Source organism: Lysobacterales bacterium, assembly GCA_014946745.1.
GTDB lineage: Bacteria > Pseudomonadota > Gammaproteobacteria > Xanthomonadales > Xanthomonadaceae > Aquimonas.
In genome coordinates, this window is sequence record JADCRD010000001.1 from 1,261,298 (window position 1) to 1,318,968 (window position 57,671).

At 68.8% G+C, this 57,671-nt stretch carries 44 protein-coding genes; 11 read left to right on the forward strand and 33 right to left on the reverse strand.

The genetic code is table 11. The annotated features are described in order from the left end of the window. Positions 1-254: 254 nt before the first annotated feature. The 7 genes from H4O13_05075 to H4O13_05105 all read right to left on the reverse strand — a co-directional run bounded on the left by H4O13_05075 (position 255) and on the right by H4O13_05105 (position 12,151). Positions 255-3,380, reverse strand: coding sequence for an efflux RND transporter permease subunit (locus tag H4O13_05075; protein MBE5314759.1), 3,126 nt, complete (start codon positions 3,378-3,380; stop codon positions 255-257). After that, on the reverse strand, positions 3,377-4,441 hold the full coding sequence (locus tag H4O13_05080) for an efflux RND transporter periplasmic adaptor subunit (GenBank protein ID MBE5314760.1): 1,065 nt from the start codon (positions 4,439-4,441) through the stop codon (positions 3,377-3,379). The genes H4O13_05075 and H4O13_05080 overlap by 4 nt, the downstream gene beginning before the upstream one ends. A gap of 231 nt (positions 4,442-4,672) precedes the next feature. Continuing rightward, positions 4,673-6,076 carry a DUF3526 domain-containing protein gene (locus tag H4O13_05085; protein MBE5314761.1) on the reverse strand — a complete coding sequence of 468 codons (1,404 nt, stop codon included), beginning with the start codon at positions 6,074-6,076 and terminating at the stop codon, positions 4,673-4,675. Further along, positions 6,073-7,602, reverse strand: a complete 1,530-nt coding sequence (locus H4O13_05090) for a DUF3526 domain-containing protein (protein ID MBE5314762.1) — start codon at positions 7,600-7,602, stop codon at positions 6,073-6,075. The genes H4O13_05085 and H4O13_05090 overlap by 4 nt, the downstream gene beginning before the upstream one ends. Next, positions 7,530-8,264: an ATP-binding cassette domain-containing protein gene (locus H4O13_05095; protein ID MBE5314763.1), complete on the reverse strand. Its 735-nt coding sequence runs from the start codon at positions 8,262-8,264 to the stop codon at positions 7,530-7,532. The genes H4O13_05090 and H4O13_05095 overlap by 73 nt, the downstream gene beginning before the upstream one ends. Position 8,265: 1 nt before the next feature. After that, positions 8,266-10,422 (reverse strand): TonB-dependent receptor, encoded by a 2,157-nt coding sequence (locus tag H4O13_05100; protein ID MBE5314764.1) that lies wholly within the window; start codon positions 10,420-10,422, stop codon positions 8,266-8,268. A gap of 292 nt (positions 10,423-10,714) precedes the next feature. Beyond that, positions 10,715-12,151 (reverse strand): aldehyde dehydrogenase family protein, encoded by a 1,437-nt coding sequence (locus H4O13_05105; GenBank protein MBE5314765.1) that lies wholly within the window; start codon positions 12,149-12,151, stop codon positions 10,715-10,717. Between the two features lie 68 nt (positions 12,152-12,219). On the opposite strand from H4O13_05105, the gene H4O13_05110 reads away from it, so the two are divergent. Together H4O13_05110 and H4O13_05115 are read left to right on the forward strand one after the other, a co-directional pair. Continuing rightward, positions 12,220-13,725 (forward strand): rhomboid family intramembrane serine protease, encoded by a 1,506-nt coding sequence (locus H4O13_05110; protein MBE5314766.1) that lies wholly within the window; start codon positions 12,220-12,222, stop codon positions 13,723-13,725. 165 nt (positions 13,726-13,890) lie between these two features. After that, positions 13,891-14,772 (forward strand): lipid A biosynthesis lauroyl acyltransferase, encoded by an 882-nt coding sequence (locus tag H4O13_05115; GenBank protein ID MBE5314767.1) that lies wholly within the window; start codon positions 13,891-13,893, stop codon positions 14,770-14,772. A gap of 124 nt (positions 14,773-14,896) precedes the next feature. Here the strand turns inward: H4O13_05115 and H4O13_05120 are convergent, their stop codons facing one another. The 9 genes from H4O13_05120 to H4O13_05160 all read right to left on the reverse strand — a co-directional run bounded on the left by H4O13_05120 (position 14,897) and on the right by H4O13_05160 (position 26,741). Then, positions 14,897-16,138: a hypothetical protein gene (locus H4O13_05120; GenBank protein MBE5314768.1), complete on the reverse strand. Its 1,242-nt coding sequence runs from the start codon at positions 16,136-16,138 to the stop codon at positions 14,897-14,899. 139 nt (positions 16,139-16,277) lie between these two features. Continuing rightward, positions 16,278-18,767, reverse strand: coding sequence for an apolipoprotein N-acyltransferase (lnt, locus tag H4O13_05125; protein MBE5314769.1), 2,490 nt, complete (start codon positions 18,765-18,767; stop codon positions 16,278-16,280). A 189-nt stretch (positions 18,768-18,956) separates the two neighbouring features. After that, positions 18,957-19,616 carry a hypothetical protein gene (locus H4O13_05130; GenBank protein ID MBE5314770.1) on the reverse strand — a complete coding sequence of 220 codons (660 nt, stop codon included), beginning with the start codon at positions 19,614-19,616 and terminating at the stop codon, positions 18,957-18,959. Positions 19,617-19,702: 86 nt separating this feature from the next. After that, a complete protein-coding gene (locus H4O13_05135; GenBank protein ID MBE5314771.1) occupies positions 19,703-20,791 on the reverse strand; it encodes an SGNH/GDSL hydrolase family protein in 1,089 nt (362 codons plus the stop codon). 756 nt (positions 20,792-21,547) lie between these two features. After that, positions 21,548-22,156 carry an OmpW family protein gene (locus H4O13_05140; protein MBE5314772.1) on the reverse strand — a complete coding sequence of 203 codons (609 nt, stop codon included), beginning with the start codon at positions 22,154-22,156 and terminating at the stop codon, positions 21,548-21,550. Positions 22,157-22,443: 287 nt separating this feature from the next. Continuing rightward, positions 22,444-23,784 carry a hypothetical protein gene (locus tag H4O13_05145; GenBank protein MBE5314773.1) on the reverse strand — a complete coding sequence of 447 codons (1,341 nt, stop codon included), beginning with the start codon at positions 23,782-23,784 and terminating at the stop codon, positions 22,444-22,446. Between the two features lie 37 nt (positions 23,785-23,821). Then, complete coding sequence (locus tag H4O13_05150; GenBank protein ID MBE5314774.1) at positions 23,822-24,526, reverse strand: response regulator transcription factor; 705 nt, start codon at positions 24,524-24,526, stop codon at positions 23,822-23,824. Continuing rightward, entirely contained in the window at positions 24,523-26,094 is a 1,572-nt protein-coding gene (locus tag H4O13_05155; protein ID MBE5314775.1) for a HAMP domain-containing histidine kinase, read from the reverse strand. Before H4O13_05155 ends, H4O13_05150 begins: the two co-directional genes overlap by 4 nt. 95 nt (positions 26,095-26,189) lie before the next feature. After that, the gene (locus tag H4O13_05160; GenBank protein MBE5314776.1) at positions 26,190-26,741 is read right to left on the reverse strand and encodes a hypothetical protein; all 552 of its coding nucleotides are present in this window, start codon (positions 26,739-26,741) and stop codon (positions 26,190-26,192) included. Positions 26,742-27,085: 344 nt separating this feature from the next. Here H4O13_05160 and H4O13_05165 point away from each other — a divergent pair, with 344 nt between their 5' ends. Then, on the forward strand, positions 27,086-27,541 hold the full coding sequence (locus H4O13_05165) for a GNAT family N-acetyltransferase (protein ID MBE5314777.1): 456 nt from the start codon (positions 27,086-27,088) through the stop codon (positions 27,539-27,541). Positions 27,542-27,855: 314 nt separating this feature from the next. After that, positions 27,856-28,125, forward strand: coding sequence for a hypothetical protein (locus H4O13_05170; protein MBE5314778.1), 270 nt, complete (start codon positions 27,856-27,858; stop codon positions 28,123-28,125). Here H4O13_05170 and H4O13_05175 read toward each other — a convergent pair. Continuing rightward, positions 28,122-28,478 (reverse strand): transposase, encoded by a 357-nt coding sequence (locus H4O13_05175; protein ID MBE5314779.1) that lies wholly within the window; start codon positions 28,476-28,478, stop codon positions 28,122-28,124. The two genes, H4O13_05170 and H4O13_05175, sit on opposite strands and share 4 nt — an antisense overlap. A gap of 1,263 nt (positions 28,479-29,741) precedes the next feature. Here H4O13_05175 and H4O13_05180 point away from each other — a divergent pair. After that, a complete protein-coding gene (locus H4O13_05180; protein MBE5314780.1) occupies positions 29,742-30,395 on the forward strand; it encodes a hypothetical protein in 654 nt (217 codons plus the stop codon). A gap of 108 nt (positions 30,396-30,503) precedes the next feature. Here H4O13_05180 and H4O13_05185 read toward each other — a convergent pair whose 3' ends face one another. After that, positions 30,504-30,890: a hypothetical protein gene (locus H4O13_05185; GenBank protein MBE5314781.1), complete on the reverse strand. Its 387-nt coding sequence runs from the start codon at positions 30,888-30,890 to the stop codon at positions 30,504-30,506. A 202-nt stretch (positions 30,891-31,092) separates the two neighbouring features. Here H4O13_05185 and H4O13_05190 point away from each other — a divergent pair, with 202 nt between their 5' ends. From H4O13_05190 to H4O13_05205, 4 genes are all read left to right on the forward strand, one after another. Continuing rightward, positions 31,093-33,441, forward strand: coding sequence for a right-handed parallel beta-helix repeat-containing protein (locus H4O13_05190; GenBank protein ID MBE5314782.1), 2,349 nt, complete (start codon positions 31,093-31,095; stop codon positions 33,439-33,441). After that, a complete protein-coding gene (locus H4O13_05195) occupies positions 33,438-35,903 on the forward strand; it encodes a hypothetical protein (protein MBE5314783.1) in 2,466 nt (821 codons plus the stop codon). The genes H4O13_05190 and H4O13_05195 overlap by 4 nt, the downstream gene beginning before the upstream one ends. A gap of 253 nt (positions 35,904-36,156) precedes the next feature. Further along, on the forward strand, positions 36,157-38,544 hold the full coding sequence (locus H4O13_05200) for an FG-GAP repeat protein (protein MBE5314784.1): 2,388 nt from the start codon (positions 36,157-36,159) through the stop codon (positions 38,542-38,544). Further along, entirely contained in the window at positions 38,537-38,833 is a 297-nt protein-coding gene (locus H4O13_05205) for a hypothetical protein (protein ID MBE5314785.1), read from the forward strand. The genes H4O13_05200 and H4O13_05205 overlap by 8 nt, the downstream gene beginning before the upstream one ends. Positions 38,834-38,856: 23 nt before the next feature. Here H4O13_05205 and H4O13_05210 read toward each other — a convergent pair whose 3' ends face one another. The 9 genes from H4O13_05210 to H4O13_05250 all read right to left on the reverse strand — a co-directional run bounded on the left by H4O13_05210 (position 38,857) and on the right by H4O13_05250 (position 47,660). After that, complete coding sequence (locus H4O13_05210; protein MBE5314786.1) at positions 38,857-40,158, reverse strand: DUF58 domain-containing protein; 1,302 nt, start codon at positions 40,156-40,158, stop codon at positions 38,857-38,859. Next, a complete protein-coding gene (locus tag H4O13_05215; protein MBE5314787.1) occupies positions 40,155-41,156 on the reverse strand; it encodes a MoxR family ATPase in 1,002 nt (333 codons plus the stop codon). Before H4O13_05215 ends, H4O13_05210 begins: the two co-directional genes overlap by 4 nt. Then, positions 41,153-42,355, reverse strand: coding sequence for a DUF4350 domain-containing protein (locus H4O13_05220; GenBank protein MBE5314788.1), 1,203 nt, complete (start codon positions 42,353-42,355; stop codon positions 41,153-41,155). The genes H4O13_05215 and H4O13_05220 overlap by 4 nt, the downstream gene beginning before the upstream one ends. Next, positions 42,352-44,016, reverse strand: coding sequence for a DUF4129 domain-containing protein (locus H4O13_05225; protein ID MBE5314789.1), 1,665 nt, complete (start codon positions 44,014-44,016; stop codon positions 42,352-42,354). Before H4O13_05225 ends, H4O13_05220 begins: the two co-directional genes overlap by 4 nt. Beyond that, complete coding sequence (locus H4O13_05230) at positions 44,006-45,031, reverse strand: stage II sporulation protein M (GenBank protein MBE5314790.1); 1,026 nt, start codon at positions 45,029-45,031, stop codon at positions 44,006-44,008. The genes H4O13_05225 and H4O13_05230 overlap by 11 nt, the downstream gene beginning before the upstream one ends. Then, positions 45,028-45,732 carry an RDD family protein gene (locus tag H4O13_05235; GenBank protein MBE5314791.1) on the reverse strand — a complete coding sequence of 235 codons (705 nt, stop codon included), beginning with the start codon at positions 45,730-45,732 and terminating at the stop codon, positions 45,028-45,030. Before H4O13_05235 ends, H4O13_05230 begins: the two co-directional genes overlap by 4 nt. Positions 45,733-45,942: 210 nt before the next feature. Next, positions 45,943-46,377, reverse strand: a complete 435-nt coding sequence (locus tag H4O13_05240) for a glycine zipper 2TM domain-containing protein (protein MBE5314792.1) — start codon at positions 46,375-46,377, stop codon at positions 45,943-45,945. A gap of 151 nt (positions 46,378-46,528) precedes the next feature. Then, positions 46,529-46,939 (reverse strand): hypothetical protein, encoded by a 411-nt coding sequence (locus H4O13_05245; protein MBE5314793.1) that lies wholly within the window; start codon positions 46,937-46,939, stop codon positions 46,529-46,531. A 94-nt stretch (positions 46,940-47,033) separates the two neighbouring features. Then, the gene (locus tag H4O13_05250; protein ID MBE5314794.1) at positions 47,034-47,660 is read right to left on the reverse strand and encodes a hypothetical protein; all 627 of its coding nucleotides are present in this window, start codon (positions 47,658-47,660) and stop codon (positions 47,034-47,036) included. Between the two features lie 217 nt (positions 47,661-47,877). Between H4O13_05250 and H4O13_05255 the strand changes: the two genes are divergently transcribed. Continuing rightward, positions 47,878-48,729: a tRNA threonylcarbamoyladenosine dehydratase gene (locus H4O13_05255; GenBank protein MBE5314795.1), complete on the forward strand. Its 852-nt coding sequence runs from the start codon at positions 47,878-47,880 to the stop codon at positions 48,727-48,729. Positions 48,730-48,769: 40 nt separating this feature from the next. Here H4O13_05255 and H4O13_05260 read toward each other — a convergent pair whose 3' ends face one another. The 5 genes from H4O13_05260 to glk are packed head-to-tail and all read right to left on the reverse strand — an operon-like array spanning position 48,770 to position 54,841. After that, the gene (locus H4O13_05260; protein MBE5314796.1) at positions 48,770-49,282 is read right to left on the reverse strand and encodes an AAA family ATPase; all 513 of its coding nucleotides are present in this window, start codon (positions 49,280-49,282) and stop codon (positions 48,770-48,772) included. Beyond that, the gene (locus tag H4O13_05265) at positions 49,279-51,651 is read right to left on the reverse strand and encodes a hypothetical protein (protein ID MBE5314797.1); all 2,373 of its coding nucleotides are present in this window, start codon (positions 51,649-51,651) and stop codon (positions 49,279-49,281) included. The genes H4O13_05260 and H4O13_05265 overlap by 4 nt, the downstream gene beginning before the upstream one ends. 11 nt (positions 51,652-51,662) lie before the next feature. Continuing rightward, positions 51,663-53,051, reverse strand: a complete 1,389-nt coding sequence (locus H4O13_05270) for an MFS transporter (protein ID MBE5314798.1) — start codon at positions 53,049-53,051, stop codon at positions 51,663-51,665. A gap of 12 nt (positions 53,052-53,063) precedes the next feature. Continuing rightward, positions 53,064-53,822: a sugar-binding protein gene (locus H4O13_05275; GenBank protein MBE5314799.1), complete on the reverse strand. Its 759-nt coding sequence runs from the start codon at positions 53,820-53,822 to the stop codon at positions 53,064-53,066. Positions 53,823-53,827: 5 nt separating this feature from the next. Beyond that, positions 53,828-54,841: a glucokinase gene (gene glk, locus H4O13_05280; GenBank protein ID MBE5314800.1), complete on the reverse strand. Its 1,014-nt coding sequence runs from the start codon at positions 54,839-54,841 to the stop codon at positions 53,828-53,830. 104 nt (positions 54,842-54,945) lie between these two features. Between glk and H4O13_05285 the strand changes: the two genes are divergently transcribed. After that, positions 54,946-55,995, forward strand: coding sequence for a LacI family DNA-binding transcriptional regulator (locus H4O13_05285; protein ID MBE5314801.1), 1,050 nt, complete (start codon positions 54,946-54,948; stop codon positions 55,993-55,995). Positions 55,996-56,019: 24 nt separating this feature from the next. Here H4O13_05285 and H4O13_05290 read toward each other — a convergent pair whose 3' ends face one another. Then, a complete protein-coding gene (locus H4O13_05290; GenBank protein MBE5314802.1) occupies positions 56,020-57,585 on the reverse strand; it encodes a sodium/solute symporter in 1,566 nt (521 codons plus the stop codon). Between the last annotated feature and the right edge of the window lie 86 nt (positions 57,586-57,671).

Here is a 57,671-nt window from a genome sequence, read left to right on the forward strand (position 1 = left end):
AACGCGCATCTACAGGGTGGGCCCTGGCTCACTGCAGCATGAGCCTCGCCATACGAGTCGGCGGTCCACAGGGTGGGCCCTGGCCCAGCGCAGGCCGTGCATCGCATCGCAGCGCGTCAGCCGCAGGTCGATCGAACGTCGCCCAGCACACGCCGATCGCGATTCGCGCAAGGCCCCGGCTGAGGGCCCGGCGCCAGCGGGCGCGCCCCTTCTTGCCTGCGTGATTCAAGTGCCTGGTGGGTTGCTCTTGCCCGTCAGGCCGGCACGCCTCTGCGGTGCAGCCGACTCGGCGGCAAGCCCTTCATGAACTGCCGGTACAGCACCGGCACCACGAACAGGGTGAGCACGCTGGAGAAGGCCAGACCCCAGACGATCGCTGAGGCCACGGGGCCCCACAGCAGGCTCTCGCCGGCAAAGCCCATCGCCAGCGAGAACAGGCCGGCGATGGTGGTGCCGGTGGTCATGGCGATCGCGATTACGCGGCGGCGGGCGGCGTAGATCGCCGCGTGCAGGGTGCGCATGCCGGCAGCGCGGCGGCTGTTGGCCGCATCGATCAGCACGATCGCACCGTTCACCGAAATGCCGATCAGGGCGATCGCGCCGTACAGGGTGTACAGCGAGACCGGGTTGCCCGAGACGACCACGCCCAGGGTCACGCCGACGAGTGCCAAGGGCACAGTGACGAGGATCAGCAAGGGCTGCCAGTAGCTGCGGAACTGCGCGGCCAGGATGAGATAGATGAGACCGATGCCGAGCAGGCCCAGCGGCCCCATCGCCGCCAGCGATTCGTTGATGTCGTCGAGCTGGCCGGAGAAGTCGAGGTCGGTGTTCGGGTAGGCCGCGCGCACGGTCTCCCAGTGCTCGCGCAGGGTCTGCGCCGCCGCCACTGCATTGTTCACGTCGAGATCGAGATCGGCCTCGACGGTGATCGCGCGGCGGAAGTTCCAGTGCTTGATCAGGTCGGCACTGGTGCGCGTCTCAGCCTTCACCAGGGCGCCCAGCACGGTGCTGCCGCCGCCGGGCAAGGCCACCGGCTGGGCCAGCAGGGCTTCGACCCGATCCAGCCGCTGCGGCCGCGCCTGCACGCGCAGTTCGACCTTCTCGCCGCGGTCGCGCAGGTCGGCCACCACTTCGCCGTCGACATGCAGGCGTACCAGGCGCGCCACCGCGGCCGGGTCCAGCCCGGCCTCACGGGCGGCGGCCACGTCGACTTCGAGGGTCAGCTCGCTGCGCCCGGGGCTGGCATCGTCGCTGATGTCGCGGGTGCCTTCGATGCCCTTGACGATCTGCTTCACCCGCTCGGCGGCGGCCGCCAGCTCTGCGGGATCGTCGGCGCGCACCTTGACGCTGATGGCTTTGCCGGTGGGCGGGCCGCCGCTCAGCTTGAGGAAGGACAGCGCCGCAGGCACGGGGGCCGACTCGACGTCCTCGCGCATGGCTTCGATGATCTCGTCGATCAGGCGCGCGTCCTCGGTCGCGGGATTGAGCGACACCGCGATCTGGCCGTAGCGATCGCCAAACACCGCTTCGTCCGGGGTGAACTTGATGCCTGCCATCGACACCACCGAGCGGGCCTCGCCCTCGCGCAGGTGCCGTCGCACGATCTGCTCCACCGTCAGCGTGTGCTGGATGCTCTCCTCGATCGGCGTGGTCGGCGGCAGGTCGACGTTGACGTAGAACAGCCGGATCGGATCGAAGGCGAAGAAGTTGAAGCGCACGGGGCCGCTGTTGAATTTCCACCCGATCAAGATCGCCAGCAGTGCAGCGACGAACAGGGCGAAGGCACCGCTCAGGTAGGGCACAGGCTTGCGCATGACGTGGATCAGCGCGCGCGTGTACTTGACCCGCAGCGCATGCGTCCAGCGCTCGCGCCAGGCCTGGCTGCGTGACGCGCTGAGCGCCTTCGGGCCCAATGCGACGACGTGTGCGGGCAGCATCCACACGGCCTCGATCAGGCTCACCGTCAGTCCCACCGTGACCACGAAGGGAATGACGAACATGAATTGGCCCAGGATGCCCGGCAGCAGCATCAGCGGCAGGAAGGCCGCCACGGTGGTGGCCACGGCGGCCAGCACCGGCAGCCCGACCTCGCGCAGGCTTTCGAGCCCGGCCTGAAGTGCGTCGGTTCCGCGCTGCATGCGGTAGTACATCGCTTCGACCACGACCACAGCATCGTCGACCAGCATGCCCAGCACGATGACGATGCCGAGCAGTACCGAGACGTTGAGCGAGTTGCCGGTGATGTCCAGCAGGATGAAGGTGCCGGCGATCGAGAACACCACGCCGAGCGCCACCATCGCCGAGATGCGCGAACCCAGAAACAGCCAGCACACCCCCAGCACCAGGATCAGGCCGACCAGGGCGTTGTCCTGCATGATCGCCAGCGCGTCGCGGGTCGGCAGGGACTGGTCGTCACTCAGCACCAGCGACAGCCCCGTGCCGGCCAGCACGGCATTCTTGCGTTCGACGTACTCGCGCAGCCGGTCAACCAGTTCCAGGGTGTTGCTGCCGCCGATCTTGGTTATCGACATCAGCACGGCTGGCTGGCCTTCGGTGCCGACCAGCTGGCGCGGGCGCTGGCTGACCCGGCGCACCTCGGCCAAGGTGTCGAGCCGCACCGGGCTGCCGTCGGCGAGCGGCAGCTCGAAGCCCGCGAGGCGCTCCACGTCGGGCACGGCGCCGGCCACGCGCACCAGCCATTCGGCATCGCTGGCATCCTGCTTGCCCGCGAAGACGTCGCGGAACCAGCCGCGCAGCGCGTCCGCCAGCTGCACCGCATTCACTCCGCGCGCGGCGAGCGCCTGCGGGTCGAACTCGACCCGCAGCTCGGGATCGCGAAAGCCCAGCGCCAGCACGCGGTCGACGCCGCTTATGCGCTCAATGTCCTCGCGCACGCTGCGCGCAGCGAAGCGCAGGTGCTCGTCATCGGCCTGGCCGCGCAGCACCACCATGGCGGTGGGGAATCCGTTCGCCGAGGTGATTTCGAGGATGTCCGGGTCCAGCGCCTCGACCGGCAGCTCGGCATTGGCCTTGTTCTGGATCTCGCGGCGCACATCGTTGACGCGCTTGTCGAAGGTGCGCTCGTCGATCTCGCGAAAGCGCACCAGGATGTTGCTGACCCCCTCGCGCGAAGAGCTGATCACCCAGCGCACGTCCTGCACATTGCGCAGGGCATCTTCCAGCGGATTGGTGATCTTGGCTTCGACGTCCTCGGCGGAGGCGCCGGGCAGGGCAGTCGTGATGTTCAGCCAGTTGAAGTTGATTTCCGGATCCTGCTCGCGCGGCATGGTCGCGTAAGCGATCGCGCCCATCACCAGCACCACGGCGAAGGCGATATTGGCCAGCGGATGGTGGGTGATGAGGCGTTCGAGCAGGCTCATGGTTCGAGCACCGGCAGCGCGTCGCCCTCGTTCAGGCCCTGCTGGCCGCGACGGACCACGCGCGTGCCGGCAGGCACCTCAAGTCGGAAGGGTCGGCCTTCTTCGGCGCCCTCGGCGGGGACGAAGCGCGCAGCGCCGGCCGCATCGATAAAGGCGCCCAGCTGGCCGCCCCGCTTGACCATCAGTTCGGCAGGCAGCAGCAGGGCCGCGCTGGTCCACTCGATCTGGCCGGTGCTGCCCGCAGGCGCGGTGTCGGCGGTGAAAGCGAAGCGCGCGAGCCGCGTGCGCGCGCTGCGTTCCAGCAGCGGCGACAGCGCTTCGAGCCGCAGCGGGTAGCGCTGGCCGGCCGTCACGAAGACGATTTCGCGCCCGCCTTCGAGCCGGGCGGCGGCTTCTGGCGCGAGCCGGGCTTCCACTTCGGGGGCCGCGGTGGATACCAGTCGCAGCAGCGGCGTGCCCGGTGCCGCGAGCGCGCCGACCTGGGCCTGGCGCTCCAGAACCACACCGGCAAAGGGGGCGCGGACCGCGCACTTCTCCAGCTGCCGTGCCGCGATGTCGCGCGCTGCGCGCGCCAGTTCGAGCTCGGCCTGGGCGGCGTCGAGGCCGGTTTCCAGCGCCAGCAGTTCGTCTTCGCTGAGGTGGCGTTCGGCGCGCAAGCGGCGGCCGCGCTCGGCCCGCTGCGTCGCCAGCGTCAGACGCGCCTGCGCGGCGCGAAGCTGTGCCTCGGCCTGCTGCAGCGCCAGCCGGGCGTCGCGTTCGTCGAGGCTCACCAGCAGGGCGCCGCGCTCGACGCTGCGGCCGGCGTCGGTGTGCACCGCGGATACCGCGGCCGCGACTTCGGCGGCGATCAGCGCATCGTTCGGCGCCAGCACCGCTGCGCTGGCGGTCTGCCGATCGGGCAGGGCGAGCGACTCGATCGGCTGCAGCTCGATGAGGCTTGCGGCGTCGTTCTGCGCGTGCACAGCGCCGGCTGCCAGCGACGCGGCCAGCAGCAGCGCGGCAAGCCCATGGGCAGACGCAGCCGCTGCGAAGGCCAAACGAATAGCGACATGTGTGCGCATGCAGAGACATCCTGTCGAAGTTGCGCGCGGGCGGAGTAAGGCTGGCGCGCGAAGCCCTCATTTCAGCATGGGCAAGCGACCTGCGACAGGTGAGCTCTGTCTGCTGCTCGAAGCGCAGTCGAGCCGCGGCAGTGGCGTTTCGGGCAGCGCAGCGGCGAGGACGCCGGGCCCCTGCGCGGAGATGGGCGGACGGCGCCGGCCCGAGCGTCCGACCGCAACCCCGCGTGACGCTTAGGCGACGCTCCTGCGCAGTCCACGCGCCCCGAGCGCAAGCATCGCCAGCGCCCACAGGGCCAGCATGCCGAGCAGGCCCAGGGGCGCGGCGGGTGCTTCGGTGGTGTCCGCGTAGCGCGGCACTTTGCCTTCATCCTCGATCGTCCAGGCGCGCTCTTCGAACACGTAGGGGTACAGCTGCAGGCGCAGCGCGCGGTGCAGGTCGCGCACCCGATCCAGAAACTGCAGATGGGCTTCGAGATCGCTCTCGGCCAACCGGTGCAGGGCTGCCTGCGTGGCGACGGCGGGCAGCAGCCAGCCCAGCTGGTGGGTGCTCCGCTCGCGCTGACGCAAGCGCTCTCGGTACTCCGCGCTGGCCTCGCGCACGGCAAGATCGCCAGCGTGCTGCAGGGCGTAGTACCACTTCCAGTGGAAGCGCGTCTCGACCGGCGGGGTGTCGCGCCACTCCGGGTGGTCGACAAAGAAGCGCGCGAAGGTCTCGGGCTTGGGGCGGTCCCAGCCGGCATGCACTTCTTCGCGTTGGGCCAGCATCAGCTCCAGGCCGCTGTCGACCGGTAGCGCGCGCTGCAGGGCCGCCTGCCCCAGGCTGGGCAGCACCAGACAGAGCAGCAGCCACAGCCCGACCAGGCGGGCGGCGTGCGCGCCGGAGCCGCCGCGGGCGCTGGCGACGGCGAGGCACAGCCCCGCCCAGAACAGAACGTAGAGCGTGCAGAGGCCGATCAGGCTCACCAGGGCTGTGGCGGCGGCGCCGCTGCTGATCGCGAACGGCAGCACGGGCAGACACAGCGCCAGCAGCACCAGCGCGGTGCGCAGCCCCGCGCGTCGCCACCACAATCCGCCCCCGGCCGCGGGCAGCGCGCGCAGCAGCGCCAGTCGTCCCGCTTCGCGTTCGGCGCTGAACAGGTCGTGCAGCAAGGCGATCAGCACCAGCGGCGTCAAATACACGAGCACGAAGGCGAAGTCGAAGCGACCGGTCAGCGCCAGCGCCGGGTTGGCGTGCTCGCCCTCGTAGATCTGCGCTTCCAGCCCCAGCGCGCGGACCCGCATGAGCCAGGGCGCGATGTCGCGCTGACCCACGGCGCTGAAGCCGAGCGCGGCGGGTTCGTCCCAGGCCAGAACAGAGCGGTGATAGGCGAGATTGCCGGCGTCGCCGCTGGCGCCATAGCGGGCCAGCACCAGGGCGCTGCTCTCGGCCTGCAGGGCCTGGGCTTCGGCGATGCGCGCGCGCTGCGCGTCCATCTGCCGCGCCCCGTTCCAGCTGGCGGCAAGGCTGAGCGTGCCCAGCACCAGCAGGGCGAACACCGCCATGCGCGCGCGCAGCAGCAGGCGCAGCTCACGGCGCAGCAGCGCGAACGCGCGTGGACGCTGCACGCCCACAGCAGCCGCTACGATCGTGCTCATGCCGCGTGCTCCGCGCGTGCTGCAAGCCGATGCAGTGCGATGCCCAGCAGCAGCATCCACAGCAGGAGCACCGCGGCCGCGCGCAGCACCTGTGCGTCCAGCGTCGGCGCGGGCGGCACGAACTCGAAGCGCGGCAGTGTCGCCCAGGTGTCATGCGAAAGCTTCTGCGCGCGGTCGTCGACCTGCTTGATCTCTTCCGCATGCAGAGTGTTGAGCGCCTGCACGAAGGCGAAGCGATGCTGCTCCGCCTGCGCGAGAAACGCGCGGTGGGTGCCCGCATCGGTGCCGCTCAGTTGCATCGAGGCGGGGCGCAGGGCCAGCAGCGGCGACAGCCAGCCTAGCGTGGCGAGCGCGTCCGCTTGCGAGGCCTCGATCGTCTGCAGGGCCTGCATCTGCTGCTGGAACAGCTCGCTGGTGAGCCGTTCGCCTTCCAGCATGACCAGACCACCGTAGTTGACCGGCAGGTCTTCGATGCGCTGCACGCCGTAGCGTTCCAGCACCTGCTGGCGGAACGCGCTGAAGTAGGGGTCGTTCGGGTTGTGGCTGTCGCCGATCGCTGCCAGCGCTTTCTGCACGCCGATGTCGGTGGCGACCCGCGTGGGCAGCGGCTGGCTCCGCTGCAGCTGGTCGGCGGCGATGCGCGGCAGGGCCACGCACAGCACCGCCCACAGCGACAGCCCGGCCAGTAGGGCCTCGCGTGGCCGCGGCGCGAGCAGCGAGATCTGCAGGGCCAGCAGCACCCACAGCAGGGCGTGCAGCAGGTACAGCGCGCACAGCAGCACCGCGGGCAGAAGCCGGCCGTGCGCGCTGGCCACCGTGAGCACGGCGATCAGCGCCGGCGCGCTGAGCGTGGCCGCGACGCCGGACTGGGCAAGCAGCTTGCCGGCAACGATCTGCGCCAGCGGCACGCCCTGCACCCGCAGCAGGCGCAGACTGCCGCCGGCGCGCTCGCGGGCGATGGCGGCGTGCGCCAGCAGCACGATCAACAGCGGCAGCAGCAGCTGCAGGACAAAGGCCGGGCTGAGCTGGCCGAAGCGCAGCAGCAGGGAAGACTGCCGCGCATCGCCGAAGTTGGCGCTGTTCTGGCGATGGCCCTCAAGGTAGATCAGATGCCCGGTGTAGGCGTCCACGCCGAAGTCGAAAAACGCCAGCGGGCCCAAGGGGCGCAGCGCGAACTGGCCGTAGTGCACGACCCGGTGCGGGTGCCGATCCGGTTGATCGAGAAAGGCCTGGTCGCTGCTGGCCTGCGCGCGCGCGCGGGCGGAGTCGGCGCGGGCGCGCTGATCCAGTGCCGCCACCGTGGCCGCCAGCATCAGGATCAGCATCAGTACGGCCGCCGCGCGGCTCAGGCCGTGGCGCAGCAGCCAGCGCAGCTCTTCGCGGGCGATCCGCACGACGTGGCCGCGGCGCGGCTTGAGCGTCCAACCGGTGCCTTCGATTGAAACCGTCGCGCTCACGCCGCCGCCTCGGCGAAGCGTCGATGCAGGGCGTTGAGGTCGAAGCGGTCCTCGCCCTGCGCGCGCCATTCCTCGACGATGCGGCCGTCGGCGAGAAAGCCGATGCGGTCCGCGGTGTCGGCGGCCGAAAGCAGGTCGTGGGTGACCATCAGCACGGCCACTCCGTTCGCCTTCAGCGCCTGCAGCAGGGCGTTGAGCTCGGCCGTGGCGCGCGGGTCCAGACCCGAGCCCGGCTCGTCGAGGATCAGCACCGGCGTGCGTCGCGCCAGCGCCAGGGCGATGGCCACCTTCTGGCGCATGCCCTTCGAGTAGCCCGACAGGGGTCGCCGCCAGGCTTCGCGCGGCAGCGCCACCCGCTGCAGGGCGGGTTCGATCACGCCGACGGGATCAGGCTCGATGCCCGCCAGGGCAAGCAGATAGTCCAGGTTCTCGACGGCCGACAGATGCTCGTACAGGGCGATGCTCTCGGCGACGTAGGCGAGCTGCGCGCGCGCATCCTGCACGTGGGTACGCACATTGATGCCGGCGATCCGCAGCTCGCCGGCCTCGGGCTTGATCAGCCCCAGCAGAGCCGCGACCGTGGTCGACTTGCCGGCGCCGTTGCCGCCGAGCAGGGCATAGACCTCGCCTGCGCGCACCTGCAGGTCGAGCCCTCGCAGTACAGGCTGCTCGCCATAGCGGTGATGCAGCCCACGCACTTCGATGCGCAGATCCTCCGGCTGCCAGCCCATGTCAGAACCTCAGCTGCGCGCCGACCGTGATGCGGCGCATCTCGCCCGGCGTGACCCAGGTGCGCAGCACTGAGCTGACGTAGTGCTCGCGATCGAACAGGTTGTCGACATCCAGCGAGAGGCTGAAGCGATCGCTGGGCTGCCAGTAGGCGACCAGCTTGGCGGTGCTGTAGGAGGGCAGGCGGAACAGGGCAAGGCCGCTGGCCGCTTCGGCGCGGGTGCGGGTCTCGCCGGCGCGCTCGCCGACATAGGTCACGCCGCCGCCCAGGCCGATGAGGCCGCGGCCGAGGCTGCGCTCATGCACCGCCAGCAGGCTGCCGTTGCGGCGCGGCACGTTGATCAGGGCGCTGCCCACGTCGAGCACGTTGTCGCGGGTGACCTCGGCATCGAGCTGCACCCAGGCGGCGTTGAGTCGCCAGTGTTCGCCGATGCGGCCCGAAGCATCGAACTCGAGGCCGCGGCTGCGCACTTCGCCGGCGGCGATGGAGAAGCCAGCGTTGGCGGGGTCGCCGGTCAGCACATTGCGCTTGTCGATCTGGAAGGCGGTGAGCGTGGCGCCGAAGCCGCCGTCGCGATGCTCCCACTTGGCGCCGGCCTCCAGCGCGTGGCCTGATTCGGGATCGAAGGCGGCGCCGTTGACGTCGCTGCCGGCATTCGGCCGGAACGACTGGCCGACGTTCGCGAACAGGGTGTAGCCCGCGCCGCCGAGCCAGGACAGGCCCAGGCGCGGCACCCATTCGGTCGGATCCTGTTCGCTGCGGCGGCCGTTGCGGCGGTTCTCGAAGTCCTGCTGGAAGCGCTCGCCGCGCACGGCGGCGACGACGCGCCAGCGCTCGCCGAAACTCATCGAATCCTGCAGGTAAAGCGCCGTGCTGCGCTGGCGTTCGAAGGTGTCGGTGTTCGCCAGCGGTGTTGGCCGCGGCTGACCATAGACCGGGTTGAACAGGTCGATGGCATAGGGCGCGGCTGCGCTCGGGTTGATGCGCAGCATCAGCTGGCTCAGCTCGAACTCGTAGCGCTCGACGCCGATCAGCAGCTCGTGTTCGACGGCGTCGCTCTGGAGGCGGCCAACGGCTTCGAGCTGCAGCGCGGTGTCGTCCGATTCGTAGTCGCGGAAGCGACGCTGGCGGCGCAGCGTGCGGCCATCGGCCTCGACCAGGGAGGGCTCGGTCGAGAAGCCTCGTAGCGTGCCGTCCTTCCGCGACAGCGCGCCGCGCAGGTTCCAGGCCTCGTTCATCGCGTGGTCGATGCTCAGCTGGTGTTGGGCGTTCTGCAGGCGCACGCGGCCGTCAGCGGGTTCGCCGTTGAAGCGCTCCACCGGCACGACGCCGAGCTGTCCATTGATGGCCGGCACGCCGCGATCGAGCACGGCTTCATGGCGCAGCCACTGGCCCACATAGTTCAGTTCGGTATCGAGGCCGAGCTTCCAGGTGAACGCAGGGGCGAGCAGCCGACGCTGCTGGTTGACGACATCGCGGAAGCTGTCGCGGTCTTCCACCGCGGCATTGAGTCGCCAGGCGAAGCTCTCGCCCACGGGTGCCGTGCTGTCGAAAGCGGCCCGTCGGAAAGCGTGGCTGCCGCCATACAGTTCGATGGACGAGGCCGGCTGCCACAGCGGCCGCTTGCTGACCACGTTGACCGTGCCGCCGGGCTCGCTGCTGCCGTACAGCGCCGAGGCTGGCCCCTTCAGAAACTCGAAGCGCTCGACGTCGGCGGTGTCGCGCGGGGCATTGAAGCCGCGGTTGGCCGAAAAGCCGTTCAGCAGCAGGGCGCTGCCGGTGTTCTCGTTGCCTGGCAGGCCGCGCAGCGCAAGGTTGTCCCACAGCCCGCCGAAGTTGTTCTGGCGCGAGACGCCGCCGACGTAGTCGACCGTATCGGAAAGGCGCAACGCACCGAGGTCGTCGATGGCCTGACGGGAGAGCACGCGCACCGACTGCGGCAGCTCGCGCAGCGGCAGGGCCGACTTCGCCCCGGCCGCGTCGTCCGCGTAGTAGGTGCCGGAGACGCTGCGCCCGACCACCTCGATGGCATCCAGCCGCTCGGCATCGCTGTCTTCGGACTGCGCAAAGGCGGGTTTGGGCGCTAGTGCGAGCAGCGCCACGGCGATGGCATGGGTCAGCGCGAGAGTCCGGAGCGTGCAGGGGGCGTGGGTGGGCATGGCAGAAAGCGGCTTGGGCGAAGTGAAACACTATAACGTCCCGTGACGCGCCCGCGAAGTAGGCCGAAGGGCAGGGATGTGCTCCCCGCTTGGCAGCCGTCCAGCGCTTTCGAAGCGCGCTCGCAGGCTGTCTGTTGAAGCGCAGCCTGCGAGCTCGGCCATGGAGGGCCGAGTCGACACGGCAAGCGCGTAGGCGATGAATGTGTTGGCAGAAGGTGCGGGCCCGTGCTGGACCGCGGATTCGAAAAACTTCCGGGAAGGCAGCGTTTCGACAAGCCGCTTGAAGGGCACGTCAGCCCTGCCAGTCCTTCAACACCAGCAGCCGCGTTTCGCTCATGTCTTCGATGGCCCAGCGCACGCCCTCGCGGCCGAGGCCGCTGGCCTTGATGCCGCCGTAGGGCATGTTGTCCATGCGGAAACTCGGCACATCGCCGACGACCACGCCGCCGACTTCGAGCCTCTCCCAAGCGCGCAGGGCGCGCTGGATGTCGCGGGTGAAAACGCCCGCCTGCAGGCCGTAGCGCGAGGTGTTGACGCGGGCGATGGCGGCGTCGAAGTCGCTGAAAGGTTCGAGGTAAGCGACTGGCCCGAAGGCTTCCTCGCGGGCCAGCCGACACTCGGCCGGAACGTTCTGCAGCAGGGTTGCCGCGTGCAGATTGCCGCGGCGCTCGCCGCCGGCCAGAACGCGGGCGCCGCCGTCCTTGGCTTCGCGGATCCACGCTTCAATGCGCTCGGCCGCCGCATGGTCGATCAGCGGGCCAATGAAGGTGTCCTCGTCGCGCGGATTGCCCATCTTCAGCTGCTCGACGCGGGTGATCAGCTTCTCGCGCAGGGTCGCGTACAGGCTGTCGTGCACCAGGATGCGCTGCACGCTGATGCAGCTCTGGCCGCTCTGGTAGTAGGCGCCGAACACCAGCCGATCGACCACGTGCTCCAGCGCCACGCCCGGCTCGGCATCGACGATGCAGGCGGCATCGCCGCCGAGTTCGAGTGTGACCTTCTTGCGGCCGGCGCGCGCCTTGAAGTCCCAGCCGATCGCGCCGCCGGTGAACGACAGCAGCGTGAAGCGTTCATCCTCGATCAGCGGTGCGGCGGCCTCGTTGCTGCAGCAGAGAATCGAGAACGCGCCTACTGGCAGGTCGGTCTCGGCCAGGATCTCGCCGAGAATCAGCGCGCCAATCGGCGTGCGCGGCGCCGGCTTCAGCACGAAGGGGCAGCCCGCGGCAATGGCGGGCGCGATCTTGTGCGCCACCAGGTTGAGCGGAAAGTTGAAGGGCGTGATGAAGCTGCAGGGGCCGATGGGCGCCCGCCGGGTGAAGCCGCGGTAGCCGCTGCCGCGGGCCGAGATCTCGAGGTTCAGGGTCTCGCCGCCGATCCGCACGGACTCTTCGGCGGCGATGCGAAAGGTGTCGATCAAACGGCCCACTTCGCCGCGTGCATCCTTGATCGGCTTGCCGGCTTCGATACACAGGGCCAGCGCCAGCTCATCCGCGCGCTCACGGAAGCGGCGCACGCAGTGCTCGAGCACGGCCTGGCGCTGCCAGGGCTTGAACGCGGCCAGCGCTGGCGCCGCTGCATGGGCCGCCGCAATGGCGCGCTCCACGTCCTGCGATGAGGCCAGCGGTACGCGCGCCGCGACCTCGCCGCTGAACTTGTCGAGCACGTCCAGGCCCGCGTTCGGCATCTCGGCGCGACTGCCGATGTACTGCGGATAGTTCGACGTCAGCATGGACGGTCCTCGCTTCGGTGTGCGGCGAGTGTAAGGCCAGGGCGCGGCCGACGTCGCTCGCAGCGCCCGTGCCTGCGCTATGGTTTGCGCCTGTCGATGCCTATGGCGCTGCCCACTCTGCCGTGCTGATCCTGCCCTTGCACCACCCGCTCGACGTTCGCCACCTGCCCTGGGCGACGTTCGGCCTGCTGCTGCTCAACCTGTTCGTGTTCATCGTGCTGCAGTCCGGCGACCCCGAGCGCGAGGCCTACGCCCGTCAGCGCTATGTCGAATCCGGCCTTGCGGCGCTCGAAGTCGAGGCTTGGCTGGCGTCCTCCAGCCAGAATCTGCCGGCGCGCATGCAGGCCCATGTGGAGATGCTGCGCGCAGCGCCAGAGCCCGTGCGCTCCAGTCAGCTCTCGGAGCTGATCGATCTCGATCCGGCCTTCCTGCGTGCCCTGCCGTCCACCGTGTCGGACCCAAGCGCCTGGCGCGCACTGCGCGACGCGCATGAGGCTGAACTTTCGCGCAGCTTCACCTGGCGCTACCAGATCCAGTCCGAGAGCCTCGATCCCGCGCGGCTGCTGGGCTCCGCTTTTCTCCACGGTGGCGTCGGACATCTCCTCGGCAACATGCTGTTCCTGCTGCTGATCGGCATGCTGGTCGAAGGGGCGATCGGCGCGCGTCTCATGGTGCTGCTGTACGGGCTCGGTGCGATCGGCTCCAGCCTCGCAGCGCTGGCATGGAACTGGGGTGAGCCCCATGCGGGGCTCGGGGCGTCCGGCGCCGTGGCGGCGCTCATGGGCGCGTACTGCTGGATCTGGGGCCTGCGGCCGGTGCGCTTCTTCTATTGGTTCTTCGTGGTGTTCGACTACGTGCGCGCGCCGGCGCTGCTGCTGTTTCCTGTGTGGCTGGGCTGGGAAGTCTGGAATCTGCTGATGCATCCCGACGCCGGCATCGGCTTTGACGCGCACGCCGGCGGGCTGTTGACCGGTGCCGCCTTCGGTCTCGCGGTGAGCCGACTGGGTGGGGTGCGTGAGGACTTCATCGAACTCAGCGACAGCAGCTCGCGCGAGCGCGCGAGTGCGCTGCTGGACGCGGCCGAGCAGCAGATCGGACGGCTCGATCTTGCCCAGGCCGAGGCCAGTCTGGATGCGCTGGCGGAAGAGGATGAAGCGCTTGCCGCTTCGCCGCGCGCGCGCATCGCCCGCTATCGCATTGCGCGCTTCGCAGCCCGACTGCCGCAGGCGGGTGCGATCCTGTCCGAGCTGCTGGTGCAGCCCGGGCTGGATCTCGGCAGCCATCTCGGCCTGTTGAAGGAGGCCGCCAGCGGCAGCCCACGGGTGGCTGCGGAGGCGTTCGCCGCAGGCTTCGAGCGCCAGCTGCAGGCCGGTCGCTTCGAGGCCCTGCATGCGCTGCTGCGCGATCTGCCGCTTGACCTGCACAGCGCGCTGCAGCCGCGCCTGTGGTTCAAGCTGGCCTTGGCCGAGCGCCAGGGCGGTGCCAGCGGCGATCCGGGCGGCACCTTGCGCGAGCTGATGAAGCGATTTCCACAGTCGCCCGAGGCCGCCAAGGCCCGTGTGTTGCTGGGCTAGCGCGGGCCGCGTCCAAGGTGTGCGAGTCAGCGCGGACCGGGCCTTGGCGTGACCAGACATCGAGTTCCGCTAACCTCAGCGCATGAGCCGATTCTCCCTGTGCACCGCCGTAAATCCGCCACCGCCGCCGTACAGTACGGGCTCGCGAGACGCATGACGCCCGGTATGCAGGGACGACTGCTGCGCTGGCTGGCTCGCTGGGTCGCGCGCCGGACGCCGTTGCAGCGGCAGTCCCTGGCCCGCCTTCTGGCGCCGCTCGCGGCCAGGCTGGCGGCCAAGCGCGGGCGCATCGCCCGCTCCAACCTCGCCCTGTGTTTCCCCGAGCTGTCGGCCGAGGCGCGCGAGGCCCTGGCCCATCGCGCCCTGGTCACCAATCTCAAGGGCCTGCTGGATGCCTGCGTGGCCTGGTACGCCAACGATCTGCGCCTCGCCGATCTCTATGAGATCGAGGGTCTGGAGCACCTGCAGAGGGCCCTGGCGCAGGGGCGCGGCCTCATTCTGCTGGGGGCGCATTTCCACGGCAGCGAACTGCACATGCGAGCGATCCGCGAGCTCGCGGGCGTGCCGGTACGGCCGATCGTGCGAGCCTTTCGCGATGGCGGCGTGGACGCAGAGATCAACGCGCGTCGCCGCCAGCACCTGGGCGGCGTGCTCGCGCGCAGCGATATGCACGGTTTCTGCGCGGCCGTGCGCCGCGGCGACGCGGTGGTCTACACGCCCGATGTCAACGTGCGGGTTCGCAACACGTTCGCGCCCTTCTTCGGGGTGCAGGCATCGACCCTGGATTCGATGCCCACTCTGCTGCGCCGCGCCGGCGGCGCCATCGTACCGACCTGGGCCCGGCCGCTGCCGGACGGGCGCTATGCGCTGCGCTTCGAAGCCCCGCTGCCGGAGTTTCCCGGGCGCGACGGTGTGGCTGCGGCCGAGCGCTACAACGCCTGGGTCGAGGCGCGGGTGCGTGAGGCGCCGGAGGCTTACGACTGGGGCGTCAAGCGCTTCAAGACGCGGCCACCGGGTGAGCCGGACCTCTACGCCCGGGGGCGCTGAGTGCGGGGCGGACGGGCACAAGATGTCTGCTCGCACCCGCGCGGAGCATGGGCATGCCCCGCGGCCTGCGGTTCTGCCGCTACGCATCGCGCAAGCGTCGCCTGTGGCGCGGCGCTCGCCTGCATCAGCCCAGCGCGGCTGCCAGCTGCGCGCGGCGCTCCTCGTTCTTGGTCTGGCCGTGGACGAACGTCAGCAGCTGCTGCGCCAGGTCGTCGCGGCCATAGCGTTCGCGCAGCGCGCGCGCCGCGCGCAGGGCGGCCTCGGTGCCGACCGCTTCGCGAGCGTGGCTGCGCGCCGTGCCGATCAGGATGTCGGCGGCGAGCTTGTGTTGGCTCAGCTGCTCGGCGCGCTCGGCCAAGCGCAGGCCGTCCGCGCCTTCCATGGGCGCGAAGGCGGAGTCTGCGTCCAGGCACTCGCGGGCCAGCGCCAACGCTTTGCGGTCCTGCTTCTCGACCATCAGCAGATACAGATACTGCCGAGCATGGCGGGCCAGCTCCGCAGCGTCGCCCTCGGCGCGCAGCAGCCGCCGATACAGCTCATGAGCTTCGAGGCTGAGCGCGCGCTCGCGCATCTCCTCGCGCAGCACGGCGAGCGCTCCGGCGCTGTCACCCTCGCGCACGCGGGCGCTGGCCGCGGCGACCAGCTCGGACTCGCGATTGCGCGGCACCTCGGCGGCGTGGACGTGACCGTCGGGCTCGAAACCCAGACGCTCGTGGTACTGGTAGATCAGGTAGCCCATCAGGTGGAAGGTGCCGAACAGGCCCCACAGAAACAGCGCCTGTGCCAGCACCGTGGCGACGATGCCCGGCAGCCAGGCGTCGAGCCAGTCGGCGGCATTCGCCGCGCTGGCCTGGAACACCAGCAGCAGCAGCCAAAGCAGCCCATAGGGCAAGCCGATGCGGCCGATCAAGGCGAACCAGGTGCTGGGATTGAGTGCGTTGGCCAGGCTTTCGTCCATCGCCAGCGCCATCGTGGCCGCGGGCTGGGCGAAGGTGATCACGATCAGTCCGAGCCCGGCGCCGACTGCACCGAAGGCGTAGGCAAGCGGCAGCAGCATGAGCAGCATCAGGATGTTCAGCGCGACAAACTTGAACACCACCGAGTCGGGCGACTCGAGCACGCCGACCTGCGATTCCATGCGGCCGTGGGCGGTGTCGCGCAGCACGCTGAAGGCGTACTTGTAGGCCCACAGCAGCAGGAACAGGTTGATGAAGAAGCCCAGCACCGGCAGCCCGGTCAACAGCTCCGCTGCGCTCAACAGCAGCAGGGTGAATAGCGCATCGCCGCGAAAGGGATAGGTGCTGATCGAGCGCAGGTTCAACCAGAAAGGGGGAATCGAAGACGAACGGGGCGAAGGACGGGACATGCAGGGTTCCGAAGGGTGGCGGAAGTCGAGCGCGCGGCACCTTCATGATGCGCAAGGCACACCGGGGATGCGAGCACAGGGCGCAGACGCGGCCGAGATCGCGGCGTGACGCCGGCCGGAGCCTCCAGGTCGCTCGCGCTCAGAGCACGCGCAGCAGCAGCCACATCGGCACGCCCAGGTAGTGGATCGCGCGCAGGCTCCATTCGATCGCTTGGCGCAGCGGCCACGCGTCGGGGCCGGTCGCGAGCTGCGCGGCAGGTGCAGGTTTCGGCGCCGCGAGGCGCTGGATCGCCAGCGCCGCCAGCGCCGCGACCTCGACGAGTGCGCGCAGTGCTGCTGCGCACAGGCTCAGCCCCAGCACCCACGAGGCCCACCACAGCAGCAGCGCCTTGAACCACGCGCTGAAACCGAACGTGAGCCATTCGCCGAAAGGCCCGCCGAAGGCGATCACCTGGTGCAGATGAAAGGCCACCAGCGCGGGCAGCAGAGGGAACAGGCCCAGCTTGAGCCAGGACGCATCGAGCCAGCGATGTCGGCTGCGCAGGCGCTGTTCGGCCCAGTGCTGAAGCAGGTTTGGTGTGCTGTGGTCCACGGCCGTGGAGGGCGCGCCCGCCTGCAGCAGCGCTGCGATGAAGTCGTGGGACGAGGGCAGGGCGAGGTCGAGACGCTCTCCGGCCTGCGTGCGCAGCTGCAGCCCGGGCGAGGGCAGGGGCAGTCGCCACGTCTCCGCTGCGGCCAGCGCGCTCAGCGGAACTTCGATGCGACGCGCTTCGGATTCGATGCGCAGCAGGCCCTCGCGCAGGAAGGCGCGAGCCGCGAACGCACGCTGCAGGGCCCAGAGCGCGACGATGGGCGCGAGCACGGCAAACCCGAAGTGCTGCAGTGGCCGCAGCGAACCCACCTGCAGCCCGTCGATCGTGAGCATCCGAACGCCCATCCAGACGAGGCCAAGCGCGAGGAGACCCTGTGCCCACCCGATCGAGGCGCGGGCAAAGCGGCTCAGCAGCAGGACCGGCAGGCCATCGCCCGCGAGCAGGTCTGCGATCGGAGCGCGGCGCGCGCGCGGCCAGCGCGTCGCCAGCGTTCGCCACAGCGCATGCACCGCCAGCAGCGCAAGCAACAGCAGAGCCGCGCGACCGACCCAGTCGCCGAGCCGCAGCATCAGCGTCGGCGGCGGATCGTGCGCAGCGATCTCGCCCACCAGCACGGCCGCTTCGCCCATCGCCGTGCGCGCCACGATCTCGCCGCGCGCATCGATCACCGCGCTGATGCCATTGGTGGTGACGCGCAGCTGCGGCAGGCGGGTTTCGATGCTGCGGAAGCTGGCCACCGCCAGATGCAGCTCGGCGCCCTGTGGCCACTGCGTGAACCAGGCGTCGTTCGACAGCCCGAGGATGGCCTGCGCGCCGAGCCGCGCGCCGTCGATGCTGAGCTGCGGATGCACGGCGTCGAGGCAGATCAGCGGCAGCACGTTGACCTCGCGGCCGTCGGCGGCGCGCAGTGGCATCACGCGCGGGCCGTGGCCGGGCTGCCAGGTGCCGGCCCAGGGCAGGGCGCGACGCAGGGCAGCGCCGTCGAGCCAGCCCGGCACGTACTCGGTGAGCGGAAACGGATGCGTCTTGCGGTAGTAGCCCAGCAGGCCGCGCTCCGGGTCGAGAAAGGCGGCGGCGTTGTACTCGCCGGCGCCGTCGACGTCGTAGGTGCCGAACACCAGCGGCACCCGGCGGCTGCGCGCGTAGGCCTCGATCTCGCGGTCCAGCTCCGCGCCGTCGGCGCTTCGCGGATGCCCGAAGGGCGTGGGGTAGACCGTCTCCGACCACAGCAGGGCATCGGCCCGCTGCTCGGCGATGGCCCGGTCCGACAGCGCGTAGTGGGTGTCCAGCACCTTGCGCACGACCGCATAAGCGCCGATCTCGCGGCGCAGATCCTCGTAGTGGGTGATGTTCGACTGCACCATCGCGACCCGCAGCCGCGCTGCGTCTGCCGGGGGATCGAACCCAGCGTCCGACGTGCGCCAGAGGCCGTACAGCGCCAGCGAAAGCGGCAGTGCGAGCGCGAGACCCAGCGGTTTCAGCCAGTGCTTCGCGGGCTGCGAGGCACGTGCGCGGCGCAGCGCCTCGATGACGGCCGCGTTGACCAGCAGCAGCAGGAAGCTGAGCCCCGCGGCACCCCACAGGTCCGCCGACTGCCGCAGCAGCGACGCGGGCTGCAGGCCATGACCCAGGGTGTCGCCCAGCAGCTTGGGCAGCAGGGCCTCACTCGCGACCCAGGCGGAGGCCGCCGCGAGGACGGCCACCATCGGACCGTAACGGCGGGCAACAAGATGTCCCGTCAAGGCATAGGCCACACACTGCGGCTGCAGCAGCGGCCCGCACAGCGCCAGCACCGTCAACGCCAGCGGCAGCGGCCAGCCCGTGTAGCTGGCGACCGCGGGCGCGAACCAGTGCAGGGCGGCGAGCACGTAGCCGACCGACATCGCCGCCCCCAGCAGCAGCGCGTGGCCGACATTCGATGCGCGCTGCAGCGCCCACAGCCAGGGCACCAGCAGCACGAAGCCCAAGGGCCAGGCGAGACCGCCCCGCGCATACAGGCCCAGCAGCAGCGCGCTCAGGGCGATGGCCGCCAGCAGTGACGCGGCGGTTCTCGCTCGCGATCCGGGGCTCAGCACAGCGTGCGCACCGCGGCGCTCTGCCCGTCGCGTCGCTGCGTTCGCGTGCCGGCGCGCGCTGGCGTGAGCCGCAGCTTTCGGCGCCGCTGCCGCCAGAGGCACAGCGAGAACGTTCGCCGCTGCGCGCGGCGTTCAGGGCCGGTCACGCGCTCAACCCTGGGGCGGTTGGGGCAAGGGCAGGGGATGGATCGGCATGCCGGGCGGGGCCATCTCCGGCGGCACCAGACGATCACCCGGCAGCGGTCGGCCGTTGCCATCCCGCCAGTCATGGTCGGGCGAGAACATCAGCACCGGCGGCAGCATCTCGCCGGCATCGGTGACCTGGTAGTGGCGCACATAGCCCGGCGGCAGCACGAAGTCATCGGGCACCACGATGCCCGGCATCAGCGGCACCGTGCCCGGCGGGTTGAAGGCCCCCAGACCTTCGCGGATGCCGGCCTCGTGCAGCGCGCGGATCACTTCGGCGCCGGTGGGCTCGGGGTCACCCGGGCGGATATAGGCGGCGAGGTCATTCGGATCGAGGCTGGGCAGAACGGTGTCGTCGACGGGCGCCAGCGGCGCCGGGGCGTGGACGCGCGGCGCAGCGGCAGGCTCGGCGGCGGCAGGCGTCGCAACAGGCATCGCCGCGTCAGGTGTGGCAGGGGCATGCAGCACCTGTGGGGCTGCGGATGTGTCGCCGGCGGAGATCTCTGCCGTCTGTCGCGTGGCGTCGAGCAGCAGCCACAGCGGCCCCGCGGCGATCGCCGCAACGGCCAGCAGCAGCCACCCGAGCTGCCTGCGCTTGGCGCGGGCATCGCGGGCGACAGACACGCGCAGCCCGCCCCTTGAGGCGGGCTGCGGTGTGCTCGACGGCGGCTGCGGAGACGGCATGGGCCTTGGGTTAACTCGGCCGCGCCTCAGGGCGCGACCGGGTTGTACTGCGACAGGCCCCAGCCCATGCGCTCATGGCCCAGCTGGTTCCAGATCGGGCTGCGGCCGCCGCTGAAGCTCGTGTAGCGCGCCGCGCCGGTGCCGGTGCTGCCGCCCCACAGGCCGGCGCTGACGGTGCCGCCGGTGAAGGTGGGATGCACGTCGTCCGACTGGATGTAGTCGAAGCTGGTGCTGGCCGACACGAAGTGCGTGTTCGCATCGCGCAGGGTCGGACGCAGGCTGCCGGTGATGCGGGCGACGTAGGCGGCCTCGCTCTCGCCGGGCACGTAGCGCAGCGCGTCCGAATCGACCCGGCCGTCGCCGTTGCTGTCGTAGTCCGCGCCCATGTACTGGGCGAAGCTGTCATTGCACTGGAAGCCCTTCTGGCGTGCGTACTCGCACATCCAGTAGTTCATCGTCACCAGTGCCGGCAGGAAGCGGTCGCGCAGATTTACGGTGGCGCCGGTGTTGGGGTCGCGGCAGCTGCTCTGCACGTTGTCGGCGTTGAAGCCGGGGTAGTACAGGTTGCTAATCACCTTGAGCCGGGTGTTGGGATGGGCGTTGGTGTTGATGTAGTCCATCGCCGCGGCCACGTAGGTCTTGCACTGGTTCACGGCATTGGTCAGGCCGCTGTAGTTGCAGGTGCCGGTCTGCGACTTGAAGGCAGAGCGCGCCTGCAGGCCGTCGTTGCCGCACATCTCGAAGGTCACCACGCGGGTCGAGGCCGCCTGCATGAAGCTGCGCTCGGCCACGATCTTGTTCTGGTAGACGTCGGAGGCAATCGCGCCGGACTTGGTGCGGCGGATGTTCTCGATGTCCGCGTTCCACTGCGCCGCAAGGTACTCGGACTGAACGGTCGGAGCCGCATAGCGCGCTGCATTGCTGACCGAGCCGTTGTAGCCCGCGTAGATCGAATCGCCGTAGGCGACCACGCGATACTTGGCGGTGGTGCCGGCGCGGTCGACCGTCCAGCTGACGTTCTGGTTCAGGGTGCTGCCGAAGGCGCTGGCGCTGAGCGCAGCCAGCCCCAACGCGGGCAGGCCGGTGCGGACAAGGCCGCGGAGTCGCTTGTGCATGATGTTCCCCTCGATGTTGTGGTGTGCGACGCAGGGCTGCTCGCCCCGCTTGTGTTCACTCGACCAACAATGGCCTGGCGCCTGTTGCAGGCGTTCCCCCCAAGGCCGGGCCGTACGCTAGCGTCGGGTTGCGAACAGCGTCAACGAGATTCCATGACGCAGCGCACAGCGTTCCGGTCTGCGCACCGCGTGCTGCGCTGCGGTCTGTTTTGCGCTGCCGCAAACCGGCCGGCGATGCGCAGTAGAGACCTTGAGGATTGCGGGAACATGGCGCTGGGGTGACTGCTTCGCGCTGCAACATCCGCGCGCCGGTCGTGCTGCAGCAGAAAATCAGAGGGCGCGCTGCGATTGCCGTGCAATCCAACCCGTCCGCGCGGCGAGTGCGCGCGTCAAGCCGTTCGGGCGTCGCCTGAAAACCGGAACTTCGACGCGGCTGCACGCTCACGTCGCGGTCTTGCATCGGCGCTCAGCAGGGTCGAAACGCGGGGTGCCCGCAGCGCAGGGCAGAGACTCGCCCCGGGGCAGGCTCGCGTGTCGCCGCTGCGCGAGACGCTGCAGCGCCCAAAGCAGGCTCGGCCGAGCGGCAGACGCCAAACTCGGCCGAGCGGGGTGTTCAAGTCATGAAGCGGCTGGGCCTGCACGGCCTCGTCAGCCACCAAGGCGGTGCACTGCTTTTCAGCAGCTCGGCTTGCCAGCTGCTTGGCCTTTCAGACGCTTGGCTTGTCAGAAGCTCGTCTTCCCGGACACTCGTGCGGCTCAGAAGCGCCAGCCGAGCGAGAGACCGTAGACCAGCGGATCCACCTCCACGGTGCCGACGCGGGTGCTGTTCACCGACACGCTGGCGTCGATGTCCACCCAGCGCACTTCGCCGACCAGGTGCAAGGTGTCGGTGATCTCGGTGACGAAGCCTGCCTGCGCCGCCGCGCCCACCGAGTTGCCGATCTTGAGGCGGGTCCCGGCAATCGGCCCGGTCTCGCGCTGGTCGAAGGTCCAGGTGTAGTTGAGGCCCGCGCCGATGAAGGGGCGGAAGCCGCCGGCCTCGCCCAGGTAGTACTGCAGGCTGAGCGTCGGCGGCAGGTGCTTGAAGTCCGCCGCCTTGGCGCCGTTCAAGCGCACTTCGTGGTCGAAGGGCAGGGCGGCGAGCAGTTCAAGCGCCCAGCGATCGTTGAGGAAGCGGCCGACCGCGAGCGTCGGGCGGAAGTCGCTGCCGATGCTCGCCTGCAGCGTGCCACCGGCCAAGCTGCCGTTGTTGGACTTCGGATCCACGTTGTGGACGCCGGCGCGCACGAACCAGGCGTCATCGGCGACCGCGCTGCCGGCGGTGGCAAGCAGACCGAGCATCAGAGCAGGCTTCAGGAAATGCATGTGGACCTCATGAGGGAGAGAGTGTTGGCCTCGTGGATGCCGCGGGATCTCGCGGCAGCGAAGCGTGGCCGCGATCGATTCGGTGTGAGCGCGGTGCGCGCATTTCGCGCTGCCGCCAGTGATGCGTGAGTTCGCGCGGGATGAACCGCGGGACCGGCGCGGATTAAGTCTTGATGACAGACGCATGACGCCCCGGACGGCCTTGCGCGCCTGCACCGTGGCGTTCCCGCGAGGCCGCGTGGATGCGCCGTCGCGCCGATGCCGCGGGCGAAGGCTTAAGCGCCCGCTCAGAAGACGTACTGCAGGCGCAGCCCAAGCTGGCCGGCGCGGTCGTCGATGCGCCGATCCTCGCCGCGGACCCAGTTCAGCATGAGTCGCAGCTCGTCAGTGACGTAACGATTGAGGCCCAGCACGAGGCGGCGCGCTTCGATGGAGTCGCTGTCGCGCAGCAGGATGCGATCGACCCGCGCCACGGCCTCCCAGCGGCCGCTGCCGATGTCCTGCATGTCGCCGAACAGCCCTTCGTCAAGCTCGTATTCGCGGCCGCTGCCGCCGAACACCCAGCCCGCCTGCAGGTAGGCCGCGTCCAGCTCGCCTTCGGACAGCGGGCCGGCCACCGAGGCGCGCGCCCATTCGGACTGCCAGTGGAAGGCGCCCAGTCGACCGGCGAATTCAAGGCCCGCGCTGCGCACGTCAAAGTCGCTGCCCTGCGCGCTCTTGAAGATCAGCGCCGAGGGCCCGCGACGCCCGGCAAAGGCGGCGCCGATGTCCACCGATGGCGTGTTGCGGCCGCCGCGCTCCTGGCTGCCCCAGAGGCCGAAGTGCAGCACCCGCGTGTCCTCGCGCAGCGGTGCCCAGGTGGCGCGCGCGGCCGCGCCCCAGCCCTCGTTGCGGGCGGTGTCGTCCTCGAGCAGGCTGAACACCGACAGGCCGAGCGAGCCTGCACGCAGCGGGGTGAGCACGCCGACGCCCTGCTGCCACTGGCGATCGGCGAACAGGCCGGCGGCGCTGGTGTAGCCGCGCTCCATCACGCTGAGATCGTTCGAGCTGCCGAGCTCTTCCATCGAGCGATGCGGTTTGAACTGGCCGAGGGTGAGGGTGGAACCACCGAGCGCGCGCTCGAGGTAGACGTCGCGCAGATCGACCGCGTCGCCGGACAGCTCGACCTGCAGACGATAGCTCCAGCCGGCCGCTTCGCCGTCGAAGTTGACCCGGGCCCGTCGGAACTCGCCGCCGCCAGTGGCTGCGCGAGCGCCTTCGTTGTGGGCATAGACGTCGTAGTGCAGACGACCGCCGATGCCGAAACTGCGGCCCACCGTGTCATCGGCGATATCGAGGCCGGGGCCTGCTTCCACCTCGGCGACGGTCTCCGCATCGGCCGTCGCGCGGGCCGTCGCGGCGTCTGCGAGGGTCTGCGCTGGGCGGCTGCTGCTCTCGGCGCTGCGTGCCTCCAGTTCCTCCAGTCGAGTCTGCAGGCGCGCAAGCTCGGCGCGCAGGGCCGCGACTTCGTTGGCCAGCGCGGGGTCGGACGCAGCCGCGCACGCAAAAGGCAAGGAGAGGCCGCTCAGGCCGAGACTCAGAGCAAGCGGAAGCGCCCGACGGGCGGGCACGCGAGAGACTTGAGCCATGAAGCGCTCCTGGGTGTTGGTGGACTAGGGCGGGGTCTCAGCCCGAAGCGGCGTCGGGCTGCGGTGGATCCAGTCGATAGCCAAGCCCACGCACGGTGGTGATGCGCGAGGTCTGGCCGGGGCTGTCGAGCTTGCTGCGCAGACGGCGGATGTAGACATCGACGACGTTGGTCAGCGGGTCGGAATCGATGCCCCAGACGTTGGACAGAATGCGCTCGCGGCTGAACAGTCGCCCGGGCGCGCTCATCAGCAGCTCCAGCAGGGCGAGCTCCTTCGCGGTCAGCGGCAGCTCGACGCCGTCGCGGCGGACTTCCATGCGGCGGCGGTCGAACACGAGGTCGCCCACGACCAGCTCGGCGGCGCGCTCGACCCACTGCGGCGGTCGACGCAGCAGCGCTTCGACGCGGGCCAGCAGTTCGTCGAAGGCGAACGGCTTGGTCAGGTAGTCGTCTGCGCCGCAGCGCAGACCAGCGACGCGCTCCTGCACGCTGCCCATCGCGGTCAGCATCAGCACAGGCAGGGCCAGACATTCAGCGCGAATCTGTTGGCACAGCTCCATGCCGGACTGGCCGGGCAGCATCACGTCGAACAGAGCGAGCTCAAAGCCGCCGCGCCGCAGCAGGGGCAGGGCGTCCTCGGCGCTGCCGACTGCGGTGGGCGTATAGCCCTCGGCGCGCAGACCGCGCAGCAGGAAGTCGGCGACGCGGGTGTCGTCCTCGACGATCAGCAGGGTCTTGCTCATGCGTTGCCTTCGGCCGGGCTGATAGGGAGCGCAATGCTCGCACGCAGACCGCCGCCCTCACGATTGAACAGCTCGATACTGCCGGCCAGACCCTGCACGATGCGCAGCGCGATGGCGAGGCCCAGGCCTTGGCCTAGCGGCGCGTGCTGCACACCCGCGGCGCCGCGGTAGTTCGGTTCGAAGGCGCGCTCCAGCTCGGCCGAGCTCATGCCGGGGCCCTCGTCGTCGATGTTGATCAGCCAGTGCTCGCTGTCGGAGGCGATCTCGACCCTCACCCGCGCGCCGCCCGGCGAGTAGCGCAGCGCGTTGTCAAGCAGAATCACCAAGGCCTGCTGCAGCCGCTCGCGGTCGGCATCCACGCAGCAGTCGGCCTGCGCCGTGCGGGTGTCGAACTCCAGCCGCAGATCGCGATGTTCCGCCACCGCCTGCATCTGTTGGACCGCGGCATCGACGATGTCGTGCAGTCGCTCCGTGCGGATATTCAGCGCGTACTCGAGCGGGCCGCCTTTCGCCGCGTCGAGCAGATCTTGAATGCGCCCACCCAGCTCGCTGGTGGCGTCGATGATGCGCGCGAGCGCTTCGCTCTGCGCTTCCCGGTCGCCACGATTGCGCAGTGCGACCTCGGCCTCGCCGCGGATCACCGTGGCGGGCGTGCGCAGCTCATGGCTCAACTCGGCGAAGAACTGTCGCCGACGGGCCTCGATACCGAGCAGCGTTTCGTAGGCGTGGCTCAGTGCGCGGGTGCGCTCGGCCACCAGCTCATCCAGCTGCTGCTGCAGCTGCTGGCTGCGCGACTGTGCGGCTGCCAAACGCTCGGCCATCGAGTCGAGCAGGGAGCCGATGCGCGCGAACTCGTCGCGACCGCTGACCCGGCTGCGCGCGCTGAAATCACCCGCCGCCAGCGCCGAGCTGAGTCGGGTGAGGTCGGCGAAGGGGCGATCCAGGCGGCGTACGAAATAGGCCACCAGAACGAAGGCCAGGGCACAGACGCTGAACGCCAGCAGCAGCTCGTACTGGCGGACGCGCGCCAGGGCCTTCGAGAGCTCGGCCGAGGCTTCCAGGCTTGCGCTCTCGTGGCGGTTGACCGCCTCGCGTAGCAGCATGCGCATGTCGCGGCCCGCCAGCTCGTCAAAAGCGAGCAGCGTTCTTCGCCACTGTTCTGCCGGCGTCAGTTCAGCGCCAGGCAGCTCGGCGGCCTGGATGGCCGCGTCCATCGTGGCGATGTTGAGCGCCACGGTCTCGACCTCGCGGCGCTCCATGACGCGGGTCTCGGCGGGCGCCGCTTCCGCCAGCTCACGCAGGGCTTCGAGGCTTGAGAGCATCGACTCCATCAGCGCATCGCGAACGTCAGGCGCGGGGTCGTTGGCCAGCATGCGCTGGGCGAACCACACCTTCAGGCGCTGTTTGTTGCCCGAAATTTCGAGGTACTCCGCCAGCATGCGCGTGGCGTTGACGCTGCGCTCGGCGTGGTGGGCGGCCGTGGAGGCCGCCCACCAGGCGAACACCGATTGCGCCAGCGCCAGCAGGGCGAGGGCAGAAAACGCGATGGCGAGCCGGGTGCGGATCATGAGCAAGTCAGTCTGTCAGCGCCCGGCCCGCAAGGGGCTCGGAGCAGGTGGAGGGTTCCAGCGCAAGACGATCGCGCAGAACCCTCACACAGTCATCAGGACCCCGAGAAGGGCAGCGAGCTGTGGTGAACCACGATGCGCAGTGCGCCCTGATCGTCCTTCTTGAAGGTCCAGGTCTTGTCGACGGTGGTGGTGGTGCCGTCCTTGTTGGTGATCGACACGTTGCCCATGGTGGTGGCGACGTCACCGTTGATGTGGATGGCGGCATTCTCGGCGCGGCAGGCCGTCCAACCCTTCAGCGCGAAGCCAGTGTCGTTCGGGAAGTTGCTGTCGCCGCCGACGAAGTAGGCCAGAGCACCTTCGCGGGTGGTGCGGAAGGTCTGCGGCGCTACCGTCAGGGTCGGCTTGAACAGCACCGGGCCCAGGTTGTAGCCGTAGGCAGCGTCCAGAACCTGGCCAGCGAGCGTCTTGGCAGCGGCCGCACCCTGCTCCTCGCCGGTCTTGCTGATCGACACCAGAGCGTTGCACCACGCGGTCTGCGCGGCCAGCACTTCGGCCTCGGTCACGTTGGCGTTGTAGACGGGGGCCTTGGCCGACACGCTGGCAGCCAGGGACAGAGCGATCAAGGCGAAGCTGGAACGGAACATGTAGAACCTCTGGGGATAGGGGGCAAGGCTGCCCCGGTGCGGCGACATTTAAGTCGGAAGGCGATGACGCGCGCGTCCGCCGGGCATGAATCAAGCACGCGCCTTGCATTACAGAAGCATGAAAACGGCAGGCGGGCGTAGGCCTCGAAGCGGCAGCACGGGCCCCTTCCTCGCGCCCTTCGAGCGCAGGCGCTCTGCGCCGATGCGAGCTTGACGCCGTTGGGCCGAGGCTGGCGATCAGCACGGACCGGGAGATCGAGCGAAGCCAGCGAGCGCCGTCACTCGCCCTGTTCAGGGGAGGCGAATCGCGGCAGCCTTGTCCGCACTCTCCATGCGTCGAACCCATGAGCACGGCCCCACGCCCTTGCTACGCCCTGCGCCCGATCGCCCTGCATGAGCAGGAGCTCGCCTACACGCTCACGCGCGAAGCCATGCGCAGCTACGTCGAGCAGACCTGGGGGCCGTGGAACGAGGCCGAGCAGCGCCAACGCCACGCCCAGAGCTTTAACCCCGGCGAACAGGACTTCATCCTCCAGTGCGGCCAAGTGCAGGGTCTGCGCGCCCTGCGCTGGCGCCCCACCGATCTGTTCCTGGCTCGCCTTTACCTGTGCCCGCAGGCGCAGGGCAAAGGCCTGGGCAGCGCAGTGCTTGTCGACCTTCTGGGCCAAGCCCGCGCCCTGGGGCGCGGCGTCGAACTGCAGGTGCTCAAGGTGAATGCGCGCGCCCAGCGCTTCTACGCCCGCCACGGCTTCGAGCGAGTTGGCGAGCGAGAGGCGTATTGGCTGATGCGGGCGTGTTGAACTCAAAGCGGTCCCCGCCCAGGCATGCCCAGGACGCGCAGTCTCTAAGGCCTGCGCGGGCAACACCGCCAGGCCAGCCACAACCGCCGATACCGGCTTGAACCTCAACGCCATCGGTGCCAGCATCCCCCAGCCGTCGAGAACGCGAAACGCCGATAGATTAGGCCGACTGATTAAGCCGACGTGATCGGTGTGGCGATTGACCCAACCGATTGAATTGCAGACTGAATTTCTTGCGCCCGGCCACGAAGCTCCAGGTTATTCGGCGGTGTTGTCGTGACGGTTTCCGTCTAATCTTGCTTGGCTTTAAGAAGATGACGACCGAGATTCGCGAATTTCGACGGATGATTGACGCGGCAAAGCGCTACTTGGCACAGGAATGCTCAATTCAGGAGCTCTATGGTCGCGTCGGGGACGTGGCTACCGCTTCGAAGTTCTTGGGAGGGCATCCCGCGCTAGTTCAAATCGCGGACGACTGGAGTGCCGTCATCGACCGTCGATGGAACGAATGCGGGCATGTTCCCGATCCGCTGTCAGAAGCCAAATTCCGGTCCTGGCTTGCGCAGCAGATTTCGCTGCTCTAGCCTGAGGCCCAACTGCCAGGTCCCTGACGATCACGCACCTGCTTAGTTAAGAGTTCCGGGAGGGTGCTTTGCCAGCGCTTCAGCGCCTGAGCCGGAGTGTGCTGGTTCAGTGCCTTCTGCGGCACGTGGTGGTTGTAGAGCCAGACGTAACGGTCGAGGGTCTGCCCCAAACCCACGCCTGACTCGAAGCGGTTGGTGTTGAGCACGTGCGAGATCCGGTCGTTGAAGCGCTCGACCATCCCGTTCGTTTGAGGGCTCTTCGGCCGCGTCAGGCGGTGCTCGATACCAAGAGTCGTGCAGAGGGCGTCGAATTTGTGGGTGCCGCTCGCGCTCGACGTTCCGAGCTCTGGAATCGGCCAAGGTCAGCTCGAAGACATCACTTGGCGAAGTCTACGGCGACACGCGCGGCAGACGAAGCGGTCGCATTGTTCGGGGCGATGGCGATAGCATGCATGGCGGACTCCTCCTGCGATTCCGATCTCTGAGGACCATGGCCCTCAGTCTGGCCCAACTGGGCCGAGTGGCGACGCGGGGGGAGTTCATTCGATCACTCAAGCGGACCAGTCACTCGCTTCGCGATTGATGCGTTCGCTGAGCTCATGTGTTTTGCCCATCAGAGGTTGCCATGAGATTCTTGATTCCAGTTTTGGCTTTGGTTCTTGCAGGATGTTCCACGACTCCGTCACCGGCTGGTAGTGAAGCAAGTTGGGTTCCCACTTGCAGGTCTGTCCGCTGCACCGAATTAGCAGCCGGAATATACGCGCCAGATGGCGCGACTCTCTCATTCAGGCAGTGCATTGGCGGAGTAAATCGCAACTACGTGTATCGGCGTGAGCAGGGCGCGTGGGTGCTGACTTCGCTGTCAGAAGCGGCCTCGTCATGCCAGGGCGAATCTGAGTAACCTTGGCGTGGCAGTGGTCCCATCGACTCACTCAAGCGGACAGTCCAAACGCTGTGCGACTTGAGCTGCTGCGTGGCTCAAGCGTGAGTTGCTGGGAGTCGTTGTCTCGATCACTGTGAGTCAGTACAACAGCACCTGCGTGCACATTGGTTGCTGCTCGCTGCGGCGGTCATTGTCGCAGGAAGCATGGCTATCGCTTCGCTGGACAGCTGGTCAATTCCAGAGCTGCTAGAAGCTGGCGTTCTCGTCGATCTTGCGATTTTGGTCCCGGCGCTTTGCTTGTGGCGCTATCGCTCGCGTGGGAAATCTATCGTACCTGGCGCCATGGGATTGACCTGTCTTGGCATCTGGGCAGCAAGCCATGTCGCTTGAGACGAACACCGTCAATTCATCAGCTCGGCCGGCGTAATTCGTTACCTGGGTTTCGCGGCACTGGTATGCATTCAGATCGAGTTTGCTGTTTTGGTTTGTCGCGCAAGGTTCGGCAGCGAGGCTGATACGTCAACTTCGGTGTTGGCAACAACCAAGAACCTGGCAGCTAATCAGGTGCGCTTCAGCAGGCGGCTGCATTCGTGTATTCAGCTTCTTCGAGCGCAATGGCTCTTGTCAGGATGGAATCCGCGAAGCTGTGCCATTCGTTCGGGTGCCCACGCTTGGCAACCTCAAAATTCAGCTCGGTCCTCAGCCCAAGACATTCGATAAAGATGGATCCCCCATGCTTCTATTGTTCGTCGCGTTGACCACCTGTTCCTTGCTTCAACTCTACGCGATCTTTGGATTGGCCAACGCCTTCAGGATTCCGGTTCTACAGTTGTCGTTTGGCGTTGGGCCGACGGTGTTCTGGTCGAGTCGCGTTCGTCTGGGTCTGTTTCCGGTTTCAGGCTTCGTGAGGTTTGCCGACGCCGCCGATGCGTCAGCCGATTCTCCAACCACCGCCTTTGAGAATGCTCCCTTGCACCAGCGCTTGCTGCTTTCACTGTTTGGGCCTCTCTCGGTGTTCGTTCTCTCTTGGCTCTGTCTCTCGGAGCAGGCAGTGACAGAGTTCACCGAGTTGCCTCAGCAACTCCTGACTGGGGCAGTTTCGCCGTTCTCCGAGGCGCAGCGAATGCTCAGTGGCGCAGAACAGTTCCTGAAAGACTCGCCAGCATTGCTGGTGTTCGGTGTGGTCGCAGCCAAGCATTCCGCACTGAATCTTCTTCCGTTCCCGGTGCTGAACGGCGGTACGTTTTTCGGGCTATTGGCACGCGCATCGGGATGGCACAGGTTCTGGCCTACCGCGGCAACGGGCTTGCTGCTGAGTGTTCTGCTCGTCGTGTTTGCGCTTTGGGCAATCGCCCTTGCGTTTTACTTGTGGCGTGCTTTCGTCTGAGTGCCGACCTCCGGCCGCCCAGTCCGAAGGCAATGGTCGGTCTGAATGGGCGCTGCGGTGTTGAGCCCTGGGCGGCGGTGTTCCGGCCCTACGGTCGTCCGGCCCGCTTCATCGACAGGTAGTGGTCGACCAGCACGCCTGGCAGCTCGGTGGCGGTGACGTCGAGCACGATCGTGCCCTGGGCGCGCAAGGCGGTGTGGACGCGCTGGCGCTGGTCGAGAGGTACTGAGCGGCGGCGCTGGCTTCGAGCGCGGTGTCGACGCGCTGCGGCGGCTGCTTCAGCAGCTCATCCAACATGGCCTCGCGCAGGCTGGCGACGCAGACCGGGTGGCGACGCTGCAGCTGACGCACGCCGGCCAGCAGGTCCGCGGTGTCTTCGTCGCGGGCATTGATGACGATCCGCATCAGGTCGCGGCGCATGTCGCAGCTCAGTCGCATGCCGTCGTCCTCCGCCAACGCGGGTTCGATCTGATCGGCGATGTCGGACAGGCGCATCAGCCGACCCTCTAGAGCGACTGCTCCAGGGCTTCTCGATGCGCTCGCGCGTGCTGGCGGCGGCGCAAGCGCGCGGCTGCTTCGGAGCCCTTCGACCACGGCGTGATTGCTCAGCGCCCGGTCGAGGCGCTGTGCGTGCACGTGAGCCCTGATCTAGGCGTTTCGCGTTTCAACAGGCATCCGCTGCCTGAAGGAGCCTGCGATGCGCCTGTCCGCCGTACCTGCCGCCACCGTGTTCCCGCTGTTCGCCCTGCTGGCTGGGCCTGTCCAGGCGGCGACCTGGTGTGCTGACACCACCCAGGAGCTGCTGCAGTCTCTGGCTTCGGCTGCGCAAAGCGCGGAGGACGACGTGGTTCGCCTGCGCGCGGGCACGTTCACCCTGACCAGCAGCCTCGATCTCGTCATCAACGGCAGGCTGAGCGTGCTCGGCGGTTGGACGGAAAACTGCCTGCTGCAGTCGAACTGCCCTGGATCGAGCCGGATCATGAGCGCCACCCCGGGCCAGCACAGCATCGTGCTGAAACCGCTCGACAGCGACCTGACCGTCGAGCGCCTGACCTTTGATCGCCTCGACGGTGTGGTGCTGCAGGACCTGGGCAACAGCAGCAGCGTGGTGGGCGACATCAGGTTGCAGCGCAACCGGTTCGTCAGCAACGACTTCGGTCCGATCGTGCGCGTGCGCGACAAGAACGTGCGGGTCGAGAACAACATCGTCGCCGGCTCGCTGCAGCGCAGCTTCCAACTCGACCGGTCGACCGCGAGTGCGCCCTTCGTCGCCGACATCCACAACAACACCTTCGTCGGCGGTACCGAGGGCGTGCGTGTCTCGGGCACGGTGGGTACCGTCCGCGTGCGCAACAACGTGTTGGATGGCACGTATACGTCCGGCGGCATCGTGATCGTCGACGGTGTGGTTACGGTGAACCACAACGCGCTGGACGGTGGCTTCGCCTACATCGGCGGTGGCAGCGCCTCACCGGAGTTCGACAACGATCTGGTGATCGATCCGATGTTCGACGCGGCCTTCGTGCCGCAGGCGGGCTCACCGCTGATCAACTCCGGCAGCAACAACATTGCCGGCGGCCTGCCGAGCTTCGATTTCGCCGGCAGTCCGCGCCGGATCGGCAGCCGCGTCGACCGCGGCGCGCGCGAGGCCACGATCAGCGACGTCGACACGCTCACCGTCACCAGCAGTGCCGACTCGGGTCCCGGCACGCTGCGCCAGGCGATTCTCGACGCGAACGTCACCGCTGTCGCGGAAACCATCGAGTTCAACCTCGCCGGCGTCTGCCCGCGCGTCATCAGCCTGGCCACGCCGCTGCCGACCATCAGCACCACCTTGTCCATCGACGGGTTCTCGCAGCCAGGCAGCGCGCAGAACACGCTCGGCGACTCGGACGCCGATGGCGACGACAGCGTGCATTGCGTGGTGCTGGCGAGCAACGGCGTGCGAACGCTCAACCTCACGCCCGGACCAAGCCAGGAGGTCTTCATCCGCGGCCTTGCCTTCTACCGTGCGACCGAGGCGCAGATCCGGGTCAGCGGCGCCGGAAGCGCGACGATCATCGGCAATGCCTTCAACACCGGGACTTCGATCTTCGAGCCTTCGGTTCCGCAGTACGCCATCACGGTCGACGGTGCCACCGGCACGCGGATCGGCGGGATCGATCCAGCGGACCGCAACATCATCGGCCGGGCGAGCGTCGCCGGTGTGCGCCTGGGGCCGGGAACCGGCCGCAGGGTGCTGGGCAACTTCATCGGCCTCAGCAAGAACGGCACGGGCGACGTGGGCAACGGCATCGGCATCGAGGTCGAAAACGGGCAGTCCGATTCCATCGACGGCAACTTCATCGGGCACAACGATTCCTTCGGCATCCGCGTCGACGGCGCGCTGTCGGTTGCCAGCATCGACCGAAACTTCGTCGGACGCGCCCAGGCCGGCATGCAGGGCTCGGCCGGCAACGGCAACGACGGAATCCGGTTCAGCGCTGGCGAGCGGTTTTTCCTGCGGCAGAACAGCGTCGCCTACAACGCCGGCGATGGCATCAGTGTGGGGCGCGACGCGGGCATCGCCGACTACGGATTGAACAGCACCTACGCCAACGGCGAGCTCGGCATCAACGTTTACCCCAATGGCGTCAACCCCATCCGCAACGACACCGGCACACCGGGGAACCGTGGCCAGAACTACCCGGTCCTCGTCAGCGCCGCGGGCGGCATTGATGCCGGCTCGGTGTCGGGCACGCTTCAGTCGGCCAACGGCAGCTACGAGATCACCGTGTATCGCTCGAGCAGCTGCGATGCGAGCGGCCATGGTGAGGGGCGTGACTTCGTCGGCGCCGTGGTGGCGACCATCAGCAACGGCACATCGTCCGAGGACGGCACGACCAGCTTCACCGCGAACGTCACCACGACCAGCAACTTCGAAGGCCGGTTCCTGACCGCGATCGCGGCTGAACGCGGCGGCCCCGACGACGGCGCGTCCAGCGAGTACTCGGCCTGCATTGCCTACCAGGTGATCGATCTCTTTTCGAATGGCTTCGAGCCATGAGCCGGCCCACAGGGGTGGGTGAGCAAGCGCGCGTCGCGTCGACAGCGACAGTATCCTGCGGCGCGGCTGGCCGATCTGCGCGCAGGCGCATCGGCCTGATCGCCCTGCTCAGCGCGGCAGGCCTGCTGGCCTCGCCGTTGGCGGCGGCACAGAGCCTGAGCGAGCAGCAGGTGCTGCGCGCGCCCGCACGGGGCGAGGGCGCACCCGATCTGCTGATGGGTGGACAGGTCGCCATCGACGGTGATCTCGCCGTGGTGGCCGAGCGACGCATGGGTTCCCTGCTGCGCGGCTACCGGCGCGTCGCCGGCGTCTGGCAGCGTGCGCCTGAGCTCGATCGGCGGGTGGCGACCGAGTCCATTGATGATCTGGCGCTCAGCGAAGGGCGCTTGATCTACGGCGCCGAGATCGCCAATGGCGGCGGTCGACGCGTGCGCGTTCTGAGAGCCACCGCTACCGGATGGGTGTCGGAGTTCGGCGCTACCGCAGCGGGGAGCAGCTACGGAGCCTCGGTCGCCATCGCCGGCCCACGCGCCCTGGTGGGCGACCCCGGGGGCTTGGGTGGTCGCGGCAGGGTTTTCACCATGACGCTCGACGAAAGCGCCGGCACCTGGGACACCGGTTCGACGCTGACGGCGACGCCGTCGATCCTCGAAGCCGGCTTCGGCCGTCAAGTCGCGCTCGCTGCCGGCACCGCCCTGGTCGGCGCGGAAACCGAGCCGGTCAATGGACTCGATGACGCCGGTGCGGCCTATGTGTTCGCACTCACGCAATCCACCTGGAGCCAGGCCAGTCGATTCACCGCACCCACGCCGAGCGCCGGCGGTCGCTTCGGCATGGAAGTCGCGATCAGCGGGCTGAACGAAGCCACGCCCGACCGCATGCTGATCGCCAGCTACGAGAACGCGGGCGCCGGCCGGGTGTATGCGTATCGCCGAAGCGTCGAGACCTGGGTGTCGTCGTTCACGATCACCCCGCCGGTGACCCAGGCGGCGCAGGAGTTCGGCGCCACGATCAGTCTGGACGGCGATGTCGCGGTGATCGGCGCGAGGCGCTTCGATCTGGGCGCGGTCAACGCGGGCGTGGTCTACGGCGTGGATTTCAATGCCAACTTCACCGCGGCGACCTTCGTGCAGCGCGGCGATCCGGCGGCGCAGGCCGAGGCGCTCGCCGGCTTTGCGGTCGCGATCGACCGCGAGGGCCCGACCGTTCTGGTCGGCGCGCCTCTGACCGATGTCGACGGCAACACGGACCAGGGCGCCGTGCTGATGTCGATCGGCAGCGCAGGGACGCCGTTTCCTGCCCTACAGCGCGTGTTCCCGCTCGGCCAGGGACTCACCATCGCCCTGTTCGGCCGCTCGCTGTCGACCCAGGCCGACACCCTGGTCGTAGGCGCCCCTGGCGAGGCATCCGGCGCGCTGCCCGCGGTGGGCGCGGTCTATGTCTATGGTCGACACCCGGATGGCACCTACGCGCCGCCGACGCGTATCGGCAATCCGCAGGGTTTCGCGGCCGATTTCTTCGGCGAGGGCGTGGCGGTCCACGGCGATCTGCTGCTGGTCGGCGCGCCGAACGTGGACACCAATGGCGTGGACGCCGGTGCGGTCTATGTCTACCGCCGCAGCGCTGGCGTGTGGAACGTCGAGCGCGTGCTGCTCTCGCCCTGCAACAGCACCCAGCGCCGCGCCTTCGGTCGGCGGATCGAATTCGACGGCACGCGCGCCATGATCGGCGGAATCTGCCCGCCGCCGCCGGGTGGGTCGAGCGCCGACGTCGGCGTCGACATCGCGACCCGGCAGCCCGACGGCAGCTGGACCTTCGGGCTGGCCGCCGCGGCCTCGCGCATGAGTGACGGCGGCTGGGACGACGGGCTGGCGGTGATCGGCTCGCACAACGCCAACGGCAACCTCGGTGGCGTGGAGGCCGGGCTTGTCCGCACGTTCGCCTTCCAGGGCGGCCAGTGGCAGTTCGTCGGCACCTCCGACAACGGCAGCAACACGCCGAGCCCGCAGGGCTACGGCTACGACCTCGGGATCGACCGGGGCTTGCTCGCCGTCGCGAGCTACCGGCCAAACACGCCGGTGGTCGTGCGCCGACGCAGCGGGACGCAGTTTCTCCCGGAGGCGAGCCTGCTGCCGTCCGGCCTCGGCGCCAACGAAGCGGTGCAGCACGTCGCGGTGCGCGGCGAGCGGATCGCGGTCGCGGCGATCGTCCACACGGTCACGGTCAACCAGCAGGGCGCGGTGTTCCTGTTCGAGCGGCAGCTCGGCAGCTGGCAGCAGGCGCAGCGACTGGTCGCCTCGAGCCCGGTGACGCAGTCGTACTTCGGCAGCGTCATGGCTTTCGCCGAAGACGGTTCGCTGGTGGTCGCAGCCCCGGAGGAATCGTCCACGTTCGAGTACCAGGGCGCGGTCTACGTCTTCGCGGAACCGCCGGTCGCAGTGTTCAGCGATGGCTTCGAGTGAGGCTCGGGCTCAGGCAAGCCGCGAATCGGCGTGAGCCTGGGTGTCGAATGCAGCGCGACCCGGTTGCCGCGAACGCCAACAGGCCGCCAGCACGTGATGGCCGATGCAGCCGCCCACGAAGCGCGCCGTGATCGCACAGGGTCTCGCGGAAAGCGCCGTTGCGTACCACGCGCACTGGAGTCCGGGCGTGGCAGTGAGCCCTGCCGCCGGCTTTTGCCGTGCTGCAGAGGGACCACCCTGCGGACGCCGAGCCATGCGCAGCACACCCTCTCTCTTCTGGATCGCGACCCTGCTGCTGTCGCTGGTCGCTCTCCCCGTGCAGGCAGCCAGCTACAGCCTGCGCCAGACACTGGTAGCCGAGGCTTCAGGCGAAGGCGCCCCGGCCCGCGGCTTCGGCAGCCAAGTGGCGGTCGACGGCGACCTCGCCGTGGTCTCCGACCTCACGGCGGTCCTCAGCCTGCGTCGCGCAATGGTGCGGACCTACGTGCGCAGCGCGGGTGTCTGGACCGAGCAGGCGCAGGTGCTGAGCTTCGATACGGGCGCGCCGCAAAACCTGGTCAAGCTGGCGCTGGGCGGCGGCACCCTGGCCCTGCTGTATCGCCCCAGCAGCGGCGGCACCCAGCAACGCATCTACCGCTGGCAGTCCGGCCAGTGGCAGTCCGAGTTCTCAGCCGGCAGCAGCGACCTGTTCGAGAGCGTGGCTACCGACGGCTTCATCGCCGTGTTCGGCCACCCGGCCACCAGCGTCAGCAACCCCAACTTCAGCTCGGGCTTCCTGCGTGTGCTGCGTCGCGACCAAGCCGGCGCGTGGAACTCGACCCAGGTGACGCCCAACGGCAGTCAGGCGCTGCAGCGCTTCGGCCACTCGGTCGCGATTGCTGCCGGCGCGATCGCGGTCGGCTCGCCCGGGTTCGATGTGACCCATAGCGGCAACGGCCAGCTGTTCACCGATGCCGGCGCCGCCTACGTGTTCGAGCTCACCGGCGACACCTGGAACCAGGCCGCGCGGCTGCTCGAACCCGACGCCGAGCTCGCCAACAGCATCGGTTTCGGCCACGCCGTAGCCATCAGCGGTGCGAATCCTGCGACGCCCGACCGCTTGCTGGTGTCCTCGCAGCGCAACCGCAACAGCGCCGGCGCGCATGTGCGCAGCTACACCCGCAGCAGCGGCGTCTGGACGCCGCGCCAGCTGTTCAGTTCGAACACGGACGACTGCTTCGGCTGCAGCCTCTCGCTCGACGGCAACTGGGCCGTGCTGGGCGCGCCGGACAGCGATGTCACCGACAACTTTGCCGGCAAGGCGGTGGTGATGCAGTTCGCGAACAATTTCCAGAGCGTGCTCTCGACCACCGAGCGCTTCGACGCCGCTGGCGCTCGCAACGACGCCATGGGCAGCAGCGTGTCGATCGACCGCAGCGGCCCCACCCTGTTCGTCGGCGCGCCCGGCTCCGAGGTCTATGGCAACCCCAGCGAGGGTGTGGTCATGGTCGGCCGCGGCGGCGAGTTCGGTGATCCGGTGCCGCGCACGGTGCGCAGGCTGGATCTTGGCCAGGGTCTGACCAATGCCATCTACGGCTACGCCCTCGACAGCGATGGCGACACCCTGGTAATCGGCGCGCCCGAAGAGGATGTGGGCCTGCAGCAGGGCCGCGGCGCGGCCTATGTCCTGCGCCGCGACAGCGCCGGCAACTATGTGCAGCCGCAGCGTCTGCTGGCGCCGGATGGCGCGGTCGGCGATCAGTACGGCTCAGCCATCGCTCTGCGGGGGGATGTGCTGCTGGTGGGCGCGCCCAACCGCACGGTGGCGGGCGTCAACGAAGCCGGCACGGTCTATGCGTTTCGTCGCAGCGCAGGTGTCTGGACGCTGGAAGCGCAGCTGATCGCCACCTTTCCTGCGGCCAGCGGTGGCTTCGGCGCGGGGCTGGCATTCGACGGCAGAACCGCGATCGTCTGCGGACGCTTCACCACCGAATCCTGGGTGCTGCAGCGCGCTGCCGACGGCAGCTGGACGCAGACGCAGGTGCTGCCTGGCCGTTGCAATACGCCGCAGCTTGCTGGCGACCTGCTGGTGCTCAACGACCACTCCGCCGACGCGCCGGCGACGGACTCCGGCCAGGTCAGCACCTATGTGCGCAGCGGCGGGGTCTGGACCTGGCAGAGTGCGCTGGTCGGCAATGTGGCCGAGCAACGCTTCGGCTGGAGGATCGCCCTGGCTGGCGATCTGCTTGCGGTGTCATCTGTGGGCGGCGCGGCGCGACCGCTGCAGGTCTATCGTCGCAGCGGCAGCAGCTGGTTGCCGGAGGCCTCGCTGCTGCCCGCCGACATCAATTCCCAAACCGGTTGCAACTCGCCCGCGCTGAGCGTCGATCGTATCGTTCTGGGCTGCGAGGACCTGCCGGGGCCGGACGGGCCGGGCGCCACCTATGTGTTCGAGCGGGTCGGCGGCAGCTGGACCCAGACCCAGAAGCTGACCCACCTCAACCCGCGCGCGAACGAAGGCTTCGGCGGCAGCGTTCACTTCCATGCTGACGGCACCCTGTTCATCGCCGCGGTGCGCAGGGCAGTGGACTTCTTTGCCCAGGGCTCGGTGTACCGCTATGCCGAGCCGGCCCTGCTGAGCGATGGATTCGAGGGTGACTGATCACCTGCCGCCGCCGCATGTTCACCGCCGGCCGGGTTGCGGTCCCGGGAGCATCGCCGCGCTCGATCCGCGCGGCATTCGGCAGGTCTTCCTGGTTCCGTCCGCTGCGCTTTCCGCCGATCGATTCGAGCCGCCCCGTCGCCACGCCTCGCCGCCGATCCGAACCCCGCAGCACGGAGGCCTTGCCATGCGCAGCCTGCTGACGATCCTGCCGTTGCTGACTGCGCGCCGCGTCGCGGACGCTGACTCAAGACGCGAGGACTTTGCAGCATCGTCGCTGCAGCCCTGAGCCTTGGGGACCGTGCCGCGGGCCTACAGCCGCCCGGCCCGCTTCATCGACAGGTAGTGGTCGACCAGCGCGCCGGGCAGCTGGGTGGCGGTGACGTCGAGGACGGTGGCGCCTTGGGCGCGCAAGGCGGTGTGGACGCGCTGGCGCTGGTCGAGGTACTGGGCGGCGGCGCTGGCTTCGAGCGCGGTGTCGACGCGCTGCGGCGGCTGTTCCAGCAGCTCATCCAGCATGGCCTCGCGCAGGCTGGCGACGCAGACCAGGTGGCGACGCTGCAGCTGGCGCACGCCGGCCAGCAGGTCTTCGATGTCTTCGTCGCGGGCATTGGTGACGATCAGCACCAGGGCGCGGCGCGGCTGGCGTGCGCCGAGCTGCATGGCGGCTTCGATGTAGTCCGTGGCGACAGGCTGCGGCTGCAGGTCGTAGACGGTGTCGAGCAGGCGGTCGATCGCGCCCAGGCCCCGCGCCGGCGGCATCCAGCGCGTGTCGCCGCCGCTGGCCATCAGGCCCACCGAGTCGCCCTGGCGCAGGGCGATGAAAGCGACCAGCAGGCTGGCGTTCAAGGCGTGATCGAAGTGGCTGAGGCTGCCGTCGTGCGCGAGCATGCGGCGGCCGGTGTCGACCAGCAGCACCACCTGCTGGTTGCGCTCGTCCTGGTAGTCGCGCGAGATCAGCTTCTGCGCGCGGCGGGTGGCCTTCCAGTCGATCTGGCGCAGGCTGTCGCCGGTGCGGTACTCACGCAGCTGATGGAACTCGGTGCCTTCGCCGCGACGGCGGTGCTGGTGCGCGCCGATGACGCGGCTGGCGCGGTCGGTGCCCACCAGGGCGAGATGGCTGACGCGGGCGAAGTCCGGGTAGACGCGAACTGCGCTGCGCAGCGGGCGCGTGACCAGGCGTGTCCACAGCCGCCAGGGCGCGTGCAGGCGCAGGGCGCAGCCGTCGAAATGGGCGGCGCCGCGCTGCTGGGGATGAAGCGTGTAGCTCAGCACGCTGCGTCCCTGCTCGGGCAGGGCGAGGCGCTGCGGCAGATCCTGCACCGGCCACTGCGCGGGGTGCAGGTCGAAGATCTCCAGACGTTGGCCGGACAGCCCACCGCCCAGTGCGAGTTCGACCTTCAAGGGATGTCCTACTGCGACCACGCGCGGCAGGCGGCGCTCCACGTCGGGCACCGGCAGCAGACGCAGGCGCGCGAGATCGATGGCGGCCAGCGCCAACAGCGCGACGCTGGCGCCCAGCAGCGGGCCGGGGCCGATCAGGCCGAACGCGAAGCCCGCGCCCGGCAGGGCGAGCAAGGCCAGCGCCAGCACCAGCAGGCGGGTGGGCCTCACTGCCGCGGCGCCTCCACCTTCAGCAGCAGAGCGTCGAGCACGTCATCAATGCGGCGGCCTTCGATCTGCAGTTCGGGCGACAGGCTGAGGCGATGACGCAGGGCCGGCTTGGCGATGCTGCGCAGGTCGTCGGGGGTGACGAAATCGCGCGCCGACAGCAGCGCCTGGGCGCGCGCGGCGCGCACGAGAGCAAGGCTGCCGCGCGGGCCGGCGCCCATGGCGAGGCCCGACCATTCGCGGGTGGCGCGACAGATGCGCACCGCGTAATCCAGCACCACCGGGTCGACGCGCACCTGCGCCGCCGCCTGCTGCAGGCCCAGCAGGGTCTCGGGCTTCGCCACCGGACGCACGCGCGAGAGGTCGAAGTCATGGGCGATGCGGCCGGTGCTGACGGCTTCGACCATGCGCACTTCGTCGGCGTGGCTGGGGTAGTTCATCAGGATCTTCAGCAGGAAGCGGTCGAGCTGGGCTTCGGGCAGCGGGTAGGTGCCTTCCTGCTCGACCGGGTTCTGGGTGGCGATGGTCATGAAGGGCGGCGCCAGCGGGAAGCTGCGCGACTCGATGGTGACCTGGCCCTCCTGCATCACTTCGAGCAGGGCGGCCTGGGTCTTGGCCGGCGCGCGGTTGATTTCATCCGCCAGCAGCAGATTCGTGAACACCGGCCCGCGGCGGATGCGGAAGCCCTCGGTCTTGGGGTCGTAGAAGGCGTGGCCGCTGACGTCGCTGGGCATCAGGTCGGGCGTGAACTGGATGCGCGCGAAGCTGCACGCCACCGAGGCCGACAGCGCCCGCACCAGCAGGGTCTTGCCCAGGCCAGGTACGCCCTCCAGCAGCACGTGGCCGCCGGCCATCAGCGCGACGAGCAGTTCATCCAGCACCTGTTCCTGGCCGTAAAAGGCGCCGCCGATCTGCTCGCGGATGGCGGCGACGATGGTCGAGGCCTCGGCGGTGCCAAGGGTGGGCACGGGCGCGGCGGCGGGCGGGGTTTCGGTGCTCATGGGCGAGTGCTCAGTCGATGAAGGGTGCGCACCGCCTCGGCCAGTGCGGCCGGGCGGTCGATGCCGAGGCCGAACAGGGCCTGTTCGACGGCAGGGATGGAAAGCCCGTGGCGCGTGGCCAGGGTCTGGGCGAGATCGCGGGCGGGCAGTGCGGCGATCTCGGGTGAAGCCAGCGCCAGCCGCTGCAGGACGCGCTGGCGCAAGGGCTTGAGCAGCGCCGCGCCGTGACGTCGGCGCAGGGCCAGCTCGGCGGCGGCACGCAGGTGCTCGCGCAGGGCCCGACGGGGCTGGGCGACTTCCGGCTGCAGCGGCCCGAAGCGCTGGCTGCGCAGCCACAGCCACATGAGCAGGGCGAGCAGCAACGGCAGCAGGATCGGCCAGCCGTGGCGGACGATCAGCACGTGCAGCGGCGGCAGGTCGGCCGAGTAGATCAGCAGCACTTCCGGTTCGGCCTCAAGCGCCGGCGCCAGCACCTGCCAGGCCAGGGCGGCATGGCTGTGCGAGCGCAGTGCGCGGGTCTTCAGAAAGTCCAGATCACTGGCGAACACCACGCGGCCGGCGCCATGCGGCAGGCCTGCCAGCAGCCAGCCGTCCTGGGCATTGCCCCAGCTCCAGTCGAACGTAGCGTCGTCGAAGTCCTCGCCCGGCAGCAGGCGCAGCGAGGCGCACCACTGCGTGTCGAGGCCGCGCACGGCGTCGAGGTCGAACAGGTCGTCGAGCGTGGGCAGCTCGGGCGCACCGCCGCGGGCGCGTTTGGCGGCCTTCAGCGCAGCCGGCGGTGGCGTATAGCCCCACTCGATGCAGGTGTAGCCCGGCACGGTGAACAGATCAAAGAAGTCCAGCAGCGGGGCCGAGTCCTCCTCACCGGGCGGCAGCGCCACGACCAGCTCGCCGCCACCGTGGACCCAGGCGAGCACCTGTTCGCTCGCGCTCCACGACAGCCCGCGCAAATCGCCGCTCATCACCACCAGCCCCGGCGGCTTGGGCAGCGCATCGGCGCGGAACACCGCCTGCGTGTTGACGGTGAGCCCGCGCGCGCGCAGCACCTGCTGCAGCCCGTACAGGGGGTTGATGCGCGCCTCGCCGCTCAGCGGCAGTGCGCGGGTGACTTCCTTCAGCTCGAAGGTGCGCCACCACCACACGCCCAAGGCGGCCAGCACCAGCAGCAGCGCGGCGACGATAAGGTTGCTGCGGCTCATGCGCGCGCGCCTTCGGCCCGATCGGCCTCACTGCGTCGCCAGGCGTCCACCAGCTCCACGAACTCCGTCTCGCTGGGCAAGCGGTTGGCATAGGCCGCCGACTGCCAGCGCTGCACGATCCGCGGGAACACCGCGCCAAAGCCCTGCGCGCCGAGGCGCCGTGCGCGCCGCAGGCAGTCGGCCTCGGTGCTGCCGGGCGGCAATGGCTCGCCGGTGGCTTCGACGACGCGCTCGACGCCGCCGGCGTACAGCAGCGCCAGGGCGGCGCGGCGCTGGCCCTGCGCCCACAGCGCCTGGGCGGCTTCGAGCAGGTTTTCGGGCAGGGGCTCGGGCGCCTGGGCGGCGTCTTCGTGACGCAGGCGCGGGCCGCTGCGACGTTCGATCTGCACGCCCAGCACAGGCAGCCAGCGCCGGTGGGTGGCGATGAGCAGGACCAGCAGGGCCGCGGCGACCAGCCAGAGGATGTTTTCCATCACGAAGGCGAGCCCTCGACCCAGGCTGTGCAGCCAGCCGAGATCGAGGTTCGACTGCTGACGGCGCGCCTGCGGCTGCTCGCGCGGCACCCAGATCGTCTGCGTGTCGACGGGGCTCAGGGCGTCCTGCTCGTAGACCTCGGCCGCCTGCACCACGAATGCGTCGGTACCCTCGCGATACTCGTGGGCGAACACCTGGCGCAGGCGATCTCCGCCCTGCGGCTTGATATCGCTCGATCCGCCCGGGCCGACATGGTCGTAGCGGGTGGGCTCTTCGGGCCGGGTGCGCAGGCTGGGCTCGGAGTCATCGAACGCCTCTTCGACCTTGGGCGCGTCCGCTGCGGCCTCGTCCTGTGCCTGCGCCGGTGCCGCCAGCGAGAGGCTGAGCAGCAACAGCAGCGGCGCCAGCAGCGCGAGTAGCGCCTGTCCACTGCCGGAGACCCGCGCCACCAGCCGGCGGAAGCCCAGTTCGATGTCCCAGGCTTCGATCTGCGTGCGGCGGTTGAGGTAGAGCGCGAAGCCCGCGCCCACGTAGAAGGGCGCGATCAGGCTGGCGCCGATCCAGAAGATCAGGTTGAGCAGCAGCTGCGCCCACAGCGGCGGCGCCTCGAACAGGGTTTCCCACAGGGCCTGGGCGGCGGGCTCCATGAACTCGATCGGGGTCAGCGAGAGGGCAAGGCCGATCAGGCCCAAGGCCAGCAGGGCCTCGACATTGGCGCAGACCAGCAGCACCAGTGCTGCGGTGCCGCTGGCATTGCGCGCCAAGGCCTGGCGGCGCGCGCGCCGCAGGGGGCCACTGACACCCTCCAGCAGATCGACCGGCATCAGCAGCGCGCGCGAGGGCGACAGGCGCAGCCACAGCAGCCAGGGCCAGATCGAGCGGGCGAAGTGGAACTGCCCGCGCAGGGTTTCGCGTACGCCGGGTGCGGCGCCGAACACGCCGCGCGAGAGCACATACAGCGGCGCGCGCTCGAAGGCTGGCTTCAGCCACCACAGCAGCAGCGGCGGCAGCCACATCAGGTCCAGCCACCACGCGGCCGCATTGAGCGCGGCGAAGACGGGCAGGGTGGTCGCCAGCCAGCTCAGCCAGACCACGCGTGCATGCCGGCGGGTGAGCGCGAAGCCCAGCTCCACGGCCTCCCATCCCGAGCGCGGGCGCAGCACCACGGAGAGATCGTCAATCCGCATGCAGGCTCCCACGGCCGCGCCCGGCCAGCAGCAGCCAGGCGAGGAACAGCACCCAGAGACTGATGCCGACGCTGTACTTCACCAGCGCAGGAATCGAGCCGATCGACGACCAGAAGGCTTCGATGAAGGCCGCCAGCACCAGCATGGCGAAGACACCGAGGATGATCCGTGCGCCGTCGATGCCGGTTTCTTTGAAGGCGCGCAGGCGCGTGCGCTGGCCGGGCATGAGCAGGCTGAGACCCAGCTTGAGGCCGGCCCCACCCGACAGCACGATGGCCAGCAGCTCGGGCGCGGAATGGCCTGATACGAAGCGCCAGAAGGGGTCGCCGAAACCGATCGCGGTGAGATGGCCGGCGGCGCTGCCGTGAAAGACACCGTTGAAGACCAGGGCGAAGGCCGCGCCGATGCCGGCGATCAGGCCCATCGCGAAGGTGCGGAAACCGATGCTGACGTTGTTGAGGATGTAGTACCCGAACATCTCCAGATCCGAGCCGCTGTCGCGCCCCAGCCGCGTGTGCTTGGCGGCGGGGTCGTACATCGATTCCATCTGGCCGAGCAGCTCATGGCCCATGATCAGCGGGGCCAGCTCGGGCCGGTACTGCAGAAGCACCAGGCAGACCAGGAAGGGACCGAAGTAGAGCAGGCCCGCCGCCAGCATCACTCCTCGCCAGGCGCGCACGCGCTGCGGAAACTCGCGGGCAAAGAAGTCGACGATGCGGCCGAAGCGCGCGCGCGGCGGGCGATACAGGGCCAGATGCCCGCGTTCGGCCAGGCTGCGCAGGCGCTCGATCAGGGCCTGGCCATAGCCGCGGCGCTCGGCCAGGGCCAGCTGCTGGCACAGCCGTCGATAGGCGGCCGGAAACTCCAGATCGCCCAGCGCTTCGACCGGCTGCGCATTGGGCAGCGGCGGTGGCGTGGCTGCCTGGAGTGGGCCGCGCCGCGGGCCGGTACTCAGCCAGGTCTCCAGGCGCTGCCACTCGGCCGCATGCAGGGTTTCGAACTGCGCCTGCTTCATCGGCTGTTCCCGCGCTGGCCGGTCAGCGCTGCCGCCATGCCGAGCACCTGCTGCAGGCCGGCTTCGCCGGCGCGACCGCTGAGCGGCTGCAGCAGCCCGGCCAATTCCAGCTGCCGTTCGGCGCTGAGCTGGGCGTGGCGCTCGCCGAACTCGATCAGGGCCTCGCGCTCGCCACGCTGCAGCGGCGGCGGATCGACAGGCGCTGCGCCGATCGACGCATGCGCCCGCGGTGGCGGGGGTACATGCACGACGAGGGTGCCGGCGGCCATATCGCCCAGCCGGCGGCTGCGACCGTCGAGCAGGCTGGAAACCACCCCCACCGCGTAGCCGAAAGGCAGCATGTCGAAGGTGCGCAGCAAGTTGCGCGTGGCTGATGCCACCCAGCCTACCGGGGTACCGTCGGCGTGCACGACGCGCAGGCCGAGCACCCTTTTGCCGGGCGTCTGGCCACGCCAGAACAGCTCGAACAGGACGGGATAGAGCCACATCAGGGCGAACATCGCGATCATGTGCAGGCCGCTGCCGGCGCGCCCCATGAACAACAGGCCCAGGCCCAGCAGCCACAGCACGATGAGCCGAAGAACCAGATCGAGCACCCAGGCGATCGCCCGCGGCGCCATGCCGGCCGGCAGCAGATAGAGGCGGATGCCCTCGGGGGTTTCGATCTCGATGCGGGTGTCGAGCAGCGGGCGCGCAGTCATGCAGACACGCGCCTGCGCAGGATCGGTAGGCCGCATGCGGGCCACAGCAAGCTCATCGACACCGCAAAACGTCCCCGAAAAAGTAGATGGCCGGCTGCGGAAAGCGGGACGCCGGCGACGACGCACTGTAGCGGTGGCCCCTGCAAAAGCAAGCCCCGCCGAGCGGCGGCGCGGCGGGGCTTGAGTGGGCAGCAGGGAAGTGAGTGGGCTTTACTGCAAGCGCGCGCGGTTTCCCGAGACGACGACATAGCTGCCTTCGCGGATGCCGTTCAACTCCGGCTGGGTGACGATGATGCGGCGGCCATCGTCCATCAGGACATAGAGTTCGTAGCGTGGCGCCGAGCGTGAATCCTTCTCCAGCGCGTTGCCGGCGACGCCGCCAGCGATCGCGCCGGCCACGGTTGCCGCCTTGCGGCCCGAACCGCCACCCACCTGGTTGCCGAGGACGCCCCCGATGATGCCGCCCAGCAGGGCGCCGGCACCGGTGGATTCGCGCTCGCCGTACACCCTGTCGATGCGCTCGACCTGGCCGCAGTCGTAGCAGCGTGCGTAGCCGTCGCTGGGCCCGTAGCTGCGCGGCGCGGTGCTGACACAGGCGGAAAGCAGAAGGGCGAGCACGGCGGTGATCAGTAGTCGAGTACGCATGGGGAACCTCTTCGCATTGAGCGGGATCGGGCCCGCGCTGAGCGCCGCGCGGCCCGGGGCTTGAACCTGAACCGCGGCGCCTGAACCCCGGCTAGCTCGCCGGCTCAGCGTTCAGCTGCGGTGGGGTGCAGTCCAGCGCGTGTGAGCCCGATCAGCCGCGGCTGAAGTCGCGGTGGCAGCTGTCGCAGCTGTTATGGACCGCCGTCAAGGCCTCTTTGCGCTGGGCGCAGCTTGCGTCTCCGGGCAAGGCCAGGGCCGCGTCGAGACGATCGCGCATCTGCTGCGCGTGACGGCCGAACAGCTCGGGCTCGAAGCCCTGTTCGAGGAACAAGGGCTCGACGTCGTCGGCCATGCCGCGCATCACCTGCAGCTGACGTGTGCCATCCGCTGCGCTGCAGCCGCCCTCGACGGCCTTGCGCGCCTCGCCCAGCTGGTATTTCAGGGTCACCATCGCGGCCGTGTGCGGACGCGAGCCTTTCTTGATGTTGCCGAGACTGAGAAACGTCGCGGTAAGCATGGCGCCGGCGAGCAGGCCGACGATCAGCGACAGCAGGATCTTCATGTGGTGGGCATGTGTGGAAGGACCTGAAGGATAGCGGAGACAGCGCAGTGTGCCGATGAGCTCAGGCCGTGGCGCGGAGATTCAGAGCGCGCGCTCACTCGGCCGGTTGAAGCGTCTCTGCGAGGCCCAGCGGTCGGCCTTCGTTGTCCTCGATGAAGGCCAGCCACTCTTCGCGGCCGTCGGCATGTCGGTGCACGCGATGCGGCGCGCCAAGCGGCTTGGCGCCGCGCGCAAGCAGGGCGTCGTAGTGCTCGTGCAGACGCTCGACGCGGAAGTAGAGCAGCGATTCGCCGCCGCTGGGCGTCTGGCTGAGCATCAGCCGCACGCCACCGCAGTCGAAAAAAGCCAGGGTGTCGAAGGTGAACAGGTGCGGCAGGCCAAGCACATCGCGATACCAGAGCTCGGCGGCGTGGATGTCGCTGACGCCGCGGGCGATCTGGGCAAGGGGGCCAAGGGTGTGTGCAGGCATGTCGTCGGATCTCCTTGAGGGTGTGATCGGGGCGACCACGCCGCGCACGCCGCGCCACAGCCGCAGCTGCCGGCGGTTGCGCAGTCCAAGCTTCTGCAGCGCGTTGCTGACGTGGAACTTCACCGCGTCGATACCCACGCCAAGGCGTCGCGCCATCGCCGGGTTGCTGAGGCCATGGCGCACGCCGTCGACCACGCGCCATTCCGCGGGCGTGAGCACATCGGGATGAACTGGGCGGCCGCGCTTGCGCATCGTTTCGGGGAGTCTCCTGCAGCGCGTGGAGCGACCGCAGGTGCCCCGATCAAGGTGGCCTGCCGGCTGCGGCGTTCAGCGCATGCAACATAGCGCGAAGCGCCAGCGAATATCCCTACCCGATACCTCCCGGCCTGCGCTCGCCGCTGTCGTCCGGCGCGCCCGGGCACTACACTCGCGCGCCGCCGCGAACACCCTCCCGGAGCGCTGCCTGCCCATGAACGCCATCGCCGAACGCACGCGCTTCTCCGGTATCGATCGTCTGTACGGCGTGGGCAGCGTCGAGCGCCTGTCGCGAGCGCATGTGTGCATTGTCGGGGTCGGCGGCGTGGGCTCGTGGGCGGCGGAAGCGCTGGCGCGAAGCGGGCTGGGGCGGCTCACCCTGATCGATGCCGACGACATCTGCGTCAGCAACGTCAATCGCCAGCTGCATGCGCTGGATGGCGAGTTCGGCAGGCTCAAGGTCGAGGTGCTGGCCGAGCGCCTGAAGCGCATCAACCCGCACCTCCAGGTGGATGCGCTCGCCCAGTTCCTCACGCCTTCGACGCTCGATCCGCTGCTGCTGCGCGGCTACGACGCGGTGCTGGACGCCTGCGATGCCTTCCGGGTCAAGGTCGAGATGATCGCATTTTGCCGGCGCCGCAAGATCCCGATCGTGGTCAGCGGCTCCGCCGGCGGGCGCGCCGATCCCACCCTGATTGAAGTGCGCGACCTTTCGCGCACCGAACACGACGCCCTGCTGGCGCTGGTGCGCAAGAAGCTGCGCGCTGAGTTCAATTTCCCCAAGAACCGCGACCGCTACTTCGGCGTGTCGGCGGTGTTTTCGCGCGAGAACGTGCGCTATCCGCAGGCGGACGGCAGCGTCTGTGGGCTGCGCCCGGAGGGCGGCGACAGCCTGGGCCTCGACTGCGGCGGCGGGCTGGGCGCAGCGACGCATGTGACCGCAAGCTTCGCGTTTGCAGCGGTCGGCAAGCTGCTGGAGAAGCTGTTGCGAAGCGAGGCAGCGCCCAAGGTGGCAGGGGCGGTCTCTCGCGAAGGCGCGGAGCAGACGCCCTCACGCTTGGCGTGAGCGCGGCTGTCCCGGATCGGCGGCAGTCAGGCGAGAGGTCTCACCTGTCCTCTGTCGCCTGATCCATCTCGATCAGCGCCAAGGTCACCAGCTCGCGCACGGGCAGGCGAGCGTCCAGACGGCTGACATCGTGCTCGCCGAGTGGCCATTCGAGCGCCTCGAACTGGCTGTCGACCAGGCTGGACGGCATGAAGTGTCCGCGACGTCGCTCGTGGCGGGCGCGGGCGTTGTCGGGGCTCAGCTCAAGCAGCAGGAAGCGGGTGTTCCAGCCCACGCTGCGCAGGCGATCGCGATGGCTGCGTCGCAGCGCGCTGCAGGCCAGTACGCAATCGCTGTTTCGCGCGCGCAGGCCGCTGCAGATCGAAGCCAGCCAGGGCTCGCGCATCTCTTCGGTCAGGGGTTTGCCGGAGGCCATGTGGTTGCGATTGAGATCGCTGTGGAAGTCGTCGCCCTCGAGCATGGGCCAGTTGAGACAGGCCGACAGCGCGCGCGCCAGCGTGCTCTTGCCGCTGCCGCTGACGCCCATGCAGACCACAAGCTTGGGCGAACTCATGGCGAGGGCACTCGAACCTGCACCTGGTAGCGGCGTCCTGCCTGAAGGCCGCGCAGCCTTGCCTCCGGCAGCGTTTCGCCGTCAACGCTGACCGTGAGCGGCCCGGCATGGCGCTGGTAGTAAATCTCCAGTTCGGCACCGCGAAATCGTCGCGTCACTCGCGCCTCGTTCCATGCGGCCGGCAGCTGCGGCGCGAAGCGCAGGCCTTCGCGATCGCCCTTGAGGCCGAACAGGCCCTGCACCACGGCCCGCAGCAGCCAGGCCACGGCACCGGAGTTCGGCAGCTGGCTGCTGCGTCCAGCCGTCTGCGGATACAGCCTGTGCGCGCCGCGGTAGTAGTTGGGGATGAAACTCGGCAGCTGGCCGCGCGCGAGCGCGGCTTCTGAGTCCGCGCACGGCAACAGCTGGCGCAGCAGGGCATAGGCGCGCTCGCCCTCGCCACGGGCGTAGAGGCCGTTGATGTGGAAAGCGACGGCATGGCTGTACACCGAACCGTTCTCGGCCGAGCCCGGAAACTTCTGGGTCACCCGCCCGATGTCCTCGTGCAGTCGCGTAAAGGGCGGGTCGCAGAGCGCCAGGCCCGATGGCGACTGAAGGTGCGCGTCGACCGCGCGCAGCATTCGCTGCTGCTGATCGATCGAGGGCAGTCCGGCGAGCAGGGCCCACGCTTGCGGGTTCAAGAAGATGCGGCCCTCGTCATCGGCCTGGATGCCGAAGCGTCGACCGTGATCGGTGATGCCGCGCGCGAACCAGTCGCCGTCCCAGAGCCAGGTCTGCACCGTGGCGGCAAGCGCGTCGGCTTCCGTGCGTAGAGCGCTTGCTGGAATCGCCGCCAGCAGATCCGAAGAGCCCTCGCAGACCTCGGCCCATACGCGCAGCGCATGCACCAGCGCGATCGACAGCCAGCCAGACACGCCGCGGCCCAGGTGACCGACCATGTTCATCGGATCGCACCAGTCGCCGTGGCCGATCAGGCAGAGGCCACGTCCATCGCGCCGCTGCAGCAGCCAGTGGAGCGCGCGCTCGACCCGCTGGGCAACGCGGATCTCTCGACCGAGCCGATCGCGCACCGTGTGTTCCAGGAAGGCGTAGTCCCCCGATTCCTGCAGCCAGACCGCGAGGCAGATCGGCAGCCAGAGCGCATGGTCGGCGTGAGGAATCTGATTGATGTACTTCAACTCGGCATCGGGGTGCAGAAGAATGCCGTCGGGCAGGCCGAAATCCTCTTCCTGCTGTTCCAGCACGCGCAGAAAATGCGCGCGGGCGGCCTCCGGCTGCAGGAAGGCGAGCCCCATCGCGTCCTGCAGGTAGTTGCGGGTTTGCGGGTCCGTGCAGAAGCGGTTGGCTTCACCGAGATAGAGCGCCTGTCGACACAGCCAGGGCTGGACGAAGGCGTCGAATGGCGCATCGGGTGTCTGCGCGCGCAGTGCCTCGCGCGCGGGAGCCAGCGCGGCACTGCGTTCGACCAGGGCACGCTGGAAGCCGTCGCCGCTCAGATAGCGCTCGCGCAAGCCGCGAATCTCGGTCTCGTCGTGCGCCGGGCCGAAGGCGAAGCGGAGCGCTTCCGAGCCCGCGGCCGCCAGCTCGATGCGGTACTGCAGGCAGGCCGCCGGCACTTCGTACAGCGCCTCGCCGCCCGCGAGGTTCGAGGCGCGCAGGGCGTCCGGTGCGTGCAGGCCGCCCTCGCCCTCGAACACCGCTTGCCGGCATTCCCAGCTGTCGGGCTGGCGCGCATGAAGCAGAACCGTGTGGTCCTTGAGGCGGGCGATGCGCGGCCAGTCTTCGCGCTTCTGGTAGCCCGAAACGCAGCGCGCGACGATGCCGCCCAGCTCGCGCGAGTAGCGCGCCGACTGGTTCATCCAGCTCATGTAGCCGAGTGGAAAGTACAGGCAGACCCGCAGCCGCCGCGTCCTGGCCGCACGGTTGTCGAGTTGCAGCGTCCACAGCTCCACCGCGTCTGCGGGCGGCAGCCCGACGGACCAGCGGCAGTGCAGCTCTCCGTGCTCGACGTCCCAGTCGACGCCGTCGGGGCGGGCGCGGAAGACGAAGCGATCGGCGGGCGCTCGCACAGGCTCATGCGGCAGCGAAAACAGCGTGCCGCTGTCTTCGTCGACGATGTAGACGAAGCGGCCCGGATGATGAGCGTACAGCGGCTGCTCGGGCTGCAGGAAGGTCGTCGCTTCGAGCACGGGCGCCCGTGCGTACTTGCCGGGCTCGGGCTGCATGTGCAGCGCGCTGGCATAGCCGCGGCAGTTCAGCTGCAGCAGCAGGCTGCGGTTCCACAGAAAGGTGCTGGCCCGTGGCATCTGCCGTGGGCAGTGCAGCTCGACAGCATCCTCAAGGCAGCGGATCAGGGTGTTGGCGTGCATGCGGCTGTGCTTCAGTGGGGGGTGTCGGCGTCGCGTCGCTGCAGGTCCTGCTGGATCTGTTTGAGCTGCGCGCCGCTGAGCGGATAGGCGAAGGCGAGGCCTGCAGCGAGAAGCGCAAACACTCCGGGCACGAGGGTCTGCAGCAGCTGGATCCCGGCCTCGGATGCACCGCTCTGGGCCTTGTTCGCGGCGTAGCCAATGGCGGCCAGCACCCACAGCAGCACCGCTGCACCGAAGGAGCCGCCAAGCTTCTGCGAAAAGGTGGCAGCAGCAAAGGTCATCGCCGTGGCGCGGCGACCGTGCTTCCATTCGCCGTAGTCGGCGCTGTCCGCGTACATCGACCAGGTCAGCGGCGACTTGGGCCCGAGCGCCAAACTGATGAGGATGTTGAGCGCGAAGATCAGCGCGATATCCTCGGGCCCCACGAACCAGAACACTGTCGACAGCAGCGCTACGATCAGCATCAGCGCCGCCAGCAGTCGCGCCTTGTCGAACCGGCGGATCAGCAGAGGGGCCAGCGCGGCCCCGGCGGCGTAGGCCAGCATCTGCACCAGCAGATAGTTGGGCAGCAGGTCGGGGCGCTTCAGCCAGTAGGTGAAGTAGTAATAGGCCGAGCCTGCTCGCAGGGTGATCGTCAGCATGATCAGCATGGCGAGCCCAAACAGGATCAGCCACGGCGGGTTGTGCAGCAGATCGCGCAGATCAGTGGCAGGCGAGCTTGCTTGGCTGGGCGGCGGCGTAATGCGCTGGCGGGTGCTGGCAAAGGTCAGCGCAAACAGTACGCAGGCAATCACGCCGTACAGCGCCATCGTCAGCGGCCAGCCGCGCTGCGGATCGCCATCGCCCAGGTGTTCTACCAGCGGCAGGGTGAACTTGTTGACCAGCGCGCCGCCGCCGAACGCAAACAGAAAGCGCAGGCTGTTCAATGTGGTGCGCTCTTCGCTGCTCGCACTCATCACGCCGCTGAGCGCGGAGTAGGGCGTGCTGAGCACGGTGTAGGCCAGCATCAGCCCATTGAAGGTGAGGTAGGCCCAGATCAGTTTGCCGGTGTCGCCCAGATCCGGCGTGGTGAATGCGACGACGCCCATCACCGCGAGCGGCAGTGCGCCGACCAGCAGCCACGGACGGAACTGGCCGTAGCGACTGCGTGTGCGATCCGCTATCGCGCCCATCAAGGGGTCAGTGATCGCATCGAGCAGGCGGGTGACGAACATCAGCGTGCCCGCGGCGGCCGCGCCGAGCCCGAAGACGTCGGTGTAGAACGCCGCAAGAAACGACGCGATCGTTGTCCAGTACAGATTGAAACCGAGGTCGCCAGCGCCGTAGCCGAGCCGCTCGCGCCAACGCAGTGTGGCCTGGCGGTCAGCGGGCATCTGGGCGGAAGCGGGCGAAGAGTCCATTGGGGGGCCCTGTCAGGGCAGGAGCAGGATGCGGCCGAACACGCCGGCGTCGAGATACAGCCGGTTGCGATCACCGTCCACGGCTTCGACGTCGACATCGGCGACCAAACGGCTGCGCACGCCTGGGGCATCGCTGTCGCACCAGGCGAGGGCGAAGCCAATCACATCGCCCGCGTGCAAGGACTGCGGCGGCCAGGGCGTTCCGGGCTTCAGCCCAGTGGGGTCGGGATAGAGTCGGATTCGCGCTTCCCACACCAGACTGTAGGGTGCTTCCGGGCTGCGTCGCCACACGGATTCGACGTGTTCGTTGAGCAGCAGCGGCTGGCCGTCGTCGCCGATATCGACCACCTGGCCGTCGAGCGCAAGGTGATACGCGAACGCACTGTGCTTGGTCTTGTGGTCGCCGCCACTGGCGTCCGGATCGACGAGGATTTCCAGGGCGTCGTCGGCCCAGTAGTTCTTCAGGGGATCGGCTTCGCCATCGCTCAGCACGTCATCGCGGATCTCGGCCAGCAGATAGAGCGCGTCCTCGCGCCAGAGCAGTCGATAGCGACCCGAGAAGTCATCCTCGCTGCGCGGCGGCGCGCCGACCAGCACATGCGGCAGCGACCGCCACTCCGCCTTCAACCAGTCGGCCTCGTCGGCCCGGCCGTCCACCACGAGGGCTTCCGCAGCGCGGCGGATCTCGCGCACGTCGGCCTGCGCAGCACTGGCCTGTGTGGGACCCGCCGCAGCGACGGCCGAAATCAGCAGTGCACGCATCATCGACAAGGACCTCATCCCAGCAGCCCCACGCGCGCGGCGCCAAGGGTTCCCACATCGGCCGCGCCAATGCGGAAGGTCGGAGTGCGCGAGAGCAGCGGCGAGAACCGGCCTTTGTCGATGAAGGCCGTGCGGAACAGGGCCTCGCCTCGGGCATCGAGCACATGCGGCAGCAGACCGCCCGCGAGATAGACCCCCGCCCAGCCGCCGTAGAGCAGGACGGCGTCGCCAGCGAAGCGGCCAAGGATGCTGCAGAACAGATCGATGGCGCTGCGCGCGTCCGGATCGCCGGCGCGTGCGGCTGCGACCACCGCCTCAGAGTCGGGCAGACGCTGGTCGCGCCCGCGCGCCATGTGCAGGCAGGCGTCGTGCAGATTCACCAGGCCCTCGCCGCAGAGCAGCCGCTCGTAGGACACGCGGCCGTAGCGCTTCTGCAGAAAGCGCAGGATGAAGATCTCGCGCTCATCGTGCGGAGCGAAGCTGGCGTGGCCGCCCTCGGTCTCCAGCACCGCGAGCCCGCGCGCATCGCGCCGGATGGCCGCGGCGCCCAGTCCGGTGCCGGGGCCCAACACGACCTGCACGGCAGCGGTATCGAAGGCCGCGCCAGGCGCATTGCCGATCGGATGCAGATCGGCTTCGCTGAGCCCCGGTACGGCCCAAGCCACAGCCGCGAAGTCATTGATGACCTGCAGTTCGCGAAAGCCGATCCGCTGCTTGAGTGCACGGATCGAGAAGCTCCAGCGGCTGTTCGTCAGAATCACCTGATCGTCCAGCACCGCACCGGCAACGGCAAGCACGGCGCGTTCCGGCACTGGCTCGCCGCTTTCGCGGAGGTAGGTTTCAAGCGCCGACTCGATGCCCTCATGTTCGGCAACCTTCAAGCTGCGCTGGGCACCGAGGCGGACGCGCTCGTTCTCGCCGAGTGCGGCGGTGGCGAAGCGGGCATTGGTGCCGCCGATGTCAGCAGCAAGGCAGCGGATCTGCTGGGCAATGATGGGGTTGCGGCGGTTCTCAAGAAGCAGACTCATGGGCGAGGGTTCCTGACCGGCGCGCAGGCGAGGCGGCGCGGGTATGCTTGCGGACACGCAGTGCTGTCCGTCGGACGGTGCAGTGCAACAGGGGAAGCAAGCGCATGGCGGGTCGCGTCACCATCGACGACGTTGCAGAAGCGGCGGGCGTATCGCCCAAGACGGTTTCGCGAGTCATCAACAACGAGCCCAACGTGCGCGAGGAGACGCAGCTGCGCGTGCGCGCGGCGATCGAGAAGCTGAACTTCCGACCCGATCCGTCGGCGCGAAGCCTCGCGGCGAGCCGCTCGTATCTGATCGGTGTGGTCTACGACAACCCGTCTGACAGCTATCTGATGGAGATCATCAGCGGCGTGCTGGATACCTGTCAGGCCCAGCACTACCAGACCCTGCTGTGCCCCCTGCGCTTCGACCGCGCAGACCTGGTGCGCGAAGTCGATTCGCTGATCGCACAGTCGCGCCCCGGTGGGCTGGTGTTGACGCCTCCGCTCACGGACAACGATGAGCTGCTCGCGCATCTGCATGCGCAGGGCGTGCCGTTCGCCTGCATCTCGCCGAAGCGCGCCGAAGGCTGCGGCGTCACCTTCGACGAGCAGCAGGCGGCGCGTGACATCACTGCGCATCTGATCGCTCTGGGTCATCGGCGCATTGCGCATGTGCGCGGGCACGCAGCGCATGGTGCGTCGATCTGGCGCATCGATGGCTACCGCGAGGCCCTGCTCGAAGCCGGCCTTGAGTTCGATCCGGCGCTGCTGGTCCAGGGCGAGTTCTCGTTCGACTCGGGCATGCAGGCAGCGCGCATCCTGCTCGATCTCGAAGACGCGCCCACTGCGATCTTCGCCGCCAACGACGACATGGCGGCAGGCGTGGTGCGGGTGGCCTTGGAGCGCGGTCTGTCGGTGCCGGGCGAGCTCTCGGTCTGTGGTTTCGATGACATTCCGATCGCGCGGCAGATCTTCCCGGCCCTGACCACCGTGCATCAGCCGGCCCGCGAGATGGGCGCCACCGCCGCCGCTGAGCTGCTGAAGTGCATGCGCGATCCCGCACAGGCGACGATGCGCCGGGTGCCCTACAGTCTGTGCCTGCGTGCGAGCACCGGCCCCGCGCCCAAGGTTCGACGCGCGGTCAGGCGTGTGCAACAGCAGGCCACGTGAGGGAAGGGCTGACATGCTGGCGCCTCAACCCAGGCCCACGTAGATGACGATCAGCACGGCCGTGACCAGCGCTGCGCCGATGTTGAAGCCGGTACTGGTGGCGAAGCCGCCCGCCGGCAAAGGCTGCGACTTCGCCTGCATCTTCCAGCCCTGCAGCGCCGAGATTCCGAGTGCCAGCGCGCAGCAGGCGAGGAAGACATAGCCCACGCGGTCCATGAAGGGCAGGTCGGGCAGCCAAACGCGCGCTGCGATCGACAGCAGGAACGAACCCAGTGCGGCGGCCAGCGCGCCCATTGCCGTGGTCTGCCGGACAAACACTCCGAGCAGGAAGATCGCGCAGATACCCGGCGTGAAGAAGCCGGTGAACTCCTGGATGTACTGGAAGGCCTGATCGAAGCCGTCGAGCAGCGGGCGCGCGCAGACCACCGCGATTACCAGGGACACGGCGCCGACGATGCGCCCGCTGCGCACCAGTCCGTGCTCGCTGGTGTGCGGATGGAACTGGCGCAGCAGATCCATGGTGAACAGGGTCGCCACCGAGTTCATCATCGAGCCCACCGAGGAGACGATGGCCGCAATCAGAGCCGCAAAGATCAATCCACGGATGCCGGCAGGCGCCAGCTTCATCATCTCCGGATACGCCTGATCCGGGGCGCTTAAGTCCGGCACCAGGAACAGCGCGGCCATGCCGGGAACGACAATGATGAGCGGCATCAACATCTTCAGGAAGGCGGCGAACAGAATGCCCTTCTGGGCCTCCCGCAAGCTGCCGGCCGCCAGTGCGCGCTGGATGATGTATTGGTTGAAGCCCCAGTAGGACAGATTCATCACCCACATGCCGCCGAGCAGCACGCTCAGGCCGGGCAGGTTCGACCACTGCGGATTGTCGGGCGAGAGAATCATGTCGAAGCGCTCGGGCATGCGCTCGTACATCGTGGCGAGGCCGACCCAGGCGCCTTGACCCTCTGCGACGCGGTCCAGCGAGATCCAGGCCACGATCAGCCCACCCAGCACCAGCAGGACGACCTGCACGATGTCGGTCATCGCCACCGCCCGCAGCCCGCCGTACAGCGAGTAGGCCAGCGAGAACGCGGCCAGGGCGAGCAGGCCCAGCATCATGTCGAGGCCGGTGAGCGCGTTGATCGCCAGTGCGCCCAGCCACAGCACCGAAGTGAGATTGACGAAGATGTAGACGCCCAGCCAGAAGACGGTCATGACCGTCTTGACGCTGCGGTCGTAGCGCTGTTCGAGGTACTGCGGCATCGTGTAAATGCCCGAGCGCAGCATGACGGGCAGGATGAACTTGCCGACCAGGATCAGGGTGATCGCGGCCATCCATTCGTAGCTGGCGATGGCAAGGCCCATGGCATAGCCCGAGCCGGACATGCCGATGATCTGCTCGGCCGAGATGTTGGCGGCGATCAGTGAGGCGCCCACCGCCCACCAGGGCAGGGCGCGGCCAGCCAGGAAGTAGTCGCTGGCGGTGCGTTCGTGCCCGCGCGGCTCACGCGAGATCCATGTGGCAAGCGCAATCAGGCCGACCGCGTAAATCGCGACAACGGCGAGGTCCAGCGTCGAGAGTGCGGACACGAGGGCTCCTTGGCCCACGCGGTGGACCTTGGGGTGCTTCGGAAAAGAACGGCGCGAAGTCGGGGAGAGCTGCGCGCCGTGTGGCT

Bases quoted from the DNA above. Each gene is read 5' to 3' on its own strand.
- H4O13_05075 (MBE5314759.1), bottom strand. From the start codon at position 3,380: ATGAGCCTGCTCGAACGCCTCATCACCCACCATCCGCTGGCCAATATC.
- H4O13_05080 (MBE5314760.1), bottom strand. From the start codon at position 4,441: ATGCGCACACATGTCGCTATTCGTTTGGCCTTCGCAGCGGCTGCGTCT.
- H4O13_05085 (MBE5314761.1), bottom strand. From the start codon at position 6,076: ATGAGCACGATCGTAGCGGCTGCTGTGGGCGTGCAGCGTCCACGCGCG.
- H4O13_05090 (MBE5314762.1), bottom strand. From the start codon at position 7,602: ATGGCGCGCGCAGGGCGAGGACCGCTTCGACCTCAACGCCCTGCATCG.
- H4O13_05095 (MBE5314763.1), bottom strand. From the start codon at position 8,264: ATGGGCTGGCAGCCGGAGGATCTGCGCATCGAAGTGCGTGGGCTGCAT.
- H4O13_05100 (MBE5314764.1), bottom strand. From the start codon at position 10,422: ATGCCCACCCACGCCCCCTGCACGCTCCGGACTCTCGCGCTGACCCAT.
- H4O13_05105 (MBE5314765.1), bottom strand. From the start codon at position 12,151: ATGCTGACGTCGAACTATCCGCAGTACATCGGCAGTCGCGCCGAGATG.
- H4O13_05115 (MBE5314767.1), top strand. From the start codon at position 13,891: ATGCAGGGACGACTGCTGCGCTGGCTGGCTCGCTGGGTCGCGCGCCGG.
- H4O13_05120 (MBE5314768.1), bottom strand. From the start codon at position 16,138: ATGTCCCGTCCTTCGCCCCGTTCGTCTTCGATTCCCCCTTTCTGGTTG.
- H4O13_05135 (MBE5314771.1), bottom strand. From the start codon at position 20,791: ATGCACAAGCGACTCCGCGGCCTTGTCCGCACCGGCCTGCCCGCGTTG.
- H4O13_05140 (MBE5314772.1), bottom strand. From the start codon at position 22,156: ATGCATTTCCTGAAGCCTGCTCTGATGCTCGGTCTGCTTGCCACCGCC.
- H4O13_05145 (MBE5314773.1), bottom strand. From the start codon at position 23,784: ATGGCTCAAGTCTCTCGCGTGCCCGCCCGTCGGGCGCTTCCGCTTGCT.
- H4O13_05150 (MBE5314774.1), bottom strand. From the start codon at position 24,526: ATGAGCAAGACCCTGCTGATCGTCGAGGACGACACCCGCGTCGCCGAC.
- H4O13_05155 (MBE5314775.1), bottom strand. From the start codon at position 26,094: ATGATCCGCACCCGGCTCGCCATCGCGTTTTCTGCCCTCGCCCTGCTG.
- H4O13_05160 (MBE5314776.1), bottom strand. From the start codon at position 26,741: ATGTTCCGTTCCAGCTTCGCCTTGATCGCTCTGTCCCTGGCTGCCAGC.
- H4O13_05165 (MBE5314777.1), top strand. From the start codon at position 27,086: ATGAGCACGGCCCCACGCCCTTGCTACGCCCTGCGCCCGATCGCCCTG.
- H4O13_05170 (MBE5314778.1), top strand. From the start codon at position 27,856: ATGACGACCGAGATTCGCGAATTTCGACGGATGATTGACGCGGCAAAG.
- H4O13_05180 (MBE5314780.1), top strand. From the start codon at position 29,742: ATGCTTCTATTGTTCGTCGCGTTGACCACCTGTTCCTTGCTTCAACTC.
- H4O13_05185 (MBE5314781.1), bottom strand. From the start codon at position 30,890: ATGCGCCTGTCCGACATCGCCGATCAGATCGAACCCGCGTTGGCGGAG.
- H4O13_05190 (MBE5314782.1), top strand. From the start codon at position 31,093: ATGCGCCTGTCCGCCGTACCTGCCGCCACCGTGTTCCCGCTGTTCGCC.
- H4O13_05195 (MBE5314783.1), top strand. From the start codon at position 33,438: ATGAGCCGGCCCACAGGGGTGGGTGAGCAAGCGCGCGTCGCGTCGACA.
- H4O13_05200 (MBE5314784.1), top strand. From the start codon at position 36,157: ATGCGCAGCACACCCTCTCTCTTCTGGATCGCGACCCTGCTGCTGTCG.
- H4O13_05215 (MBE5314787.1), bottom strand. From the start codon at position 41,156: ATGAGCACCGAAACCCCGCCCGCCGCCGCGCCCGTGCCCACCCTTGGC.
- H4O13_05220 (MBE5314788.1), bottom strand. From the start codon at position 42,355: ATGAGCCGCAGCAACCTTATCGTCGCCGCGCTGCTGCTGGTGCTGGCC.
- H4O13_05225 (MBE5314789.1), bottom strand. From the start codon at position 44,016: ATGCGGATTGACGATCTCTCCGTGGTGCTGCGCCCGCGCTCGGGATGG.
- H4O13_05230 (MBE5314790.1), bottom strand. From the start codon at position 45,031: ATGAAGCAGGCGCAGTTCGAAACCCTGCATGCGGCCGAGTGGCAGCGC.
- H4O13_05235 (MBE5314791.1), bottom strand. From the start codon at position 45,732: ATGACTGCGCGCCCGCTGCTCGACACCCGCATCGAGATCGAAACCCCC.
- H4O13_05240 (MBE5314792.1), bottom strand. From the start codon at position 46,377: ATGCGTACTCGACTACTGATCACCGCCGTGCTCGCCCTTCTGCTTTCC.
- H4O13_05245 (MBE5314793.1), bottom strand. From the start codon at position 46,939: ATGAAGATCCTGCTGTCGCTGATCGTCGGCCTGCTCGCCGGCGCCATG.
- H4O13_05250 (MBE5314794.1), bottom strand. From the start codon at position 47,660: ATGCGCAAGCGCGGCCGCCCAGTTCATCCCGATGTGCTCACGCCCGCG.
- H4O13_05255 (MBE5314795.1), top strand. From the start codon at position 47,878: ATGAACGCCATCGCCGAACGCACGCGCTTCTCCGGTATCGATCGTCTG.
- H4O13_05260 (MBE5314796.1), bottom strand. From the start codon at position 49,282: ATGAGTTCGCCCAAGCTTGTGGTCTGCATGGGCGTCAGCGGCAGCGGC.
- H4O13_05265 (MBE5314797.1), bottom strand. From the start codon at position 51,651: ATGCACGCCAACACCCTGATCCGCTGCCTTGAGGATGCTGTCGAGCTG.
- H4O13_05270 (MBE5314798.1), bottom strand. From the start codon at position 53,051: ATGGACTCTTCGCCCGCTTCCGCCCAGATGCCCGCTGACCGCCAGGCC.
- glk (MBE5314800.1), bottom strand. From the start codon at position 54,841: ATGAGTCTGCTTCTTGAGAACCGCCGCAACCCCATCATTGCCCAGCAG.
- H4O13_05285 (MBE5314801.1), top strand. From the start codon at position 54,946: ATGGCGGGTCGCGTCACCATCGACGACGTTGCAGAAGCGGCGGGCGTA.